This is a genomic window from Enterobacter cloacae complex sp. SHL009, assembly GCF_049237205.1.
Taxonomy (GTDB): domain Bacteria; phylum Pseudomonadota; class Gammaproteobacteria; order Enterobacterales; family Enterobacteriaceae; genus Enterobacter; species Enterobacter cloacae_M.
On record NZ_JBMKIW010000006.1, the window covers coordinates 1 to 57,671 of the forward strand.

General features: G+C 55.9%; 49 protein-coding genes and 5 tRNA genes. 20 read left to right on the forward strand and 34 right to left on the reverse strand.

All coding sequences use genetic code 11. The features are described from left to right. The 5 genes from ACOTZC_RS14780 to ACOTZC_RS14800 all read right to left on the reverse strand — a co-directional run. On the reverse strand, positions 1–656 hold a 656-nt coding region (locus ACOTZC_RS14780; protein ID WP_228864667.1), incomplete at its 3' end, for a GTP-binding protein. A 118-nt stretch (positions 657–774) separates the two neighbouring features. Further along, positions 775–850: transfer RNA gene (locus tag ACOTZC_RS14785), tRNA-Thr, on the reverse strand. A 6-nt stretch (positions 851–856) separates the two neighbouring features. Further along, positions 857–931, reverse strand: a tRNA-Gly gene (locus ACOTZC_RS14790). 117 nt (positions 932–1,048) lie between these two features. Further along, a tRNA-Tyr gene (locus ACOTZC_RS14795) sits at positions 1,049–1,133 on the reverse strand. An 8-nt stretch (positions 1,134–1,141) separates the two neighbouring features. Next, positions 1,142–1,217 (reverse strand) — tRNA-Thr (locus tag ACOTZC_RS14800). A gap of 317 nt (positions 1,218–1,534) precedes the next feature. On the opposite strand from ACOTZC_RS14800, the gene coaA reads away from it, so the two are divergent. After that, positions 1,535–2,485, forward strand: a complete 951-nt coding sequence (coaA, locus tag ACOTZC_RS14805; protein ID WP_032668002.1) for a type I pantothenate kinase — start codon at positions 1,535–1,537, stop codon at positions 2,483–2,485. Between the two features lie 44 nt (positions 2,486–2,529). Here coaA and dppF read toward each other — a convergent pair whose 3' ends face one another. The 9 genes from dppF to ACOTZC_RS14850 form a co-directional block, all read right to left on the reverse strand. After that, positions 2,530–3,543 carry a dipeptide ABC transporter ATP-binding subunit DppF gene (dppF, locus tag ACOTZC_RS14810; protein WP_126303867.1) on the reverse strand — a complete coding sequence of 338 codons (1,014 nt, stop codon included), beginning with the start codon at positions 3,541–3,543 and terminating at the stop codon, positions 2,530–2,532. Further along, positions 3,540–4,523 carry a dipeptide ABC transporter ATP-binding protein gene (gene dppD / locus ACOTZC_RS14815; protein WP_421635845.1) on the reverse strand — a complete coding sequence of 328 codons (984 nt, stop codon included), beginning with the start codon at positions 4,521–4,523 and terminating at the stop codon, positions 3,540–3,542. Before dppD ends, dppF begins: the two co-directional genes overlap by 4 nt. 10 nt (positions 4,524–4,533) lie before the next feature. After that, entirely contained in the window at positions 4,534–5,436 is a 903-nt protein-coding gene (gene dppC / locus ACOTZC_RS14820; RefSeq protein ID WP_045400214.1) for a dipeptide ABC transporter permease DppC, read from the reverse strand. 9 nt (positions 5,437–5,445) lie between these two features. Beyond that, a complete protein-coding gene (gene dppB, locus ACOTZC_RS14825) occupies positions 5,446–6,465 on the reverse strand; it encodes a dipeptide ABC transporter permease DppB (RefSeq protein WP_023309962.1) in 1,020 nt (339 codons plus the stop codon). A 160-nt stretch (positions 6,466–6,625) separates the two neighbouring features. Continuing rightward, positions 6,626–8,233 (reverse strand): dipeptide ABC transporter periplasmic-binding protein DppA, encoded by a 1,608-nt coding sequence (gene dppA / locus ACOTZC_RS14830; RefSeq protein WP_023309961.1) that lies wholly within the window; start codon positions 8,231–8,233, stop codon positions 6,626–6,628. Between the two features lie 620 nt (positions 8,234–8,853). Beyond that, positions 8,854–8,930, reverse strand: a tRNA-Pro gene (locus ACOTZC_RS14835). A gap of 91 nt (positions 8,931–9,021) precedes the next feature. Next, positions 9,022–10,716 carry a kdo(2)-lipid A phosphoethanolamine 7''-transferase gene (gene eptB / locus ACOTZC_RS14840; protein WP_126303869.1) on the reverse strand — a complete coding sequence of 565 codons (1,695 nt, stop codon included), beginning with the start codon at positions 10,714–10,716 and terminating at the stop codon, positions 9,022–9,024. Between the two features lie 239 nt (positions 10,717–10,955). After that, the gene (locus tag ACOTZC_RS14845) at positions 10,956–12,158 is read right to left on the reverse strand and encodes an L-lactate MFS transporter (protein ID WP_023309959.1); all 1,203 of its coding nucleotides are present in this window, start codon (positions 12,156–12,158) and stop codon (positions 10,956–10,958) included. Positions 12,159–12,396: 238 nt separating this feature from the next. Then, positions 12,397–13,095: an autotransporter domain-containing protein gene (locus ACOTZC_RS14850; RefSeq protein ID WP_045400217.1), complete on the reverse strand. Its 699-nt coding sequence runs from the start codon at positions 13,093–13,095 to the stop codon at positions 12,397–12,399. A 154-nt stretch (positions 13,096–13,249) separates the two neighbouring features. On the opposite strand from ACOTZC_RS14850, the gene tag reads away from it, so the two are divergent. Then, on the forward strand, positions 13,250–13,831 hold the full coding sequence (gene tag, locus ACOTZC_RS14855; RefSeq protein WP_023309957.1) for a DNA-3-methyladenine glycosylase I: 582 nt from the start codon (positions 13,250–13,252) through the stop codon (positions 13,829–13,831). Continuing rightward, positions 13,809–14,255: an N-acetyltransferase gene (locus tag ACOTZC_RS14860; RefSeq protein ID WP_023309956.1), complete on the forward strand. Its 447-nt coding sequence runs from the start codon at positions 13,809–13,811 to the stop codon at positions 14,253–14,255. Before tag ends, ACOTZC_RS14860 begins: the two co-directional genes overlap by 23 nt. On the opposite strand, the gene ACOTZC_RS14865 is transcribed toward ACOTZC_RS14860, so the two are convergent. Continuing rightward, positions 14,218–16,497 carry a molybdopterin guanine dinucleotide-containing S/N-oxide reductase gene (locus tag ACOTZC_RS14865; RefSeq protein ID WP_421635871.1) on the reverse strand — a complete coding sequence of 760 codons (2,280 nt, stop codon included), beginning with the start codon at positions 16,495–16,497 and terminating at the stop codon, positions 14,218–14,220. The two genes, ACOTZC_RS14860 and ACOTZC_RS14865, sit on opposite strands and share 38 nt — an antisense overlap. 210 nt (positions 16,498–16,707) lie before the next feature. Between ACOTZC_RS14865 and ACOTZC_RS14870 the strand changes: the two genes are divergently transcribed. From ACOTZC_RS14870 to ghrB, 6 genes are all read left to right on the forward strand, one after another. Beyond that, positions 16,708–17,370, forward strand: coding sequence for an OmpA family lipoprotein (locus tag ACOTZC_RS14870; RefSeq protein WP_024909080.1), 663 nt, complete (start codon positions 16,708–16,710; stop codon positions 17,368–17,370). Between the two features lie 180 nt (positions 17,371–17,550). Next, the gene (locus tag ACOTZC_RS14875; protein ID WP_039261180.1) at positions 17,551–18,567 is read left to right on the forward strand and encodes a LacI family DNA-binding transcriptional regulator; all 1,017 of its coding nucleotides are present in this window, start codon (positions 17,551–17,553) and stop codon (positions 18,565–18,567) included. A 103-nt stretch (positions 18,568–18,670) separates the two neighbouring features. Beyond that, the gene (locus ACOTZC_RS14880; RefSeq protein WP_163354469.1) at positions 18,671–19,420 is read left to right on the forward strand and encodes a sugar phosphate isomerase/epimerase family protein; all 750 of its coding nucleotides are present in this window, start codon (positions 18,671–18,673) and stop codon (positions 19,418–19,420) included. A gap of 3 nt (positions 19,421–19,423) precedes the next feature. Then, positions 19,424–20,362 (forward strand): sugar kinase, encoded by a 939-nt coding sequence (locus ACOTZC_RS14885; protein ID WP_163354472.1) that lies wholly within the window; start codon positions 19,424–19,426, stop codon positions 20,360–20,362. Between the two features lie 117 nt (positions 20,363–20,479). Continuing rightward, complete coding sequence (locus ACOTZC_RS14890) at positions 20,480–21,760, forward strand: MFS transporter (RefSeq protein WP_421635846.1); 1,281 nt, start codon at positions 20,480–20,482, stop codon at positions 21,758–21,760. Between the two features lie 26 nt (positions 21,761–21,786). Beyond that, a complete protein-coding gene (gene ghrB / locus ACOTZC_RS14895) occupies positions 21,787–22,761 on the forward strand; it encodes a glyoxylate/hydroxypyruvate reductase GhrB (RefSeq protein WP_047173771.1) in 975 nt (324 codons plus the stop codon). Positions 22,762–22,819: 58 nt separating this feature from the next. Here ghrB and cspE read toward each other — a convergent pair whose 3' ends face one another. Both cspE and ACOTZC_RS14905 read right to left on the reverse strand, forming a co-directional pair. After that, positions 22,820–23,032, reverse strand: a complete 213-nt coding sequence (gene cspE, locus ACOTZC_RS14900; RefSeq protein WP_003860775.1) for a transcription antiterminator/RNA stability regulator CspE — start codon at positions 23,030–23,032, stop codon at positions 22,820–22,822. Between the two features lie 247 nt (positions 23,033–23,279). Further along, on the reverse strand, positions 23,280–23,990 hold the full coding sequence (locus ACOTZC_RS14905) for a DUF3053 domain-containing protein (protein ID WP_023309949.1): 711 nt from the start codon (positions 23,988–23,990) through the stop codon (positions 23,280–23,282). A 331-nt stretch (positions 23,991–24,321) separates the two neighbouring features. Here ACOTZC_RS14905 and ACOTZC_RS14910 point away from each other — a divergent pair, with 331 nt between their 5' ends. After that, entirely contained in the window at positions 24,322–24,609 is a 288-nt protein-coding gene (locus tag ACOTZC_RS14910; RefSeq protein ID WP_023309948.1) for an HTH-type transcriptional regulator, read from the forward strand. A 39-nt stretch (positions 24,610–24,648) separates the two neighbouring features. Here the strand turns inward: ACOTZC_RS14910 and ACOTZC_RS14915 are convergent, their stop codons facing one another. Continuing rightward, positions 24,649–26,268, reverse strand: a complete 1,620-nt coding sequence (locus ACOTZC_RS14915) for an ABC-F family ATP-binding cassette domain-containing protein (RefSeq protein WP_248191588.1) — start codon at positions 26,266–26,268, stop codon at positions 24,649–24,651. Between the two features lie 734 nt (positions 26,269–27,002). Between ACOTZC_RS14915 and ACOTZC_RS14920 the strand changes: the two genes are divergently transcribed. Further along, on the forward strand, positions 27,003–27,440 hold the full coding sequence (locus tag ACOTZC_RS14920) for a hypothetical protein (RefSeq protein WP_421635847.1): 438 nt from the start codon (positions 27,003–27,005) through the stop codon (positions 27,438–27,440). 93 nt (positions 27,441–27,533) lie between these two features. On the opposite strand, the gene glyS is transcribed toward ACOTZC_RS14920, so the two are convergent. From glyS to ACOTZC_RS14935, 3 genes are all read right to left on the reverse strand, one after another. Beyond that, complete coding sequence (gene glyS, locus ACOTZC_RS14925) at positions 27,534–29,603, reverse strand: glycine--tRNA ligase subunit beta (protein WP_248191589.1); 2,070 nt, start codon at positions 29,601–29,603, stop codon at positions 27,534–27,536. A 9-nt stretch (positions 29,604–29,612) separates the two neighbouring features. Then, the gene (glyQ, locus tag ACOTZC_RS14930; RefSeq protein ID WP_126330506.1) at positions 29,613–30,548 is read right to left on the reverse strand and encodes a glycine--tRNA ligase subunit alpha; all 936 of its coding nucleotides are present in this window, start codon (positions 30,546–30,548) and stop codon (positions 29,613–29,615) included. A gap of 160 nt (positions 30,549–30,708) precedes the next feature. Further along, positions 30,709–31,014 carry a YsaB family lipoprotein gene (locus ACOTZC_RS14935; RefSeq protein WP_047173767.1) on the reverse strand — a complete coding sequence of 102 codons (306 nt, stop codon included), beginning with the start codon at positions 31,012–31,014 and terminating at the stop codon, positions 30,709–30,711. A gap of 182 nt (positions 31,015–31,196) precedes the next feature. Here ACOTZC_RS14935 and ACOTZC_RS14940 point away from each other — a divergent pair, with 182 nt between their 5' ends. After that, complete coding sequence (locus ACOTZC_RS14940; RefSeq protein WP_421635848.1) at positions 31,197–32,192, forward strand: acyltransferase; 996 nt, start codon at positions 31,197–31,199, stop codon at positions 32,190–32,192. On the opposite strand, the gene ACOTZC_RS14945 is transcribed toward ACOTZC_RS14940, so the two are convergent. From ACOTZC_RS14945 to xylA, 4 genes are all read right to left on the reverse strand, one after another. Further along, entirely contained in the window at positions 32,185–33,105 is a 921-nt protein-coding gene (locus ACOTZC_RS14945; protein ID WP_047173766.1) for a GlxA family transcriptional regulator, read from the reverse strand. The genes ACOTZC_RS14940 and ACOTZC_RS14945 overlap by 8 nt on opposite strands. Continuing rightward, positions 33,105–33,644: an isochorismatase family protein gene (locus ACOTZC_RS14950; protein WP_421635849.1), complete on the reverse strand. Its 540-nt coding sequence runs from the start codon at positions 33,642–33,644 to the stop codon at positions 33,105–33,107. The genes ACOTZC_RS14945 and ACOTZC_RS14950 overlap by 1 nt, the downstream gene beginning before the upstream one ends. 103 nt (positions 33,645–33,747) lie before the next feature. Beyond that, on the reverse strand, positions 33,748–35,202 hold the full coding sequence (gene xylB, locus ACOTZC_RS14955) for a xylulokinase (protein ID WP_045400248.1): 1,455 nt from the start codon (positions 35,200–35,202) through the stop codon (positions 33,748–33,750). Between the two features lie 72 nt (positions 35,203–35,274). Continuing rightward, on the reverse strand, positions 35,275–36,597 hold the full coding sequence (gene xylA, locus ACOTZC_RS14960) for a xylose isomerase (protein WP_087823749.1): 1,323 nt from the start codon (positions 36,595–36,597) through the stop codon (positions 35,275–35,277). Positions 36,598–36,968: 371 nt separating this feature from the next. Here xylA and xylF point away from each other — a divergent pair, with 371 nt between their 5' ends. From xylF to xylR, 4 genes are all read left to right on the forward strand, one after another. Then, positions 36,969–37,961 carry a D-xylose ABC transporter substrate-binding protein gene (gene xylF, locus ACOTZC_RS14965; RefSeq protein WP_045619363.1) on the forward strand — a complete coding sequence of 331 codons (993 nt, stop codon included), beginning with the start codon at positions 36,969–36,971 and terminating at the stop codon, positions 37,959–37,961. A 72-nt stretch (positions 37,962–38,033) separates the two neighbouring features. Beyond that, complete coding sequence (locus ACOTZC_RS14970; protein WP_045400253.1) at positions 38,034–39,575, forward strand: xylose ABC transporter ATP-binding protein; 1,542 nt, start codon at positions 38,034–38,036, stop codon at positions 39,573–39,575. After that, positions 39,553–40,734 carry a xylose ABC transporter permease XylH gene (gene xylH, locus ACOTZC_RS14975; RefSeq protein ID WP_213751784.1) on the forward strand — a complete coding sequence of 394 codons (1,182 nt, stop codon included), beginning with the start codon at positions 39,553–39,555 and terminating at the stop codon, positions 40,732–40,734. The genes ACOTZC_RS14970 and xylH overlap by 23 nt, the downstream gene beginning before the upstream one ends. A gap of 33 nt (positions 40,735–40,767) precedes the next feature. Further along, on the forward strand, positions 40,768–41,946 hold the full coding sequence (xylR, locus tag ACOTZC_RS14980) for a D-xylose utilization transcriptional activator XylR (RefSeq protein WP_023309935.1): 1,179 nt from the start codon (positions 40,768–40,770) through the stop codon (positions 41,944–41,946). A 40-nt stretch (positions 41,947–41,986) separates the two neighbouring features. On the opposite strand, the gene ACOTZC_RS14985 is transcribed toward xylR, so the two are convergent. After that, positions 41,987–42,811 (reverse strand): protein bax, encoded by an 825-nt coding sequence (locus ACOTZC_RS14985; protein ID WP_032661838.1) that lies wholly within the window; start codon positions 42,809–42,811, stop codon positions 41,987–41,989. A 314-nt stretch (positions 42,812–43,125) separates the two neighbouring features. Between ACOTZC_RS14985 and ACOTZC_RS14990 the strand changes: the two genes are divergently transcribed. Both ACOTZC_RS14990 and avtA read left to right on the forward strand, forming a co-directional pair. Then, positions 43,126–45,156, forward strand: a complete 2,031-nt coding sequence (locus tag ACOTZC_RS14990) for an alpha-amylase (protein ID WP_248162857.1) — start codon at positions 43,126–43,128, stop codon at positions 45,154–45,156. A gap of 238 nt (positions 45,157–45,394) precedes the next feature. Continuing rightward, a complete protein-coding gene (avtA, locus tag ACOTZC_RS14995; protein ID WP_126303880.1) occupies positions 45,395–46,651 on the forward strand; it encodes a valine--pyruvate transaminase in 1,257 nt (418 codons plus the stop codon). Between the two features lie 4 nt (positions 46,652–46,655). Here the strand turns inward: avtA and ACOTZC_RS15000 are convergent, their stop codons facing one another. After that, a complete protein-coding gene (locus ACOTZC_RS15000; protein WP_045357253.1) occupies positions 46,656–47,111 on the reverse strand; it encodes a 4Fe-4S dicluster domain-containing protein in 456 nt (151 codons plus the stop codon). Between the two features lie 383 nt (positions 47,112–47,494). Beyond that, positions 47,495–48,235 (reverse strand): MipA/OmpV family protein, encoded by a 741-nt coding sequence (locus ACOTZC_RS15005; protein ID WP_023309930.1) that lies wholly within the window; start codon positions 48,233–48,235, stop codon positions 47,495–47,497. A 120-nt stretch (positions 48,236–48,355) separates the two neighbouring features. Here ACOTZC_RS15005 and ACOTZC_RS15010 point away from each other — a divergent pair, with 120 nt between their 5' ends. After that, the gene (locus ACOTZC_RS15010) at positions 48,356–49,318 is read left to right on the forward strand and encodes a LysR family transcriptional regulator (protein ID WP_023309929.1); all 963 of its coding nucleotides are present in this window, start codon (positions 48,356–48,358) and stop codon (positions 49,316–49,318) included. On the opposite strand, the gene aldB is transcribed toward ACOTZC_RS15010, so the two are convergent. After that, on the reverse strand, positions 49,315–50,853 hold the full coding sequence (aldB, locus tag ACOTZC_RS15015; protein WP_023309928.1) for an aldehyde dehydrogenase AldB: 1,539 nt from the start codon (positions 50,851–50,853) through the stop codon (positions 49,315–49,317). The genes ACOTZC_RS15010 and aldB overlap by 4 nt on opposite strands. A gap of 165 nt (positions 50,854–51,018) precedes the next feature. On the opposite strand from aldB, the gene ACOTZC_RS15020 reads away from it, so the two are divergent. Beyond that, positions 51,019–51,903: an ROK family protein gene (locus tag ACOTZC_RS15020; protein WP_045400261.1), complete on the forward strand. Its 885-nt coding sequence runs from the start codon at positions 51,019–51,021 to the stop codon at positions 51,901–51,903. A gap of 3 nt (positions 51,904–51,906) precedes the next feature. Here the strand turns inward: ACOTZC_RS15020 and selB are convergent, their stop codons facing one another. The 5 genes from selB to ACOTZC_RS15045 form a co-directional block, all read right to left on the reverse strand. Then, positions 51,907–53,745 carry a selenocysteine-specific translation elongation factor gene (selB, locus tag ACOTZC_RS15025; RefSeq protein WP_126303884.1) on the reverse strand — a complete coding sequence of 613 codons (1,839 nt, stop codon included), beginning with the start codon at positions 53,743–53,745 and terminating at the stop codon, positions 51,907–51,909. Further along, positions 53,742–55,127 (reverse strand): L-seryl-tRNA(Sec) selenium transferase, encoded by a 1,386-nt coding sequence (gene selA / locus ACOTZC_RS15030; RefSeq protein ID WP_421635850.1) that lies wholly within the window; start codon positions 55,125–55,127, stop codon positions 53,742–53,744. The genes selB and selA overlap by 4 nt, the downstream gene beginning before the upstream one ends. 103 nt (positions 55,128–55,230) lie before the next feature. After that, positions 55,231–55,839, reverse strand: a complete 609-nt coding sequence (locus ACOTZC_RS15035; RefSeq protein WP_023309924.1) for a glutathione S-transferase — start codon at positions 55,837–55,839, stop codon at positions 55,231–55,233. Between the two features lie 90 nt (positions 55,840–55,929). Next, positions 55,930–57,066: an HlyD family secretion protein gene (locus tag ACOTZC_RS15040; RefSeq protein ID WP_239631584.1), complete on the reverse strand. Its 1,137-nt coding sequence runs from the start codon at positions 57,064–57,066 to the stop codon at positions 55,930–55,932. A gap of 2 nt (positions 57,067–57,068) precedes the next feature. After that, complete coding sequence (locus tag ACOTZC_RS15045; protein WP_045400278.1) at positions 57,069–57,425, reverse strand: DUF3302 domain-containing protein; 357 nt, start codon at positions 57,423–57,425, stop codon at positions 57,069–57,071. Between the last annotated feature and the right edge of the window lie 246 nt (positions 57,426–57,671).

The window sequence follows — 57,671 nt, forward strand, 5'->3', positions numbered from 1 at the left end:
AATACGTCTTCGATTGGCAGCAGGAATGGCTTGTCAATCGCACGCTCTGGTTCTGGGATGTAAGAATCCAGGAAGCCAGCCAGTTCGATGATTTTCGCTTCCCACTCTGCGTCGCCTTCCAGCGCTTTCAGAGCAGAACCACGAACGATTGGAGTATCGTCGCCCGGGAAATCATACTGAGACAGCAGTTCACGAACTTCCATCTCTACCAGTTCCAGCAGCTCTTCGTCATCAACCATGTCGCATTTGTTCAGGAACACGATGATGAAAGGAACGCCTACCTGACGACCCAGCAGGATGTGCTCACGAGTCTGAGGCATTGGGCCGTCAGTCGCAGCAACAACCAGGATCGCGCCGTCCATCTGCGCAGCACCGGTGATCATGTTTTTAACATAGTCGGCGTGGCCTGGGCAGTCTACGTGTGCGTAGTGGCGAGTCGGGGTGTCATATTCAACGTGGGAAGTGTTGATGGTGATACCACGCGCTTTTTCTTCTGGCGCGTTATCGATCTGGTCGAATGCGCGAGCAGAACCACCGTAGGTTTTTGCCAGAACGGTAGTGATTGCAGCGGTCAGCGTTGTTTTACCATGGTCAACGTGGCCGATAGTACCGACGTTAACGTGCGGTTTTGTACGTTCAAACTTTTCTTTAGACATCGATTGTCCCTCTAAGACACGGATAAATCGGTGATATCACCACATCAACCAGGCGAAATGCCTGAATTGTTGAATACAGTAAAATTGAAACAGAGAGAAACGGGAAGGAGAAGTGAAGTGGTGCTGATACCCAGAGTCGAACTGGGGACCTCACCCTTACCAAGGGTGCGCTCTACCAACTGAGCCATATCAGCACGTATTGGAGCGGGCAGCGGGAATCGAACCCGCATCATCAGCTTGGAAGGCTGAGGTAATAGCCATTATACGATGCCCGCATCCTGAAACTCGGCTACCCAGTTCTTTCTGTAACAAAAAAAGAGATTTCTCTCTTTTTCAGTTTGAGCTGGCTAATTTTTCCAACCAGCTCCGGCGGCATTTACGCTGCCAGAAAGTGGTGGTGGGGGAAGGATTCGAACCTTCGAAGTCTGTGACGGCAGATTTACAGTCTGCTCCCTTTGGCCGCTCGGGAACCCCACCGGACTTGATGGTGCCGACTACCGGAATCGAACTGGTGACCTACTGATTACAAGTCAGTTGCTCTACCTACTGAGCTAAGTCGGCATCAAGTAGCGCGCATTCTATGGATACCTGCGCGGTCATGCAACTAAAAATTTGCATAAAACGTTCTTTCGCTCACATTTTATGCGAAGAGCGTGTCGGACGCTGTAAAAGTAGTCATTTGAGGTCAAATATTCAACATATCATCGTGATTTGCACCGTATTCACCGTAGCGTGACGGCTTCCGCGTAACGCAGCGCTTTCCATCTTTTTTCTTATTATTCCCGTCATCTGGTGTTAACCTCCTGCCCATTGTCCAAAATTAACTGTGTGATGAGCCATGATCCGACAGTGTGATACTGGCTCACTGAAGCATGCTTATGAGCAAAAAAGAGCAAACGTTAATGACGCCTTATCTTCACTTTAACCGCAGCCAGTGGGCTGCCCTGCGTGATTCCGTCCCTATGACGCTGACGGAAGGTGAAATCGCACGGTTAAAAGGGATAAACGAAGATCTGTCCCTGGAAGAAGTGGCAGAAATTTATCTCCCCCTCTCTCGCTTGCTTAACTTCTATATCAGCTCGAACCTGCGTCGTCAGGCCGTGCTGGAGCAGTTTCTCGGGACGAACGGTCAACGTATTCCTTATATCATTAGTATCGCAGGCAGCGTGGCCGTGGGTAAAAGTACCACCGCGCGCGTCCTGCAGGCGCTGTTGAGCCGCTGGCCGGAACACCGCAGCGTGGAGCTGATTACCACCGACGGCTTCCTGCACCCGAACGAGGTGTTAAAAGAACGCGGGCTGATGAAGAAGAAGGGCTTCCCGCTCTCTTACGATATGCACCGGCTGGTGAAATTTGTCTCTGACCTGAAATCCGGCGTGCCGCACGTGACTGCACCAGTCTATTCGCACCTGATCTACGATCGCATCCCGGGTGGGGATAAAACCGTGGTCCAGCCGGACATCCTGATTCTGGAAGGTCTGAACGTGCTGCAAAGCGGGATGGACTATCCTCACGACCCGCATCACGTATTCGTCTCGGATTTCGTCGATTTCTCTATTTATGTCGATGCGCCGGAAGACCTGCTGCAAAACTGGTACATCAACCGCTTCCTGAAGTTCCGCGAAGGGGCGTTTACCGACCCGGATTCCTATTTCCACCACTATGCTCAGCTTTCTGAAGAAGAAGCGATCGGCGTGGCCACGGGGCTGTGGAATGAGATCAACTACGTGAACCTCAAAGAGAACATCCTGCCGACGCGCGAGCGTGCGAGCCTGATCCTCACCAAGAGCGAGAAGCACGCCGTCGACCAGATTCGCCTGCGGAAATAATCAAGCAGACATAAAAAAAACCGGCTTAACGCCGGTTTTTTTCGTTATGCCTGTGGCTTCTCGCCATTTTCATCCTGATCGACCGCGAAGCAGGCAACCAGCTGGCCGCCATAATCCTTCAGCTGCGGCTGGAGCTGGGTGCACGGACCGAAGCGGCGACTGCAGCGGGCATTGAATGCACATCCCGGAGGCGGATTCAGTGGGCTTGGCAGTTCACCCGTCAGCTTAATACGCTCACGACGATCGTCCGGGTTCAGACGCGGCGTCGCAGACAGCAGCGCCTGAGTATACGGGTGACGAGGGTTATTAAAGATCTGGTCTTTAGTCCCCTTCTCCACGCAGCGCCCCAGGTACATCACCATCACTTCATCGGCAATATGCTCTACCACCGACAGGTCGTGGGAGATGAACACGTAAGACAGCCCCAGCTCCTGCTGGAGATCCATCATCAGGTTCAGCACCTGCGCACGCACGGATACGTCGAGCGCGGAGACCGGCTCATCGGCAATCACCACGTCCGGATCGAGCATCAGCCCGCGGGCGATCGCAATACGCTGACGCTGGCCGCCGGAGAACATGTGCGGATAGCGATCGTAATGCTCGGTTTTGAGGCCGACCTTCGCCATCATCGCCAGCGCCTTTTCACGGCGCTGCTCTTTACTCAAATTACTGTTGATCAGCAGCGGCTCTTCCAGAATCTGCCCGACTTTTTTACGCGGGTTCAAAGAACCATACGGGTTCTGGAACACAATCTGGATTTTCTGGCGGCGCAGCTTCTGCGCCTGCGGATCGTGCTTGAGCAGATCCTGCCCCTGATAGTAGAGCTCCCCGCCGGTCGGCACTTCAATCATCGTCAGCAGACGGCCCAGCGTGGATTTGCCGCAGCCTGACTCCCCCACCACCGCCAGCGTTTTACCGCGTTCGAGGTTAAAAGAGACGCCGTCCAGCGCTTTCACCAGGCGTTCAGGGGCAAACAGCCCCTTATTCACCGGGTAGTATTTTTTCAGGTCGATGGCCTGCAACAGCGGTTGTTGCGTGGTGGCCTGTTGCGTACTCATAGTGTTGGCCTCCCGGCATCATCGAGTGGGTAGTGGCATTTCGACTGACGGCCGTCAGCAAGCTGGTTCAGCTCAGGCTCTTCTGCCCGGCATTTGTCCGTTGCATACGGACAGCGCGGATTGAGCAGACAGCCCTGCGGACGGTCATATTTACCCGGTACCACACCCGGCAGCGACGCCAGACGCGCTTTGTCCTGGGCAAACTCCGGCAGCGCGCGTAAAAGCGCCTGGGTATACGGGTGACGCGGCGCGCGGAAGATATCGTGAGAATTTCCGGTCTCAACCACCTGGCCCGCATACATCACGATGATTTTGTGCGCCGCTTCGGCCACCAGCGCCAGATCGTGCGTAATCAGCACCAGCGCCATATTCTCTTTCTGCTGCAGCTCCAGCAGGAGTTCGATGATTTGTGCCTGAATGGTCACATCCAGCGCCGTCGTCGGTTCATCCGCAATCAGCAGCTTTGGCCGACAGGCTATCGCCATCGCGATCATCACGCGCTGGCTCATCCCACCGGAGAGCTGATGCGGGTAAACGTCCAGGCGCGATGCCGGGTCAGGAATACCTACCTGGTTCAGCAGATCGATCGCGCGCTGGCGACGGGTTTTCTTATTCCCACCCTGATGCACCTTAATCGCTTCCATAATCTGGAAACCAACGGTGTAGCAGGGGTTAAGGCTGGTCATCGGTTCCTGGAAAATCATCGCCACTTCGGCGCCCACCAGCTGGCGGCGCTGTTTTTCAGAAATGCGCTTCAGATCCTGACCGTTGAACTGTAGGTTTTCCGCCATCACGCGGCCCGGGTAATCAATCAGCCCCATGATCGCCAGTGAACTCACCGACTTACCGGAACCGGATTCCCCGACAATGCCTACCACTTCGCCCTGATTTACGCTGTAGCTGATGCGGTCCACGGCGCGAAACGGGGTGCCTTCGTCGCCGAAGTGCACCGATAATTTATCTACATTTAATAACGCCATCTCGTGCCTCTTACTGCTTCAGTTTGGGATCAAGCGCATCACGCAGGCCATCACCCATCAGGTTAAATGCCAGCACCGTCAGCAGGATTGCCAGACCCGGGAAGGTGACAACCCACCAGGCGCTTTGTGCGAACTGCAACACGTCGGAGAGCATCGTGCCCCACTCCGGTGTTGGCGGCTGCGCACCCATGCCCAGGAAGCCAAGAGCGGCCATATCAAGAATGGCGTTAGAGAAACCGAGCGACGCCTGAACAATCAGCGGCGCAAGGCAGTTTGGGAAGATATTCACGAACATCTGGCGCATCGCACCGGCACCCGCCACGCGAGAGGCGGTGACGTAATCGCGGTTCACTTCCACCAGCACCGCCGCACGGGTTAAACGCACGTAGTGAGGGAGCGCCACGAAGGTCAACGCCAGCGCGGCATTGCCTATCGACGGGCCGAAGATCGCCACCAGCACCAGCGCCAGCAGCAGGCTTGGCAGCGCCAGCATGATGTCAACGATACGCATGATGATATTATCAACGATACCGCCGAAGTAACCGGCAATCAGACCCAGCACGATCCCCATAATCAGGGATAACACCACCACCAGGCAGCCGACCAGCAGCGACAGGCGCGCGCCGTACATCAGACGCGACAGCACGTCGCGGCCCACGTCATCGGTACCCAGCAGGTGCGCCAGGCTGCCGCCGTCCTGCCACGCAGGCGGCGCGAGCAGCGCATCGCGGAACTGGTCCGCCGGGTTATACGGTGCGAGGAAATTCGCAAACACCGCAATCAGGATCATGATTACGACATACACCAGCCCTACCACCGCGCCTTTATTGCGCTTGAAGTAGTGCCAGAATTCCTGCAGCGGCGTCATAGGAACCGGTGCAGCGACCACTTTATTTTGAGTGACTTGTGACATGATGGTCCCTTACTTCTTATGACGAATACGCGGGTTCACCACGCCGTACAGCAAATCGACCAGCAGGTTGACGAGGATAATCATCGTCGCGACCAGCAGTACACCGCCCTGCACAACCGGATAGTCACGGCGTTGCAGCGCGTCAATCAGCCAGCGTCCAAGGCCCGGCCAGGAGAAGATGGTTTCGGTCAGGATCGCCCCCGCCAGCAACGTCCCAACCTGGAGACCGATAACGGTCACCACCGGCAGCATGGCATTACGCAGCGCATGAACGATGATGACGCGCATACGCGTCAGGCCCTTTGCGCGCGCGGTGCGGATATAATCCTCACCCAGCACTTCCAGCATCGATGAACGGGTCATTCGCACGATCACCGCCAGAGGAATGGTGCCCAGCACCATGGCAGGCAGGATCATGTGCGCCACGGCATCAATGAAGTTGCCCTCTTCGCCCCAGATAGCCGTATCAATCAGCATAAAGCCGGTGAGCGGGTTGGAGTCATCCAGGAAGACCATATCGCTGACGCGCCCGGAGACCGGCGTCAGGTTAAGCTGCACCGATACCAGCATGATCAGCATCATGCCCCACCAGAAGATAGGCATGGAGTAGCCGGTCAGCGCCAGGCCCACGGCGGTATGGTCAAAAATAGAGCCACGCTTGACGGCAGCCAGTACCCCGACAGGAATACCCACCGCAGTGGCGAAAATCATGGCGCAGATGCCAAGCTCCAGCGTCGCTTTAAAACGCGGCACGAACTCGTCCCACACCGGAAGGCGGCTTTTCAGCGAAATCCCTAAATCACCGTGCAACACGCCCCAGATATAGTGGAGGTACTGCTGCCACATCGGCTTATCGAGACCGAGTTCCGCCAGCAGCTGTGCATGGCGCTCAGGGGAAATACCACGCTCGCCCGCCATAATCATTACCGGGTCGCCGGGGATCATATGGACGAAGGCAAAAGTGAGAAGGGTGATACCGATAAACGTGGGGATGACAAGTCCCAGACGTCGGAGGATGAACTGCAACATAACCCGGATTCTCTCTGATGACGCACGACCAGTGGCGTGACGTCTGTATTGCTCACAAATGTAAATTCCCTCTCCCAGCGGGAGAGAGTTAGGGTGAGGGGATGCATGCACGCCCCTCACCCCTGCCCTCTCCAGAGGGAGAGGGAGAACACCCTACTTATTATTCAACCGATACGTTTTCGAAGTGGTGTTTGCCCAGTGGATCTACCACGTAGCCTTTCACTTCTTTACGCACTGGCTCGTACACGGTGGAGTGAGCAACAATCAGCGCCGGAGCCTGATCGTGCATAACAACCTGAGCCTGCTTGTACAGTTCAATACGTTTGTTGTGATCGTCGGTCGCACGCGCCGGCTGGATCAGGTCTTCAAACGGCTTGTAGCACCAGCGAGAGTAGTTAGAACCGTCTTTCGCCGCCGCGCAGCTGAACAGGGTGGCGAAGAAGTTGTCCGGATCCCCGTTATCACCGGTCCAGCCCATCATTACCGCCTGGTGCTCACCCGCTTTGGCGCGCTTCAGGTACTCGCCCCACTCGTAGGTCACAATCTTGGCCTGAACGCCAACCTTAGCCCAGTCAGCCTGAACCATTTCCGCCATACGGCGTGCGTTCGGGTTGTAAGGACGCTGTACCGGCATCGCCCACAGCTCAACGGTAAAGCCTTTATCCTGGCCAGCTTCTTTCAGCAGCGCTTTCGCTTTCTCAGGATCGTAGGTGTAGTCTTTAACGTCGTCGTTATAACCCCACATGGTTGGTGGGATCAGGTTTTTGGCAGCAACGCCAGCGCCCTGGTAAACCGCCTTGATGATCGCTTCTTTGTTCACCGCGTAGGTCAGCGCCTGACGCACTTTCACGTCATCAAACGGTTTCTTCTCGGTGTTAAAGGAGAGATAGCCCACGTTCAGGCCGGCCTGCTCCAGCAGGTTGATGTTCTTGTCCTGCTTCATACGGGCGATATCAGCCGGGTTCGGGTACGGCATCACCTGGCATTCGTTTTTCTGCAGTTTTGCGTAACGCACGGAAGCATCAGGCGTGATGGAGAAGACCAGACGGTCGATCTGCGGCTTGGTGCCCCAATAGCCTTCGAACGCTTTATACAGAATGCGGGAGTCTTTCTGGTACTGCAGCAGCTGGAATGGACCGGTACCGATTGGATTCAGGTCAACTTTCTCCGGCGTACCGGCTTTCAGCATGTTGTCCGCGTACTCTTTGGACAGAATTGAGGCGAAGTCCATGGCCAGGTCAGCCAGGAATGGCGCTTCCGGACGCGTCAGCACGAACTGAACCGTTTTATCGTCCACTTTTTTCACTTCAGCAATCAGGTCAGGCAGACCCATCCCTTCGAAGTATTCATAGCTGCCGCCAGACACTTTATGGTACGGGTTCTGAGCGTTTTTCTGACGGTCGAAAGAGAACACAACGTCGTCGGCGTTAAAGTCGCGCGTTGGTTTGAAATCTTTGCTGTCCTGCCACTTCACGCCCTGGCGCAGGTGGAAGGTATAGGTTTTGCCGTCTTCGCTGACGTCCCACTTCTCGGCCAGACCCGGAATTACTTCCGTGGTACCGGTTTTGAATTCAACCAGACGGTTATAGATCGGTACAGAGCTTGCGTCGTAAGTCGTACCAGAGGTAAAGAGCTGTGGGTTAAAGCCTTCCGGCGAGCCTTCAGAACAGTAAACCAGGGTTTTTGCCTGTACGCTTGCTGCCACGGTCATAGCCACCAGGCTCAGACCAAGCTTCAGCATCCCTGACTTCTTCAAGGAAATACTCATTATTCTGCTCCAATGTGATGTTTTGCTTTGTTGTGTTACGCCGCCAGACCTTTATTTATTTTTTACCCGGTCCGGTCGGTGATGCCCGAAGGCTTTAAAGGGATGGAGAATCCTTTCAGAAGAGCGTTTGAGTTGCAGCGCAGATCGTCCCTGAAATGCCCCTCATGCCCTACAATCTGTCAACAGAATGTGAAAACGTCAATACAGGTGACGGGGATTTACGCTGAGTGTGAGAAACCGCAAACAAAGATTAAAAAAACTATGCATGCCAGTTTTCAGCAGGGAAATTTATGCTACTCGCTATCTTGCAGCACAAGTCTCTTCATATTTCGCAACAATCAGTGATTAACTTTTATTCAGAATGGGTAAATTTTCTTGCAGAATGGTGATTATCTGAGCACTAAATACCGCGAACGTTAAAACGCACAGCGAAAAATGCTGAGGTTATCCATAAGCAACGCGAAAAAAGATCAATCTATATATAAAAAAATACAATGGATTATGTCACAAAATCGTTAACAGGCAGGGAGAAGCAGGCCTAAGGGGCGTTTTGGATACTCTGACGGGATAAGATCATAATGCAAAAAGGGCTAACCTTGCGGTTAGCCCTTTTCAGAATGTGGTCGGCGAGAGAGGATTCGAACCTCCGACCCACTGGTCCCAAACCAGTTGCGCTACCAAGCTGCGCTACTCGCCGAATGCGGAGCGCATCTTACTGCTGAGGTGCGCCCCCGTCAATCCCTTATTTTCAAAAAGCCATTCAACTGGCGATATTCTCGCCAGGGCAGCTACTGCGCGGCTTTTACGCTGTTATCAGGGAGTTTACACCAGTTGTTGTTTTCGTTAATCCCACCGTTCGGTGAGGTATAGCCGAGACAACCCATAATGGTGTCGTACAGCTCAACGTGACGACGCGGCACCTTCATCTCCGCCTCTTTCTTCAGCTGAGCAAACATCTTCGCCTTCTCCGGGTTTTCCAGGTACTTATCCGACATCCACATGATCATCGGCACGCGGAACTGTTCAGGCGGTGCCAGCTTGCGCGGCGTACCGTGCAGATGCTCTTTCTCGTTGATGGATTCACCGTGGTCTGCCGCATAAATCACAATCGCTTTCTTATCGCGCAGCTGGTCGATCACCCGGCTCAGGAAGGTATCCACATACAGCACCGAGTTATCATAGGCATTGATCAGCTCCTGCTTGCTGCAGTCTTTATTAATGCCCACGCACTCAGGCTGCCACTTCGCGAAATCACGCGTGTAGCGCTGGTAATAGCTGTAATGCGATCCTTTGGTATGCAGAATGACAAGATGCTTGCCCTGCGGATGATTCTTGAGGGATTGCGACATCTCTTCCAGCAGCAGCATGTCGTCGACGTTTTTACCGCGGTTACGCGGTTCGGCGCCAATCTGCTCACGGTACGCGATGTTATCTGCCAGGGTATTGGTGTAGAACCACATCTCACTTTGCATGGCGAACAGGTCTGAGCTAAATCCAAGCTGCTTTAGCACGGCAAAGACGTTTTGCTCTTTCAGCGTGCGCTGCGGGTTATCGCTTGCACCGCCTTCGCGAACAAACATACAGCGCAGCGAAAGCTTGGTCGCGGTATCGCAGGAGTAACCCCGGTAAGCCACCAGGTTCTTCTCCTGCGCCAGCTTTGGCGTGGTATCCCGGTTATAGCCGAGAATGCCCATATGATCCCAGCGCGTCGTTTCGCCAATGACAAAAACGACGTACGTATCATCAAGCCCGTCGGCTGGCGGCTGGTAGGTGAATTTTTTCAGTGGATTGATCAGCGACTTAACATCACCGGATTCATCCGCCTGCGCCCAGGCATACAGACCTAACGCTGACAGCCAGTTAGATGGCAAATACGAGTTTGCCACCACGCCGCCATAGCTTGGCATATCCACGCCCGTCGCTTTTTCAACGCGTTTTTGCTGCGTTTCCATCAGGCGGATAGGCGCCCATACCAGCAGACCGGCCAGCAGGACGACGACGATATTGCGGATCCGCTGTCCACGCGTGCGCAGCTGGCGTAACAGCGTATAGCGGCACGTATTGTTCCAGATAAAGAACAGCGGGATCAGGCAGGTTAAAACCGTCCAGACGATGAAGCCTTTCCCTACCACCTCTTTCGAGAGATCGATATCCGTGGTCATCACCGAGGCAACGATACCGTACCCAATGACCACGTTCATAAAGGTCATGTAATAGCTTGCGGCGGCGGAAATAATCACCACCAGCGAGGCCAAAATTTGCCAGGTACGTCGGCCAAAAAGGGACAGCAGGCGTAAGAGGAAGAATGTAGCGAGGACGGAGCCGAATACTTCTATTGCGGCAAATATACCATTACTTAGGGTAAGGTTTTCAACATACCCTTCCACTCTTCTGAACAGTACCGCGCCATTCAGAAATAATCCGATATAGACAGCCAGCATCAGACACAATCTTTGCTGGGTAAGAGACCTAATGTATTTCATGCAAACAACCCTGGGGGAAGGGGTATAAAGACCCGTCGAATCTCAAAGAGAAAGCGGACAGAGTAAGTAAATGCGTAAGGAAGCGTTATGAGAAACGTCTACAAGCGCGGTAAGTAGACCACAGCGGGAGAGAAAAGTGGCAGCAGAGAGTGTGATCGGTGTAAATTTTTACAAAATATCGAGACGGGAAGCGTCTCGCATAAAGAAAAAAGAGGCCACGGAGGCCTCTTTCATACAGCTTACGCGTGCGCTTCTTTGAATACTTCGCGCTGCGGCTGGCGAATCGTGGTCGAGAGCGCCAGCGAGATAATCAGCAGGGCAAATATGACGCAGAAGGTCACGTAGAAGCCGCCGAACAGGGAGGCAATCAGCGAGCCGCAGATACTGCCAATCCCGAAGCCCAGATAGATAACGCCGTAGTTTTTCGCCAGATTGTTCAGGCCAAAGAACTCGCTCACCAGTGACGGGAAGACGGTAATAGTGCCACCGAAGTTAAAGGCCACGCAGGCAATCGCCGCGAAGAAGGTGGCTTCATTCAGCGGAGCGAACAGCAGCGCCGCCATACCGACCAGCGAAACCACCTGCCCAATCGTAATCACACGGATGCGGGCAATTTTGTCAGACAGAATACCGAGCACCAGACGACCGGAGAGGTTGGCAATGGAGATGACCGTCACCGCATTCGCCGCCGTAGCCGCATCCAGCTTCACCATCCCCTGCGCGATATCCTTCGCCACGCCGATGACATACAGACCGCTCATGCAGGCCGTCAGGAACATCACCGCCAGCATCCAGTACTGCGGCTTACGCATGGACTGCGCGAGGGTGAAGTCGTTCTCCACCACGCCGTTAACGGATTTCACTTCCTGCTGCGGCGCATCTTTCATCAGCGTGGCGCCGAACAAAATCATCACCAGCACGATTGCGCCCCAGATCATAAAGGTTTTTTCGAGGCCAACGGACGCCAGCAGGTGGGCGTCGATAAATTTGAACCCGAGGCTGCCCAGGCCATAAGAGCCGATGGCGAACGCGGAGATTAAGCCTTTACGTTCCGGGAACCACTTCACGCAGTTCGACAGAGTCAGCAGGTAACCTGCGCCATCGGCCAGACCCACCAGCACGCCGGCGCTCAGCCACAGCATCATCAGGTTGCTGGAATGCGCCGTCAGGAAAAAGCCCAACCCCAGCAGAATGCCGGACGCCATGGTCACACGCTTCACGCCAAAACGCTCCTGCAGCTTGCCCGCGACGGAAGACGAAATCGCCAGACCCAGGCTCAGCAGACCAAAGGAGAACGCAACCTGGCTGACCGGCGCGCCGAGTTTGTCGGAAAGCGCGCTGTTAAACAGGCTCCAGGTATAGACCGACCCCAGCGCAAACTGGGTGACGATGGTGCCAAAGAGCGTAAGCCAGCGCGTGCGGTTATAGGTTGATGTGTTCATGGCAGTTGTCCTGCAAGAGAAATTAAGGAAGTTCGCTGAGGACAACGATAAACAAAACCTTAAAACGCCTGGGGTAAAACGGCATGAAATGCAGGCGGAACGGAATGAAATGCCTGGAATCGGGAATGAATGGCCTGGCCCGGGAATAAAGCGACAGCATGTTAGTATCTGCTATCGCTGTAAAGCCCGTGGTTATTGTATTCGAGATGTTATCGTAACGTTTAAAAAAGTAACAACTCTAGAATTTCGCGCTAACGCCGAGAGTGTATAAAAACTCCTCACCGGTGGTGGTGTGCTCCCCCTGAGCCAGCGACGCATAGGCCGCCATGTACGTGTTAAAGGGAATATCCGTTCCCACGGTGACATCCATCCAGCTACCGCTTTGGGCAGGGGCTGGCGTTTGCGGCATTCCAAACTGCGATTTCCACTGGTTTTCACCAAACTGCTGGTTATAGCTAATCTGCGCCCATGGACGAAGATCGCCGTACTGGGTATTCACGCGCCATCCAAGCGTGCTGACGCTGGCATGCCAGAGCGGGTCGGTGATTGCCTGCGTCGACGCGCTATCACCAAACTCGTTGATCATCATGGGCGCCGTGCCGTCGTATCGCCACGCCACCACCGGGCCGGTGGTGATACGTGCTGAAACGGGAAAATTCCAGCCCACGCTCATTGCCCCCTCCGTCGTTCTGCCAGACGGTATATTCAGGGCAAGTCCCGGTGCGTTCTGCGAAGACTGAATACGCTCAGCCAGAATATCCTCATAACGCGGTTGGTGATCCGCATCCCATGTATAGCGTTCCGCCGTATTATTTTGGGCATCTGAAACGATATATTCCTGTTGCCAGGCAGACGCTGTATTACAAAAAAACAGGCAGGCTGAAATTCCCACCAGGCCAGAAGCAGCATGGCGACCACTGATTTTTTTTATCATCATCAACGCGACCCCAGAGAGAGCCGAATTCGGCGATATTTGTCGTTATTCAGGAAGAACTTATAGACCTTGTATTAACTATTGTCTTTATAGTAAACACGTCAAGCCAGTCAGAATGAAAATTTTGCGAAATCAGTAGTAATAAGGGAGATGACGGATGGAACGTTGCGGTTGGGTAAGCCAGGATCAGCTTTATATCGACTATCACGATCGGGAATGGGGCGTGCCGGAAACGGATGGCAAAAAACTCTTTGAGATGATCTGCCTGGAGGGCCAGCAGGCGGGGCTGTCGTGGATTACGGTACTGAAGAAACGCGAAAACTACCGCAACGCCTTCCACCAGTTCGATCCTGTTGCCGTCGCCGCCATGACCGATGAGGACGTGGAACGACTGGTGCAGGACGCGGGCATCATCCGCCATCGCGGTAAGATCCAGGCCATCATCGGTAACGCACGCGCTTATCTGGCAATGGAACAAAACGGTGAATCGTTCTCAGAGTTTGTCTGGACGTTTGTGAACAACGATCCGCAGGTCACCCAGGCCGCCACGCTTGCGGAAATCCCGGCCTCCACCCCGGCCTCGGATGCACTCTCGAAAGCCCTGAAAAAACGCGGCTTTAAGTTTGTCGGTTCCACCATCTGCTACGCCTTTATGCAGGCCTGTGGCCTGGTCAACGACCATGTTACCGGCTGCTTCTGTCATCCGGGAGGCCATCATGATCCGCAAATGGCAAAGTGAGAATACCGCGCCGCTTCTGAGCCTGTGGCTTGAAAGCACCACGGAAGCGCATCCGTTTATCGAGCCGGGTTACTGGAAAGAGAACGAGGCCATGGTGCGGGACGTTTACCTTCCGTCGGCGGAAACCTGGGTCTGGGAAGAGGATGGCGAACCTTGCGGATTTATCAGCGTGATGCAGTCTCAGTTTGTCGGCGCGCTGTTTGTCGCACCGTCATGCATAGGGAAAGGCATCGGGCGCGCGCTGCTGAACCATGTTCAACAGCGCTTCCCGCATTTAACGCTGGAGGTATATCAGAAAAATGTGCGGGCGGTGAATTTCTACCATGCTCAGGGCTTTCGCATTGAAGACAGCGCCTGGCAGGATGATACCCAGCACCCGACATGGATCATGAGCTGGCAGGCGGATCAAACGCCGTTAAGGTAAGCTCGGGTCCCTGATATTTCTCTACCCAGGCCAGCGCCGTGTTCCCTGCGCAGCCATTCCCCAGTTTCGAGCTGGGGAGATCTTTGGTCAGCACGTTAACCGCCCCGTTTTTACAGATCCCTCCCTCGTCGGGCTCAAGGTCGGGCCATGCGCCCTGATGAATGCAGATCACGCCCGGTTTAATCCCGTCGCTCACCACTGCCCCTGCCAGCACCTGCCCGCGCGAGTTCCAGACGCGCACCACGTCGCCGTCCGCGATCCCGCGGGCTTTCGCATCAAGGGTATTCAGCGTGATCGGCTCTCGCCCGGCGACCGCATACTGCTCGCGCAGGGAGGTATAGTTAAGCTGGCTGTGCAGACGGTGAGCGGGATGCGCAGACAACACCTGCAGCTGTTCCGGCTGGGCGTTGCCGTGCCACTCGTCCGGCTCGAGCCACATAGGGTGTGGCGGGCAGTCGGCATAGCCAAAGCTGGCGATACGCTCGCTATAGATCACGATCTTTCCACTCTCGGTTTTCAGCGGGTGGCTCTCCGGGTCGCGGCGGAAATCGGCAAAACGGACAAACTTCGCGTTCTGTTCGCTCTCCGGCATCTCGACGAGCTGGTTCGCCTCCCAGAATTCAGCAAATGGCGGAAGCGTCACGCCCTGCGCCGCGCCACGCTGTCCGGCAATCTGGTAGAAGCTCTCCAGCCATTGCAGATCGCTTTTCCCCTCGGTAAAACGCTCGCGACCGCCCGCTTCCCACAGCTCGCTCAGTTCAGCAAACACGTCAAAATCATCACGCGCCTCATCGCGCGGGGCCACAACGCGCTTCATCGGGACCATATGCTGGTTGCTGTAGTCGCCGGTCATGGTGAGATCGTTACGCTCAAACGAGGTGGTCGCCGGCAGCACGATATCTGCATGCTTAGCCGAACCGGTCCAGAAGCACTCGGAAATCACCACCAGCTCCGGCTTTTGCCAGGCGCGTATCAGGCGGTTGGTATCCTGATGGTGCGTGAAGTTCGATCCTCCCGCCCACCAGACAAATTTAATGTCCGGGAAGTGGCGGTCCAGACCGTTGTGCTGATAAAAACCGCCCGGGTTTTCCAGGGCTTCAACAATACGCGCCACCGGGATTTTATCCACGGCATCCACGCCGCCCTGCACCGAGCCTTGCAGTGACGCCAGCACCGCCGCTTTACGAGTTGGGTTACCGCCGTTCGCAAAGTGATAGGAGAGACCAAAACCCCCGCCCGGCGTGCCTATCTGCCCAAGCATTGCGGCAAGGGTGACCAGCATCCAGTGTTTTTGCTCGCCAAACTGCTGACGCTGCATTCCCCAGCCGGACATTAACATGGTGGTATTTTTATGGAACAACGCCGCCAGTTCGCGGATTTTCACTGCAGGAACGCCGCAAATATTTGCCGCCCACTCTGCCGTTTTCACCACCCCATCGGATTGGCCCGTCAGGTAGTCGGCGAATTTATCGAAACCGGTGGTACAGCGCGTCAGGAATTCGACGTCGTGCCAGCCGTTTTCTACCAGCGAATGGGCAATCCCCAGCATCATCGCCACGTCGGTGCCCATATGCGGGGCAATCCACTCGGCGCTGTCGCCAAAGAAATCCATGGTTTCAGAACGCATCGGGTCAATGCAGATGATGCGCTTGCCGCTTTTGCGCAGCGCGTCGAAATACCCGATGCCCTGCTCGTCGCTGGCGTTCCAGGCAATTTTCAGCGTGTTGAGGGGGTTAGCGCTCCAGAGCACCACCACGTCGGTATGTGCCAGCACCAGCGGCCAGCTGGTCTGCTGCTGGTACACTTCGCTCCCCCCCACGACGTACGGCATGATCGCCTGCGCCGCGCCGGTGGAGTAATCCCCCAGATGGCCGGTATAGCCTCCCGCCAGGCTCATGTAACGCTGCAGCAGCGTCGAGGCCTTGTGCAGCACGCCGTTAGAACGCCAGCCGTACGACCCGGCGAAAATGGACGACGGACCGTAGCTGTCGCGAATGCGCTTGTGCTGGGCGTGGATCAGCGCCAGCGCGTCATCCCAGCTCACGCGAACAAACTCATCCTGACCGCGAATCCCCTGTGGCTTATCCGGCGAGGCCAGAAAACCTTTACGCACCATCGGCCAGCGCACGCGCGTTTTGCTATGCACCTGATCGCGAACGACGGTCTGTAACGAGTTGGAATGTTGGGTTGGCAGTGCCCCGCGGGACGACAGAACATTTTCGCCATCGGTTTCGACCAGCATCGGCCCCCAGTGGGCGGCGGTCAGAATGGTTTTCGTTGAGGTGCTCAAGCGTGCGCTCCTGGTTGCGTGCAGGTTACGGCCTTCTTGTTGAGGCAGTTTATGGTTTGTCACAAATTTCAGAGTTATACCCGGAATTTTCTCCGTATCTGGACGTCATAATCAACTGCCACGCTCGCCGTGGCAAAGAATAAAAAGGATTAAGGAAAGAAGATGAAAAAACGCGTACTCGTTATTGCCGCTCTGGTGAGCGGTGCACTGGCTGTTTCTGGCTGCACAACTAACCCTTACACCGGTGAGCGTGAAGCGGGTAAATCCGGCATTGGCGCGGGTATCGGCTCGCTGGTCGGCGCAGGCGTTGGGGCGCTCTCCTCCTCGAAGAAAGACCGCGGCAAAGGCGCTCTGATTGGCGCAGCGGCGGGCGCGGCGCTGGGCGGCGGCGTTGGTTATTACATGGACGTGCAGGAAGCGAAGCTGCGCGACAAAATGAAGGGAACCGGCGTGAGCGTGACGCGCAGCGGCGATAACATCATCCTGAACATGCCGAACAACGTGACCTTCGACAGCAGCAGCGCAACGCTGAAACCAGCAGGTGCGAATACGCTCACCGGCGTGGCGATGGTGCTGAAAGAGTACAACAAGACTGCCGTGAACGTGATGGGCTATACCGATAGCACCGGCAGCCAGGATCTGAACATGCGTCTGTCCCAGCAGCGCGCCGACGCCGTGGCCAGCTCGCTCATCACTCAGGGCGTTGAAGCAAACCGCATCCGCACCAGCGGCATGGGCCCTGCCAACCCTATCGCCAGCAACAGCACGGCGGAAGGCAAAGCGCAGAACCGCCGCGTTGAGATTACGTTAAGCCCAATTCAGTAGGTAAAAGCAAAACGGCAACGCTCGTTGCCGTTTTTAGTGGTTGCCCCCTCTCCCGTGGGAGAGGGCTGGGGTGAGGGCACCAGACCGCAACCTCCGGTAAGCGCAGCGCCACCGGGCAAATTACTTGATTCGTCTGATTTTCCCGCTAAGGTATTCTCACTAAATTCAGGGAAATCAGCGATGAGCAAACCAGCCCGGGCCACCATCAGCGACGTGGCGAAAGCCGCCAAAACCGGTAAAACCAGTATTTCGCGCTACCTTAACGGTGAAAAACACCTGCTGTCCGATGCGTTGCTGGCGCGAATTGAACAGGCCATTGCCGATCTCGACTACCGTCCCAGCCTCATGGCGCGCGGGCTAAAACGCGGTCGCACCCGTCTTATCGGACTTATCATCGCCGATATCACTAATCCCTACTCCGTTAACGTGCTCAGCGGTATCGAAGCCGCCTGTCGCGAGAAGGGGTTCACGCCACTGGTCTGTAATACCAATAATGAAGTCGACCAGGAGCTGCACTATCTCGACCTGCTGCGCAGCTATCAGGTGGAAGGGATTGTGGTCAACGCGGTAGGCATGCGTGAAGAGGGGTTAAACCGCCTGCAGCAGTCCTCTCTGCCTATGGTCCTCATCGACCGTAAAATCCCTGAATTTGCCTGCGATGTCGTCGGGCTGGATAACACCCAGGCCGCCACGACCGCTACCGAACATCTCATTGAACAGGGCTTCGAGGCTATTCTGTTTCTGAGTGAACCGCTGGGGATGGTCAATACCCGTCGCGAGCGCCTGAGTGCATTTCGCGCCACGCTGGAGCGATATCCCGGCGTGATCGCCGAAAATGCCGAAACGCCGCTTCACGAAGCTGACCAGCTCGATAACACCCTGCGCCAGTTCCACACGCGCCATCGCGGCATGCGCAAAGCCGTTATCTCCGCCAACGGGGCGCTGACGCTTCAGGTCGCCCGCTCGCTCAAGCGCATTGGCCTGCACTGGGGCAGCGATATCGGTCTGCTGGGGTTTGATGAACTGGAGTGGGCGGAGCTGGCAGGCGTCGGCATTACGACCCTCAAACAGCCCACCTGGCAGATTGGCTATGCTGCTGTTGAACAAGTGGTTCGTCGCATTGAAGGCACCAGCGATGCCGTTCGCGAGCAGGTCTTCTCCGGCGAGCTGATCGTTCGCGGCTCCACGGCGCGTTAATTTTCCCTTGTGATACCGATCATAAATTCGACATCCTGACCTTTTCTTTGGAACCGGTTCCATCTAGCGTAGTAGTATTGATATGTTGCGATGGAGTCCGAAGATGGGCAGGAAAATTATGGTGGTCACCGCCGCGTACGGTGCGGAACAGGTGCGACAGGCGGGCGGCCAGCGGGCAATGCTTCCCGTTATTGCAGGCGCGGGGGCAGACGGCGTGGAGATCCGCCGGGAACTGTTCAACAGCGAAGAGCTACTGGCACTGCCTGCGCTGGGTGAATCCATTGAGCTGCTGGGCCTGCTGGCGTGCTACTCCGCACCCGCCGCCCTGTTTATGCCCGACGGCAACCTCAACCCGGACCTGCCCCGCTATCTTTCTGAAGCCAACACCCTGAACGCACTGTGGCTGAAGGTTTCCCTGGGCCATTTCCGCGACGCGCAGCCTCTTGACGACTTGCGTAGCCTGCTTAATGCAAGCGGTATGGCGCTGGTCGTGGAGAACGATCAGACCGACTGCGGGCAGCTCGCCCCCATGCAGCGCTTCCAGGTCGCCTGTCGGGAAATGGCTTTACCCGTCACGCTAACCTTCGACATGGGCAACTGGTTATGGGTCGGTGATTCCCCCGAAGAGGCCGCGCGTCATCTGGCCCCTGCGGTGAGCTATATCCACGTGAAGGCCGCCGTGCCGCACAAAGATAACTTCCGCGCCGTGGCGCCGGATCGCGCCGATGCGCGCTGGCTGGATCTGCTCGGCCAGCTGCCTGCCGATGCCCCGCGCGGTATCGAGTTCCCGCTGGAAGGGACGGATTTAACCGCCGTTACCCGCCATTACGTCAACCTGCTGCGCGAGGAGTAAACCATGCACAAGACGCTGGATGTCATCACGATCGGCGAAGCCATGGCGATGTTTGTCGCCACTGAAACGGGCGAACTGAGCGCGGTGGAGCACTTTATCAAGCGCGTGGCAGGCGCAGAGCTGAACGTCGCAACTGGCCTGGCGCGTCTCGGCCTTAACGTCGGCTGGGTCAGCCGCGTGGGGGACGACAGCTTTGGCCATTTCGTTCTCGACTCGCTGAAAAAAGAGGGAATTGATGCCGCAGGCGTCACCCTCGATGGACGCTTCCCTACCGGCTTTCAGCTTAAATCTAAGGTCGAAAATGGAACCGATCCCATCGTGGAATATTTCCGTAAGGGATCGGCCGCAAGCCACCTTTCAGTAGCGGATTACCACGCCGACTATTTCGCCTCCGCGCGCCATCTGCACCTGAGCGGCGTGGCGGCTGCGCTGTCTGCCAGCTCGTATGAGCTGCTGGATCACGCGGCAGCCACGCTGAAAGCCAGGGGAAAAACGATCTCTTTCGATCCAAACCTGCGCCCGGTGCTGTGGAAAAGCGAAGCGGAAATGGTCGAGAAGCTCAACCGCCTGGCGTTCAGAGCGGACTGGGTTCTGCCGGGCCTGAAAGAAGGGATGATCCTGACCGGCGAAAGCACGCCGGAAGGCATTGCCGATTTCTACCTGAATAAAGGGGTAAAAGCGGTGGTGCTGAAGACCGGCGCCGATGGCGCATGGTTTAAGACGGCCGACGGCCAACAGGGCGCGGTCGCGGCGGTGAAGGTTGAGAACGTTGTCGACACCGTCGGCGCGGGCGACGGTTTTGCCGTGGGCGTGATTAGCGCCCTGCTGGAAGGCAAAACGCTGCCGCAGGCCGTGGCGCGGGGCAACAAGATTGGCTCGCTGGCCATTCAGGTGCAGGGCGACAGCGAAGGATTACCAACGCGAGCAGAGCTCGGCATTTAAATTCCCTCTCCCTGTGGGAGAGGGCCTGGGTGAGGGCAGCAAGCCACACCAAATAATTAAGCCACCGTGTACCCTACAGACAACGGCGGTAACAACCTCAACAACAGAGGCAAGCCTATGAACAGTTCGACCAATGCAGTAAAACGCTGGTGGTACATCATGCCAATCGTGTTTATCACGTACAGCCTGGCGTACCTTGACCGTGCCAACTTCAGCTTCGCGTCCGCGGCGGGGATCACAGAGGACCTTGGCATCACCAAAGGTATCTCCTCCCTGCTGGGTGCCCTCTTCTTCCTGGGCTACTTCTTCTTCCAGATCCCGGGCGCGATTTATGCAGAACGCCGCAGCGTGCGTAAGCTGATCTTCGTCTGTCTGATCCTGTGGGGCGCCTGCGCATCACTGACCGGCGTGGTGAACAATATTCCTGCCCTGGCCGCCATTCGCTTTATCCTCGGCGTCGTTGAGGCGGCGGTCATGCCGGCGATGCTGATCTACATCAGCAACTGGTTTACCAAATCCGAACGCTCGCGCGCGAATACCTTCCTTATCCTCGGTAACCCGGTAACGGTACTGTGGATGTCAGTGGTGTCCGGCTACCTGATCCAGTCCTTCGGCTGGCGCGAAATGTTTATCATTGAAGGGGTGCCGGCGATTATCTGGGCCTTCTGCTGGTGGGTGCTGGTGAAAGATAAACCAGCCCAGGCGAAATGGCTTTCTGAAGATGAGAAAGCGGCGCTGCAGGCGCAGCTGGATAAAGAACAGCAAGGTCTGAAGGCGGTACGCAACTACGGTGAAGCCTTCCGCTCGCGCAACGTGATCCTGCTCTGCGCGCAGTATTTTACCTGGAGCATTGGCGTATACGGTTTTGTGCTGTGGCTGCCGTCGATTATCCGCAGCGGCGGCGAGAACCTCGGCATGGTAGAAGTGGGCTGGCTCTCTTCCGTAACGTATCTGGCCGCGACCATCGCCATGATCGTCGTCTCCTGGGCGTCGGACAAGCTGCAGAACCGAAAATTGTTTGTCTGGCCGCTGCTGCTGATCGCTGCTTTTGCCTTTATCGGCTCGTGGGCCGTGGGTGCAAATCACTTCTGGGCCTCTTATACCCTGCTGGTGGTCGCCGGTGCCGCCATGTATGCCCCGTATGGTCCATTCTTTGCCATCATCCCGGAAATGCTGCCGCGTAACGTCGCGGGTGGCGCGATGGCGCTGATTAACAGCATGGGTGCGCTGGGGTCGTTCTGCGGCTCATGGTTCGTCGGCTACCTGAACGGTGCCACCGGCAGCCCGTCCGCATCGTACATCTTTATGGGGGTGGCGCTTTTCGCCTCCGTGTGGCTTACTCTGATTGTTAAGCCTGCTAATAATCAACAACACCCTGTCGGCGCACGCCACGCCTGAATCCTTAAAAATTAACGGAGATTAGCATGAAGCCGTCCGTCATTTTGTACAAAGCACTGCCGGAAGATCTGCAGAAACGCCTTGAAGAACACTTCACCGTCACGCAGGTGAAGAACCTGAGCCCGGAAACCGTGGCGCAGCACGCCGAAGCGTTCGCCAGCGCCGAAGGCCTGCTGGGTTCAAGCGAGAAAGTGGATATCGCCCTGCTGGAGAAAATGCCGAAGCTTCGTGCTACCTCTACCGTTTCCGTGGGTTACGACAATTTCGATGTGGATGCCCTTAACGCCCGCAAGATCCTGCTGATGCATACGCCACATGCCCTGACGGAAACCGTGGCCGATACGCTGATGGCGCTGGTACTCACCACGGCACGTCGTGTGGTGGAAGTAGCCGAGCGCGTCAAAGCGGGCGAATGGACAAAAAGCATTGGACCGGACTGGTTCGGCGTGGACGTTAACGGCAAAACGCTGGGCATTGTTGGCATGGGGCGTATCGGGCTGGCACTGGCGCAGCGCGCGCATTTTGGTTTTAACATGCCGATTCTGTATAACGCGCGTCGCCATCACGGTGAAGCCGAAGAACGCTTCAACGCCCGCTACTGCGAGCTGGATACCCTGCTGGAGGAAGCCGATTTTGTCTGCCTGGTTCTGCCGCTGACGGACGAAACCCGTCATCTGATAGGTAAAAAGGCGTTTGAAAAAATGAAGAAATCCGCCATTTTCATCAACGCGGGTCGCGGCCCGGTGGTGGATGAGAAGGCGCTGATTGAAGCTCTGCAGAACGGTGAGATCCATGCCGCAGGTCTGGACGTCTTTGAGCAGGAGCCGCTGCCGGTGGATTCCCCGCTGCTGGCAATGCCAAACGTCGTCGCCCTGCCCCACATCGGCTCAGCCACCCATGAGACGCGCTACAACATGGCGGCCACTGCGGTCGATAACCTTATCGCCGCCCTAAGCGGAAAGGTGGAGATAAACTGCGTGAACCCGCAGGTGCAACGATAGAAACGAAAAAACCCGCCAGAAGGCGGGTTTTTGAATTTTGTGCTACTGGGTTGGAAGCTTACAGGCTTACAACGTTACCAGCTGCTGGGCCTTTAGCGCCGCTTTCGATGGTGAAGGAAACTTTCTGACCTTCGTCCAGAGATTTGTAGCCATCGTTCTGGATAGCAGAGAAGTGTACGAACACGTCTTTAGAGCCATCGTCAGGAGTGATGAAGCCGAAACCTTTATCAGCGTTGAACCATTTTACCAGACCAGTCATTTTAGCAGACATAGAAATTACCTTATTAACAAATATATTGAGCCTTCCGGCTTGATGGATTGCGTTACAGATTTTTAAGCGATGAAGGAAGGGTCACAACGAAGGGTATCTATGGATAACAATCTGGACTGCTTTACTAAACTGCTTTAGGTCTGTGTAACAAACCGACGGGGATAGTTATACCGATGTGGTAGAAGAATGACAAGCGTTATTTTCCATAAGCATAAAAAAACCCCGCCGGGAGCGGGGTTTTTTCGGTTTATTCTGTGGCCGTGACGGCGGCACTCCAGGCCTGGCTAAAGGCCTGATGCTGGGAGGCCAGCGGCCCAATCAGCGTATTGTACTGGCTTGCCTGCTGCGAGGTCGGGAACTGAATGCCGTTGGCAACGAAGCTCACCTGAGTATCCTGCTGGGCAATAAAGTCGCCCACCTGAACCAGCTGCTGCGTGAAGATTTGCGCGGCCGGAATCAGCGGTTGCAGCGCTTCAGACGGTTTCGTCACCACTTTCTCATACACTTTGTCGAAGACAGGTTTGAGATCGTCACCCTGCTTCAGCGCAGAACGTGACGCGTCAGCCTGCATTTTCGCATTCTGCAACTGCTGGCTCAGTACGCCAAGCGCACCGTTGGACTGGCGAAGCGGTTCACGCTGCGTCATATAATCCTGCGGAACGCGAATGGCGTTCACGCTATCCACTACCGGGCGGATACCGGAATCCATCGCCTGGCTCACCTGCTGTGAATAACCATAAAGAATGGCATAATCGGACACGAAGGGGCCAAACTGTTTTTTCTGATCCGCAGTCAGCGTCGGCAACCGCTCGCCGCTGCGCATCACTGTATTCTGCAGAAAATCGATAAACGCTTTGCGCTGATCGCCTTCTTTATCAAAACACCCACTCAGGCTAACAACCATCAACAACGCCGCAATAGGCGCAAACCAGCGAGAGCAGGACTTTCCTGTCGCCATTTTATTACTCCTTTCACCCAAAAAAGCGCACACCGGCACACGCGTGCCCGACGCTGACAAGGATAGTCCAGGTCAGCCTTGCAAGATACTCTTTTCATGCAAAACGGCTATTGCCGATTTATTTCTTACCATTTACAAAAAAATACCTGCCGAAGCCGACATATGAGTAATCAGGTAATTAGCATAACTATCCATATCGCTGAATCGGGTAAAGCGATCGTTATCGCACGATTAATCACACCCGTGACGATCCTGGGTTCGTATTAGGGACTATTCTTAACTGGCTCTCTGATGTTCTTGATCACGATGTGAGATTTAAGAGGAGTCCTCAATGGAATATAAAGATCCTGAGTTTGAGCTGCTGAGCAGTCTGGAACAGATCATTTTTAAAGACGTACCGCAGACGATTAGCCTGCAACAAAAATCCAATCCCTTTACAGAATATGAGCAATTGCGCAAAGGGACAGGACTGAAAACCGAAGAATTCGCCAGAGCGATGGGTGTCAGCGTGGCTATGGTGCAGGAGTGGGAGTCAAAACGTGAGAAACCCACCCCAACCGAGTTAAGGCTGATGCGCCTGATTCAGGCCAACCCTGCACTCAGCAAACAGATAGCGTAGTGAAGATTGAATGCCCCCGCCTCTGCGGGGGCTTGTGTTTTAAAGGCTCTCGCAACGCCAGCCCGCCTCTTCCCATACCCACTCATGCGTTAACGTTAAGCCTCTTAAAAAAGCCTCGTCGTGTGATACCACCAGCAGAGCTCCGGGGAAACCGGCCAGCGCCGCTTCAATGGCCTGGACCGAGGCCAAATCCAGATGGTTGGTAGGTTCATCCAGCAGCAGAAGCTGGGTGGCCTCCGCGCGCCACAGCACGCAGGCCAGGGCGGCCTTAAGACGCTCGCCGCCGCTGAGCTCCGCCAGGGGGAGCGTAACTTTGTCGGCACCCAGTTGAAGCTGCGCCAGACGGGTTCGCAATACCCCCTCTTCCAGAGGCGTATGACTTAGGTTGAGATGCGTCATGACCGACTGCGAAAGATCGAGCCGGGACAGATGCTGGTCGAGATAAGCGCAGCTGACGGAAACCCTACAGGTACCCGAACGGGGAGCAATCTCGCCGAGGAGGGTTTTTAACAGCGTCGATTTGCCGCAGCCGTTCGGTCCCTTTAACGCCACGCGCATCGGTCCGTCCATTCGCAAGTTGAGCGGAGGAACAGGCACATGCGGCAGCACCAGATCCTCCAGCACCAGCACCTGCTTCCCCTCCGGGATCTGACTCCCCGGCAGGGTGAACATTACCGGGTTATCTTCCTCAACGCGTTCACGCGCCTTATTTACCGCGGCGTTCAGGGCTTCATTTTGCTCGCTGTGCTGTTTTTTCCAGGAGCCGATCCGCTCCTTTGCCGCGCCTTTATATTTGACCCGCTCGAACGACGCGATATTCAGGGTATCGACGGTGCGCAATGTCTTTGCCGAACGCCGCTGGCTATCGTCATGCTCTTTTTGCATGCGTACCCGGGTGCGCTTGCGCTCGGTTGCCGCATGTTCCAGCGCCGCGCGGGCCGCCTGCTGTTCGGCATCGCGCTGGGTTTGATAATCCGCATAATTCCCGCCGTAGCTGCGCAGGCCCGAGGCGCTCAGCTCAAGGATACGCGGCACCTGCTCCAGAAGTTCGCGGTCATGGGAGGCTACCAGCACGCCGCCCTGAAAACGATGGAGCTGGTCGTAGAACCACGCCCGGCCCTGTCGGTCCAGATGGTTAGTGGGCTCGTCCAGCAGCATGAAATCCGCCTCAGCCGTAAACGCCCCGCACAGCAGGGCGCGAATGCGCTCGCCGCCGCTGAGTTCGCCGGCGGGTTTATCCGGATCAAACGGTGGGAGCTGCGCATTGATAAACGCCTCGCTCAGGCGCTCGGCAACATCCCAGCGGCCGTCAAGCAGCTCCAGATCGTCAGGCTGATAATCGCCGCTGTCGATGCGCTTACGCGCCGCAAAAATCGCGTCATACCCGAGCAGCTCAGCAAGCGTCGTCTGCGGCGAAATGACGTGCTGCTGCGCCACCCAGGCATGCGAGCCAAAGCGTTCAATATGACCGGAAGCCGGTTCGTCCAGCCCCGCCAGCAGACGCAGCAGACGCGTTTTCCCGCTGCCGTTGCGGCCAACCAGCGCGCACAGGGAGGGTTCCAGCGTGAGATTCAGCGGACCAAAAAGGGTATCGCCCGTCGGAAACTGACAGGTGACCTGATGCAAAATAAAAGAAGGGGACTGCGCAAAATGAGCCATAAGCACTCCTGAATGAAATCAAAACATCCCCTGCCGACGCGGTGGCGTTTAGCAAGGATCGAAATTCATCAGTCGTGTTTGTTCATTTTTGGGGGGCGCTCCAGCGCGAGAAAGTTAACACGTTAAGGATAGCGGTAATGCGTTGACGGTTTCAAGGTTAAATTTTGGTCGAATTGTACTCCCTCTCCCTTTGGGCTGAGGGATCCCCACCAAATATTGTCTGCACTGACGGCCCCCTCTCCCTTGAGGGAGAGGGCTGGGGTGAGGGGAAGCATACGGCTCTGGTAGTCATTCCGTTCACTTTATGTTCCTTGCTACTCTGTAAAGACAATACCCGTGAACGTGCCAGGGTGGCTCAGTCGCCACCGCCATGGCGTCGCTGTAAAACCTCTACCCGAAGTATGCTTCTCATTACGGTAATTTTGCGAGCCTCTTTCCAGAAATGGTAATATCCTCAGCGACATAGCTCAAAACTGTTGCCGCCTGTTTTGATGAGCAGTAAGTTCTCTTCGCACCTGCAAAATCAGGTGCCGGGATTGGAACCCTGAATCACTTCACTGGCGACACAGGCTCTGTGTCGTACGGCCTGTTGCATCTCAATGGCGGGCCGGACAGGGGCGCAGCAAAGCGCGCTGGTGTCAGTGAGGCCAGTCGTTCCAACCTTGTTCGGTTCCGCCACCAGCGAGCCTGGAACCTCCCGTGGCGGAAGATATACCACTCACTGAGGTTATTTTATGTCATTGACTGACTCTTTAATCACCCTGCACTTCAACCACGCCACCGACTTCACCGAACTGGCGGATAACTGCGAACGTTTTACCGACGCAATTGTAGATTGCGAACAACGTGCCCACAAAATGGCGCTTTACGGCAGACTCTATGCCTGTCTGAATCTTCTGCAACCCACGCTTCCGGATCCTGTTCCGGACGCTTTAAAAGCCAGCCTGACCGTGAAGGAACTCCCGTCACGCGTTCCGGCTTTCGAACCCGAATGCGATCTGCTGGGGCGCTACTGTCAGGAGATTACGCAGATGTTGATGAACGGCTCACTGCCGCGACAATCTGAAATCGTGATGGAAGATTTGCTGTGCGAGCTGGTCAGCTACTTTGCCGATACGCTGAAGGCGCCGCGCTGGCTGCAGACAGACGAAGGCACAATCGCGATCGGCTAAACCTGCCGGATGACGCTGCGCTTATCCGGCCTACAAAAGCCCCATAAAAAAACCCGCCGAAGCGGGTTTTTAGCATTTGTAACATCGGGCACATTACTGCAGCAGCGAAATATCCGCGACGCGCAGGAACAGCTCGCGCAGTTTTTCGAGCATGGAGAGACGGTTAACGCGCAGCTCTTTATCTTCGACGTTCACCATCACTTTCTCGAAGAAGGCGTCGATAACGTCACGCAGCTCGGCCAGCTCCACCAGCGCTTCCTGGTAGCGACCTTCCGCGAAGTACGGCTCGAGCTTGTCGCGCAGCACCACAACCTGCATCGCCAGGGCGATCTCTTCCGGCTCTTTCAGGGTTGCAGCGTTCACGCGCTCGTTCAGCGTCTCGTCGGATTTCGCGAGGATGTTGGATACACGCTTGTTGGCCGCGGCCAGGGCAGATGCCGCTTCCAGCGTACGGAAGTGGGAAACCGCCTTCATACGCGCATCGAAATCAGCCGGACGGGTTGGACGACGCGCCAGCACCGCCTGAATGGTGTCAACGGTGTAACCTTCGTCCTGATACCACGCGCGGAAACGACCGAGCATAAAGTCGATCACATCATCCACAACGTTCGCGTTGGTCAGCTTGTCGCCGTACAGACGCACCGCTTCTTCGGTCAGGGTCTGCAGATCGAGGTTCAGGTTCTTCTCAACGATGATACGCAGCACGCCCAGCGCGGCACGACGCAGCGCAAACGGGTCTTTGTCGCCTTTTGGATGCTGACCGATACCGAAGATACCCGCCAGGGTGTCCATCTTATCGGCGATCGCCACGGCACACGCAACCGGGTTGGACGGCAGTTCGTCACCCGCAAAGCGCGGCTGATACTGCTCGTTCAGGGCGACGGCTACATCTTCCGCTTCGCCATCGTGACGCGCGTAGTGCATGCCCATCACGCCCTGGGTGTCGGTAAATTCGAACACCATGTTGGTCATCAGGTCGCATTTAGACAGCAGGCCAGCACGGGTGGCGTGGTTGACGTCCGCACCGATTTCACGGGCAATCCAGCCGGACAGCTCCGCAATGCGGTCGGTCTTGTCGCGCAGCGTGCCCAGCTGCTGCTGGAACAGCACGGTCTGCAGGCGCGGCAGGTTATCTTCCAGACGCTTTTTGCGGTCGGTGTTGAAGAAGAACTCGGCATCCGCCAGGCGCGGACGCACTACTTTCTCGTTACCGGAGATAATCTGGATCGGATCTTTCGATTCGATGTTTGCCACGAAGATGAAGTTTGGCAGCAGCTTGCCGTCGTTGGCGTAAACCGGGAAGTACTTCTGGTCACCCTTCATGGTGTACACCAGCGCTTCAGCCGGAACGGCCAGGAATTTCTCTTCGAACTTCGCCGTCAGCACAACAGGCCATTCAACCAGAGAAGTCACTTCTTCCAGCAGGCTGTCGCTCAGGTCGGCGTTACCGCCAATCTGGCGTGCCGCTTCTTCGGCGTCCGCTTTGATTTTGGCTTTACGCTGCTCATAGTCGGCAATAACTTTACCGCGCTCCAGCAGGATCTGCGGATACTGGTCAGCATTGTCGATGGTGAATTTTGGCTCGCCCATAAAGCGGTGGCCGCGAATCACGCGATCGGACGCCACGCCCAGAATGGTCGCCGGAATAACGGTGTCGCCCAGCAGCAGGGTCACGGTGTGAACCGGACGCACGAAGTGCACGTCGGACGCGCCCCAGCGCATCAGCTTAGGAATCGGCAGCTTCGCCAGAGACGTGGCAATCATGTCCGGCAGCAGCGCTTCCGCGCTTTCGCCTTTCACGTGCGCACGGTACAGCAGCCACTCGCCTTTATCCGTGGTCAGACGCTCGGCCTGATCGACGGTGATGCCGCAGCCGCGCGCCCAGCCTTCAGCCGCTTTGCTCGGCTTGCCTTCCGCGTCAAACGCCTGGGCAATCGCCGGGCCACGTTTTTCGACTTCGCGATCCGGCTGAGACGCCGCCAGGTTAGCCACTTTCAGCGCCAGACGACGCGGTGCAGCAAACCACTCAATTTTACCGTGTGCCAGGCCAGCGTTATCCAGCTCGGCGGTCACGTTTGCAGCGAAAGATTCAGCCAGGCTGCGCAGGGCTTTTGGTGGCAGCTCTTCAGTGCCGATTTCCACCAGGAAAGTTTTCTCAGACATGGCCGCCTCTTATTCGTTTTCTTTGATGTCTTCTGACTTCAACTTGTTGCACATCGGGAAGCCAAGGGCTTCACGGGACGCATAGTAAGCTTCTGCAACGGCTTTGGTCAGGGTACGAATACGCAGAATGTAGCGCTGACGTTCAGTCACGGAGATGGCTTTGCGGGCGTCCAGCAGGTTGAAGCTGTGGGCGGCCTTCAGAATACGCTCGTAGGCAGGCAGCGGCAGCGGAGTCTCCAGCGCCAGCAGCTGCTGCGCTTCTTTCTCATACTGCTCGAAGCAGGTGAACAGGAAGTCCACGTCCGCATATTCGAAGTTATAGGTGGATTGCTCCACTTCGTTCTGATGGAACACGTCGCCGTAGGTGGTTTTACCCAGCGGGCCGTCGCTCCAGACCAGGTCGTAAACGCTGTCTACGCCCTGAATGTACATGGCCAGACGTTCCAGACCGTAGGTGATTTCACCGGTGATTGGCTTACATTCCAGACCACCCACCTGCTGGAAGTAAGTGAACTGGGTCACTTCCATGCCGTTCAGCCACACTTCCCAACCCAGACCCCAGGCACCCAGCGTTGGGTTTTCCCAGTTATCTTCCACGAAACGGATGTCGTGGATGGTTGGATCCATACCCAGCTCTTTCAGCGACCCGAGGTACAGTTCCTGAATGTTGTCGGGTGATGGCTTAATCACCACCTGGAACTGATAGTAATGCTGCAGACGGTTCGGGTTCTCACCGTAACGACCATCGGTCGGACGACGGGAAGGTTGCACATACGCGGTCGCCATTGGCTCTGGCCCCAACGCGCGCAGGCTGGTCATCGGGTGTGAAGTGCCGGCGCCGACTTCCATGTCCAAAGGTTGAACAATGGTACAGCCCTGACGAGCCCAGTAATCCTGTAAGGTCAGGATCAGGCCCTGGAAGGTCTTGGTATCAAACTTTTGCATAGTATTTCGTGCTGGATACGTGTGGTTTTAAATGGAAGGGACCAGTATACCCGCTGGCTGCAAGATATACAGTACGAAACGGGGTTGTTTAGGGAAAATTGGGAAATAAGCCTTCCGGCCAGAACGCTGACGGCGTCTGGCTGCTGATTATACGAGCAGGCTAGCGCATGGAGAGATGTAAAAACTGACCATCCGCATCAAACGAGCAGACAAAGCCCTCTTTACGCGCCGTATATCCTCTTAGTTCATAGCTGCCCTGAAAGCGCTCGAATCCGATGATGTTAATTTTCTGAATGTCCGAGTTATAGCGGCGGGCGGCCTTGTCCTTGCAGAGAGACTCCATATTCAACGAACGTTCCGGACTCATTTTACCCTGCTGCGCTTTTTGCACAGGTGCTTCTTGCGGCGCGCTGCATCCCGCCAGGATCACCAGCAGAAAGAGTGACGCCGCACGCTTCATCATCATTTTTATTACCGCCCTGGTCAGTGGCTGTTATTTTTAATATCAACACTTTTATAGATTAAGGTCTGCCATTCTGCGAATCTCACGGTCTCCCGGCAAGCCTGCGCATAAAACTCAGAATTTTCCAAGCGAAGACTTTTGGACAATGGCAGTCACACTCAATTTACAGGGAATACGAGGAACTGATGCAGTCAAAAATTAACTGGATTGATAACCTGCGAGGAATAGCGTGTCTGATGGTGGTCATGATCCACACGACGACCTGGTACGTCACGAATGCCCACAGCATCAGCCCCGTTAACTGGGATATCGCCAATATTCTCAACTCTGCGTCACGCGTCAGCGTGCCGCTATTCTTTATGATTTCCGGCTTTCTCTTTTTTGGCGAACGTAGCGCGCAGCCGCGGCACTTCATCCGCATAGCGGCCTGCCTGGGGTTCTACAGCGCCGTTGCCCTGCTCTATATCACGCTGTTCACCTCCATTAACGCCGGGCTATCGCTGAAATACGTGCTGCAAAAACCGGTGTTCTACCACCTGTGGTTCTTCTTCGCCATTATCGTTATCTATCTGGTCTCCCCGCTCATCCAGGTAAAAAACGTCAGCGGTAAAATGCTTCTGGCCCTGATGGTGGTTATCGGTATTGTCGCCAACCCGAATACGCTCTCACAGAAAATCGACGGATTTGAGTGGTTGCCGGTGAACCTTTATATCAATGGCGATACTTTTTACTACGTGCTTTACGGCATGCTGGGGCGCGCCATCGGGATGATGGACACGCAAAAACGCGGTCTGAACTGGCTCTGCGGGGCGCTGTTTATCGCTGGGGTGGCGGTGATTTCACGCGGGACGCTGCACGAGCTGCAGTGGCGCGGCAATTTTGCCGATACGTGGTATCTCTATTGCGGGCCGATGGTCTTTATCTGTGCCGTTTCGCTGCTCACGCTCGCCAAAAATACCCTGAACGCGCGCGCCCTGCCCATGCTGAGTCTTATCTCGCGGCACTCTCTTGGGATTTACGGTTTTCATGCGCTGGTGATCCACGCGCTGCGCACGAGAGGCGTTGAGCTTAAAAGCTGGCCGGTGCTGGATATCGTCTGGATTTTTGCCGCCACGCTGGCGATCAGCCTGCTGCTGTCGATGCTGCTGCAAAAAATAGACGTTCGCCGCTTCGTCAGTTAACGCTGCGCTGCCGGGCACGATGATACTGGCGCGGGGAGGAAAACCCTGCCGCCAGTGAGGCCTGTTCCACGCCGCGCCCCTGCAATAGCCACTGTTCCGCCACCGCCAGACGCAGCTGCTCCAGATAATCGCGAACGCTAATCCCTAAATGTGACTGGAAAAGCCGGGTGAGATGACGCGGGCTGACGTGCGCCAGTGCGGCAATGTCAGGCAAGCTCCACGCTTTTTGCGGCTCGGCGGTGAGCGCATCCTGCGCCCGATGGATCGCCGGGTGAAGATGATTGCGGTAGCGCAGCCACGGGGATAGCTGGGGATCGTCACCGGAACGGCGGAACCAGACCACCATCTCACGCGCCACGGTCAGCGCCTTTTCGGGGCCGCACAGGCGGTTAATCATGTGCAGCGCCAGATCGATGCCTGACGTGATCCCCGCGCTGGTCCAGATGTTCTCATCCTGCACAAAGATGCGGTTTTCTTTAATCGTCGCCGTGGGGGCCGCGGTGCGTAAACGGCTAATAACGTCATGATGGGTCGTGCACTGCCGGTTGTTCAACAGGCCCGATTTCGCCGCCAGTAAGGCCCCTGAACAGACGCACATCACGGTGATTTCCTGGCGCAGGATCTGCGGCTGCAGGCACATCAGCCAGTGCTGGATCTGCTGCGCCTGTGGCGTTGAGAACTGACTGCGGGAGTCGCTCACACCCGGCAGCACCAGCAGGCTGCCTTCCGGGAGACGCTCCGGCAGCGGCTGAATGCCGCTCATCGTCAGGCCAATGGACGTCGGAACCTCAGATTGCGGGCCAATGTAATGCAGGCGAAACGCGTCGCCTGCCAGCACAAAGGTTTCTGCCGGGCCGGTCATGTCTAATGACAGCACCCCGGGCAACATCACGAACCAGACGTCGATGCTCATTACAGGGACTCCAGCGTCTCCGCTACCGTTTTAATCTCGGCAAAACGCCCGGACAGTACCGTCTCGGTACGATGGCGAATTTCCGCTGCGCTAAGGGTTATCCCCTTGTACGTCATGGGAAACGTCAGCGTTGCCTCACTAACAAAGGTCACAGCATAACCCAGATCGGAAGCCACCCGGGCGGTGGTTTCACAGCATTGCTCAGTACGAATTCCGCAGATAATCACACTGTTGATATCACGCTCGCGCAGCCAGCGGTCAAGCCCGGTATCCGTGAAGGCATTATGGAGGAGTTTCTGGAAAACCACATCCGGCTGATGACGTAAAAAGGCCATCGGTTTGACATAGCCGCTTTCCAGAGTGAAAGGACCGTCTTCATCCACGTGAAAAATATCAATGACCGGAATGTTGCGCGCCTGGCAGCCTTCGATCAGCCCCAGCATCGCCTGCTGAAAGGCAGGAATTTCGTCCTCCTGCCAGTAATTGCGGTGATGGAATGACTGCTGAGTATCGATGTTGATTAATGCAATGCGTGACATGATAAATCTCCTCGCCAGTGGGTGTAACACCATACTGGCAAGGAAATGAAGGCACGCACAGACCAAAAAAGGACATCCTCGTGCCTCTCCAGGACAAGCGTATTTACGACATCAGAGGCAGCAGCTGCTGGTAGATTTTGCGGAACACGTCGCGCCTTTCCGCGTACCGCGCATGGCGCGTTGCATCAGGCAAATGCGCCTGTTCAAGCTTCAGCTGCGGCAACAGTTGCGAAAGCAGCTGTTCCGGATGAATGGCTATCTGCGCCAGACGCGCGGCACCGAGCGCGGGCCCGACATCCCCGCCGGTGCGGAAATCCAGCTGCAAACCGCTGATATCCGACAGCATCTGTCGCCAGTAAGGGCTTCGCGCACCGCCGCCAATCAGGGTGACGCTCGTCGGTTTCAGGCCGCAGTCGTGCACCACGTCCATCCCGTCGGCCAGCGCATAGCCCACGCCTTCCAGAACCGCACGCGCCAGTTCTGCCGGGCCATGTTGATGGGTTAAACCAAAGAACACCCCTTTCGCTTCCGGGTTGTTGTGCGGCGTACGCTCGCCGGAAAGATACGGTAAAAACCAGACGGTACCCGCAGCGTCATCCGCCTGCTGGGCTGCGGAAATGAGAGCCGGAACGTCGGCCATGCCGGTGAGTTTTGCCGCCCAGTCCAGGCAGGATGCCGCGCTGAGCATCACCGACATCAAATGCCATTTCCCGGGAAGGGCATGACAGAAACTGTGCACAGCGCTTTCAGGATTACTGCGATACCCGTCGCTGACGGCAAAATAGACGCCAGACGTTCCCAGTGACAGCATCGCCTGGCCCGCCTCAACCATCCCTACACCGACTGCGCCCGCCGCGTTATCGCCGCCCCCGGCTACCACCGGTACGGCAGGCATATTCCAGCGTTCAGCAACGGCTGGCAGCAGTGCGCCTGTCACCTCACAGCCTTCGTACAGCGCGGGCATATGTTCCCGGGTCAAATGGCAGGCATCCAGCATCGCCTCGCTCCAGTCGCGCTTCGCCACGTCGAGCCACATGGTGCCCGCGGCATCCGACATGTCGCTGGCGAAATCGCCCGTCATGCGAAAACGCAGATAGTCTTTCGGCAGCAGGACTTTCGCCACCTGACGGAAAATCTCCGGTTCATGGCGCTGCACCCACAGCAATTTGGGCGCAGTAAAGCCGGGCATCATCAGGTTACCGGTAATCTCGCGGGAATTGGGTACGCGTTCCTCAAGAAGCGCACACTCTTCCGCACAGCGGCCATCGTTCCAGAGGATCGCAGGACGCAACACACGATGCTGGCTATCGAGCAGCGTAGCGCCGTGCATTTGTCCGGCAATCCCCAGCGCTTTCACGTCGCGCAGGCTGTGCTGCTCACCTAAGGCTTTGATTGCGCGATCCGTCGCCTGCCACCACTGTTCCGGATCCTGTTCCGACCACAGCGAATGCGGACGTGAAACCTGCAGCGTTTCCGTCTGCGTTGCTAACACGTCGCCCTGCTCGCTCAACAGGATAGCTTTCACACCCGATGTGCCAAGATCGATCCCGATATACATTACGGTGACTCCTTTAACAGAAATGCCCGGTGGCGCTAACGCTTACCGGGCCTACGTGCATCTTCAGCTCAATCACTTATCAAACAGATAGTGGTTTACGAGATTTTCCAGCAGTTCCTGGTGCCCGCTCTGGTGCTGCGGCGCCAGCTGCTGTTGTTCAGCGTACTTCGCAATTTCCGCCAGCGATAACTGACCTTTCAAGATTTGCTGGCCCAGCTCACTGTTCCAGCCGCTGTAACGCTTCGCTACGCGCTTATCCAGCTCGCCGTCTTCAATCATGCGCGCGGCCACTTTCAGCGCCAGCGCCATGGTGTCCATCGCGCCAATGTGGCCGTAGAACAGATCGTATTTGTCGGTGCTCTGACGACGTACCTTGGCGTCAAAGTTCAGGCCGCCGGTGGTGAAACCGCCCGCTTTGACGATCTCGTACATCACCAGCGCATTCTCTTCCACGCTGTTCGGGAACTGATCGGTGTCCCAGCCCAGCTGTGCATCGCCACGGTTCGCATCGACAGAGCCGAAAATGCCCAGCGCAATGGCAGACGCGATCTCGTGATGGAAAGAGTGGCCCGCCAGCGTGGCGTGGTTGGCTTCAATGTTCACTTTGATCTCTTTTTCCAGACCGAACTGCTTCAGGAAGCCATACACTGTCGCCACGTCGTAGTCATACTGGTGCTTGGTCGGTTCCTGCGGTTTCGGCTCGATCAGCAGCGTGCCGCGGAAGCCGATTTTGTGCTTATGGTCGACAACCATCTGCATAAAGCGGCCAATCTGCTCGCGCTCCTGACGCAGGTCGGTGTTCAGCAGCGTTTCATAACCTTCACGGCCACCCCACAGGACATAGTTCTCGCCACCCAGCTGATGCGTAGCGTTCATTGCCGTCACCACCTGCGTGGCTGCCCAGCTAAACACTTCCGGATCCGGATTGGTTGCCGCGCCCGCGCCGTAGCGTGGGTTGGTGAAGCAGTTTGCCGTGCCCCAGAGCAGCTTCACGCCGCTTTGCTGCTGTTTCGCCGCCAGTACATCCACCATCTGCGCAAAATTGTTCAGATACTCTTTCAGCGACGCCCCTTCCGGCGACACGTCCACGTCATGGAAGCAGTAGTACGGCACGTTCAGCTTGTGGAAGAACTCAAACGCCACATCGGCTTTGCGCTTTGCCAGCTCAATGGCCTCACCCGGCTGCTGCCACGGGCGGTCAAAGGAACCCACGCCGAACATATCGGCGCCGTTCCAGCAGAAGGTATGCCAGTAACAGGCGGCAAAGCGCAGATGATCTTCCATGCGCTTACCCAGCACCAGCTCATCCGGGTTGTAGTGACGAAATGCTAAAGGATTGGTCGTTTTTGGGCCTTCGTAACGAACACGATCGAGTTGGTCGAAATAAGCTTGCATATTGAGCTCCATAATCAGGGTATGCGGCGAGTCGTTGATACAGGAGTAATAGTGAATAGACATTTTGGGTTGCTCAATTACGTTATTTCACACTGCTATTGAGAGAATGCACAACTGTGCGCTGGCTCGCAAAATAATGCGCAGACAAACTATTTTTCGGCGCGTATTCCAGAATCAAATGTAATTAAGACGTTACGTATTTTAAAATCCGATCGCGGTCATAAATTCAGAAATAAACCAAATATCATAATGAGAAGATAAAAATCTGTAATTGCCAGCCCGCCTTTCCGCGTTAAAAATTTGCTGCGTCTCAGCAGTGAATGTTTCTTTTATCTCAGCAACACATACCCCTACAAAAAGGCCTAATAATTATGAAGATAAAGAACCTGACTCTAACGCTCTGCACTACGCTCCTCCTTGCAAGCTTTGCAGGACATGCCAAAGAGGTCAAAATTGGTATGGCGATTGACGACCTCCGCCTGGAGCGCTGGCAAAAAGATCGCGATATTTTTGTGAAGAAAGCAGAATCCCTCGGCGCCAGCGTGTTTGTTCAGTCGGCTAATGGCAATGAAGAAACACAAATGTCGCAGATCGAGAATATGATCAACCGTGGCGTCGATGTTCTGGTCATTATCCCCTATAACGGCCAGGTATTAAGTAACGTGGTGAAAGAAGCCAAACAGGAAGGCATAAAAGTCCTGGCCTATGACCGCATGATTAATAATGCGGATATTGATTATTATATTTCGTTCGACAATGAAAAAGTCGGGGAATTACAGGCGCAAAGCCTGATCGACAAAGTGCCTCAGGGCAATTATTTTCTGATGGGCGGCTCTCCGGTAGATAACAACGCCAAACTGTTCCGCGAAGGGCAAATGAAAGTCCTTAAGCCGTACATCGATAACGGGAAAATTAAAGTGGTTGGCGATCAGTGGGCCGACGGCTGGCTGCCAGAAAACGCGCTGAAAATTATGGAAAACGCGCTGACGGCCAACAACAACAAAATTGATGCGGTTGTGGCCTCCAACGATGCCACTGCAGGCGGTGCTATCCAGGCCCTGACCGCACAGGGGCTGGCCGGAAAAGTCGCCATTTCAGGACAGGATGCCGATCTGGCTGGCGTAAAACGCATTATCGCAGGCACCCAAACCATGACGGTCTACAAACCGATTACCCAGCTGGCCAATACGGCGGCGGAAATCGCCGTGGAGCTGGGCAATGGCAAACAACCTAAAGCAGATGCAACGCTGAATAACGGCCTGAAAGACGTTCCAGCTCGCCTGCTCACGCCGATTGAAGTCAACAAAGAGAACATTGACGCCACCGTGGTTAAAGACGGTTTCCACAAGAAGAGCGAACTGTAATCCGGCGCAGCCCCTGCTCTGCGGGGGCGCATCACGTTGTACTGTTCTTCCCTCGGGTTATGTGGAGCGGTTATGCCCTATTTACTTGAAATGAAAAGCATCACCAAGCGCTTCGGCACGGTGAAAGCCGTCGACAACGTTAGCCTCCGGTTGAACCCCGGCGAAGTGGTTTCGCTGTGCGGCGAGAACGGCTCGGGCAAGTCGACGCTGATGAAAGTGTTGTGCGGGATTTACCCCCACGGCAGCTACGAAGGCGAAATCGTCTTTGCCGGCGAAGTGATTCAGGCGACACACATCCGCGATACCGAGCGCAAAGGCATCGCCATTATTCACCAGGAGCTGGCGCTGGTGAAGCATCTCACCGTGCTGGAGAACATTTTCCTCGGGGCCGAAATTTCCCACCGCGGCGTGCTGGATTACGACACCATGACGCTCCGCTGCGAAAAGCTGCTGGCGCAGGTGAGCCTCAACATTTCACCGGATACCCGCGTGGGGGATCTGGGCCTCGGGCAACAGCAGCTGGTCGAAATAGCGAAAGCGCTTAATAAGCAGGTCAGGCTGCTGATCCTTGATGAGCCCACGGCCTCGCTCACCGAACAGGAAACCGCGGTTCTGCTCAACATCATTCGCGATCTGCAAAACCACGGCATCGCCTGTATCTACATTTCGCACAAGCTGAACGAGGTTAAAGCTATTTCGGACGCCATCTGCGTGATCCGCGACGGGCAGCACATCGGCACGCGTGAAGCCGCAGGCATGAGTGAAGATGACATCATCACCATGATGGTGGGCCGCGAGCTGACGGCGCTCTACCCGAATGAACCCCACGCAACGGGCGATGAAGTGCTGCGCGTGGAAAACCTGACCGCGTGGCACCCCGTTAACCGCCACATCAAGCGCGTCAATAACGTCTCGTTTTCCCTTCACAGCGGTGAAATTCTTGGGATTGCTGGCCTCGTCGGTGCCGGGCGCACCGAAGCCGTACAGTGCCTGTTTGGCGTGTGGCCTGGGCGCTGGGAGGGCACGGTTTATATCGACGGTCAGCCGGTGAAAATCGACAACTGCCAGCAGGCGATTGCCCACGGCATTGCCATGGTGCCGGAAGATCGTAAGAAAGACGGCATCGTACCGGTGATGGCTGTGGGTAAAAACATTACGCTTGCGGCACTCGATCGGTTCTCCGGCGCGCTGAGCAGCCTGGACGACGCCGCCGAGCAGCAGTGCATCCTCCAGTCGCTTGCCCGGCTGAAGGTCAAAACCTCCTCGCCGGAACTGGCGATTGGCCGTCTGAGCGGGGGAAACCAGCAGAAGGCGATTCTGGCACGCTGCCTGCTTCTCAATCCACGCATTTTAATCCTTGATGAGCCCACGCGCGGGATTGATATCGGAGCCAAATACGAAATCTACAAACTGATTAATCAGCTTGTACAGCAAGGGATTGCCGTCATCGTCATCTCGTCTGAGTTACCCGAAGTGCTCGGCCTGAGCGACCGCGTGCTGGTCATGCACGAGGGAAAACTGAAAGCCAACCTGATTAACCAGAACCTGACGCAGGAGCAGGTGATGGAAGCCGCTTTAAGGAGCGAACGTCATGTCGAAAAGCAATCCGTCTGATATCAAAGTCGCTGTTCCGACGCCCGGTGCGTTCGCGGGGCTAAAAGCGCTGAACCTGCAGGTTTTCGTAATGATCGCAGCAATCATCGTCATCATGTTGTTCTTCACGTGGATGACGGATGGCTCTTACCTGAGCGCGCGTAACGTCTCCAACCTGCTCCGCCAGACTGCCATCACCGGCATTCTGGCCGTGGGCATGGTCTTCGTGATTATCTCTGCGGAAATCGACCTGTCGGTCGGTTCGATGATGGGTCTGCTTGGCGGCGTGGCGGCGATTTTCGACGTCTGGCTTGGATGGCCGCTGCCGCTGACCGTGGCGGTCACGCTGGTGCTGGGTCTGGTTCTGGGTGCCTGGAACGGCTGGTGGGTTGCCTACCGTAAGGTGCCATCGTTCATTGTCACCCTGGCGGGGATGCTGGCCTTTCGCGGGATCTTAATCGGCATCACTAACGGCACCACCGTCTCCCCGACCAGTGCAGCCATGTCGCAGATTGGTCAGAGTTACCTCTCGGATAGCGTGGGCTTTGCCCTCGGTGTGGCGGGGTTGCTGGGGTTTGTCGCGTGGCAGTGGCGTGGACGCATGCGTCGTCAGGCGCTGGGGCTGGCTTCTCCGGCGTCAACATCGGTGGTGGGGCGTCAGGCGCTCACGGCGGTCATTGTGCTCGGCGCCATCTGGCTTTTAAACGACTATCGCGGCGTTCCGACCCCCGTCCTGCTGCTGGCGCTTCTGCTGCTGGGCGGCATGTTTATGGCCACGCGCACCGCGTTTGGTCGCCGTATTTATGCCATTGGCGGCAACCTTGAAGCGGCCCGCCTCTCGGGTATCAATGTCGAGCGTACCAAGCTGGCGGTCTTCGCCATTAACGGCCTGATGGTCGCTATCGCCGGGCTGATCCTCAGCTCGCGTCTGGGCGCCGGTTCTCCCTCCGCCGGTAACATCGCCGAGCTGGATGCTATCGCCGCCTGCGTCATTGGCGGCACCAGCCTCGCAGGGGGTATCGGTAGCGTGGCGGGCGCGGTCATGGGGGCATTTATCATGGCGTCGTTGGATAACGGGATGAGTATGATGGACGTCCCGACGTTTTGGCAGTATATCGTCAAGGGGGCCATTCTTTTACTGGCAGTCTGGATGGACTCGGCCACCAAGCGACGGGCCTGATAACCGTATTGTGACTTAATTGGGAAGTGAGCCATGTTTGAAAAGCGTCACCGCATTACGTTGTTATTCAATGCCAATAAAGCCTACGACCGTCAGGTGGTAGAAGGTGTTGGTGAATATTTGCAGGCGTCGCAATCTGAATGGGATATTTTTATTGAAGAAGATTTTCGCACCCGTCTGGAGAACATCAAAGACTGGCTGGGCGATGGCGTCATCGCCGACTATGACGATCCCGTCATCGAGCAGCTGCTGACCGACGTCGACGTCCCGATTGTGGGCGTCGGCGGCTCCTATCATGCGCCCGAACACTATCCGCCGGTCCACTATATTGCCACCGATAACCATGCCCTGGTCGAGGCCGCCTTTCTCCATTTAAAAGAGAAAGGCGTCCATCGCTTCGCGTTTTATGGGTTACCGGCCACCAGCGGCAAGCGCTGGGCCGTTGAGCGAGAACACGCGTTTTGCCAGCTGGTCGCACAGGAGAAGTATCGCGGCGTGGTGTACCAGGGGCTGGAGACCGCGCCGGAAAACTGGCAGCACGCGCAAAACCGCCTGGCGGACTGGCTGCAAACGCTGCCGCCGCAAACCGGTATTATCGCCGTGACGGACGCTCGCGCGCGGCACGTGCTGCAGGTCTGCGAACACTTACACATTCCGGTGCCCGAAAAGCTGTGCGTGATTGGCATAGATAACGAAGAACTGACCCGCTATCTGTCTCGCGTGGCGCTCTCCTCCGTTGCTCAGGGCACGCGTCAGATGGGCTATCAGGCGGCGAAGCTGCTGCATCGTCTGCTGGATAAAGAATCTCTGCCGCTTCAGCGTTTGCTCGTGCCTCCTGTCCGCGTGGTGGAACGTCGCTCAACCGATTATCGCTCCTTAAGCGACCCGGCCGTCATTCAGGCCATGCACTACATTCGCAACCACGCCTGCAAAGGGATTAAGGTCGATCAGGTGCTGGATTCGGTGGGCATTTCGCGTTCGAATCTGGAAAAGCGTTTTAAAGAAGAGGTAGGCGAAACCATTCATGCCGTCATCCATGCTGAAAAGCTGGAGAAAGCACGCAGCTTGCTCATTTCCACGTCACTGTCGATCAACGAAATCTCGCAGATGTGCGGTTACCCGTCTCTGCAATACTTCTATTCGGTGTTCCGCAAAGAGTATGACACCACGCCGAAGGAGTATCGGGATCGCCACAGCGAGGTGCTGATATAGAAAAAAAAACGCCTTCCACTGGAAGGCGTTTTTTTTGAGATTACATATGGGCGGCGATTAAACGCTGGTTATCCTGGTACATGGCGAACAGATAGTTGTTATAGCTCTGTCCCTTTGTCGAATAACCTTTCAGCTTGTGGATCATCGTACTGGCCGTCACTTCCTGGTCCGCTTTACGCAGCTGAGCGCGGGATTTACGGAACGATGAGTAGGCCGGATGCGTATTCAGATTCACCACGTAGGCGCTGACGGAATCCTTCACAGATTCAAACTGCGAATAGCCTTTTACCTTGCCAGGAGCATTGTTACAACGACCTTTCACACATTTCATGCCGAAAAGGTTGTTGTTGCTACGCGCAAGCTTAGAAGTACCCCAGCCGCTTTCGGCAGCAGCCATGGTCGCAACCATGCTGCCCGGGATGATATCTACACGCTCAAGGAGAGCATTCCACGGCACACGACGGGTGTTACCGTTCCAGCTCAGCTTGTAGCGCTTCGTGATATCTTTCAGACGCGCGCGCTCTGACGGCGACCAGCGGCTATCGTACTGTTTAGAAATCAGCCAGTTACGATCCGCAGTAATCGCGGCATTTTGACTCGTGATGTAAGGCATTACCGTCCGGAGAAACGCTTTTTTCCTTGGTGTTCCGGAAGGGTATTTTCGCAAATCAGGAAGTGAACTACTCTTTGCACTATTGCGAGAATACTCTTGTTTACTGCTAACCTTACTACTTGTCGTCTTTATTACGTGGGCTTTCTTACTCGTTGTATCCGTGTGCGTCTTCGCAAGCACCTCACCCGAAAATGCCGTGGTGAGTAACATGAGTATCGCAGCCCCATATCGTCGAATGGGAGTCGATATCATTAGGTCTCCTGGTCGGATGTAATCATCCCAACACCTTATTTTTTTCACAAATTTGAGAGCGGAATCTCAAATCATATCAAAAATAGACTTCAAGAGCACGTATAGAAATAGTCCAATTCCGAAACTATGTCACCTGAAACTTGCTCATAAAAACATCATTCCACAAAAACTGTGTGCGCTATCGCAGATAACTGCCTAATTTTGCGCGAGATCACTCATCCTCACGCATCCTCCTGGCAGAAAACGACAGGGGATGAGTTTCATCCCCCCGCCTGATGGCACACTGGTCAAAAATGCCGCGACAGGAAAAAGGAATGAAACGTACCGCATTAGCCTTTCTGATGTTACCCGCACTGGCACATGCCGACTGGTCATCGCCGGGGTTTAACGCATTTACCGCCGAAGGCACCGGTGTCTTCACCAGCCAGGCAAAGCTTGCGAAGGGTACGCGTCCTCTGACGCTGAGTTTTGACAAGACGTGCTGGCAGCCTGCGGATGCGATAAAACTCAATGAGATGCTGTCGCTCAAGCCCTGTGACGGCACGCCGCCGCAGTGGCGCCTTTTCCGCGACGGTGACTACCAGATGCGGATTGATACCCGCTCCGGCACGCCCACCCTCATGCTGACGATTCAGAGTACCGCAGAACAGCCGGTTGCAAACGTTATCCGCCAGTGTCCGAAGTGGGACGGCAAACCGCTGACGCTGGACATCAGCAGTACCTTCCCGGAAGGCTCCGTGATGCGCGACTACTACAGTAAACAGACGGCGACGGTGCAGAATGGAAAAATCACCCTGCAGCCAGCCGCTAACAGTAACGGCCTGCTGCTGCTTGAGCGCGCCGAAACCGACAGGCCGGCGCCGTTTAGCTGGCAAAACGCCACCGTCTATTTTGTGCTGACCGACCGTTATGTGAATGGTGACCCGGGCAACGACAACAGCTACGGTCGTCATAAAGACGGTATGCAAGAGATTGGCACCTTCCACGGCGGGGATCTCAAAGGACTTGCCGGCAAGCTCGATTATTTACAGCAGTTGGGGGTGAACGCGCTCTGGATAAGCTCCCCGCTTGAGCAGATCCACGGCTGGGTAGGCGGTGGCACCAAAGGAGATTTCCCCCACTACGCCTATCACGGCTACTACACCCAGGACTGGACCAGGCTCGACGCCAACATGGGCACCGAAGATGATTTACGCCATCTTGTCGACGAAGCGCACAAGCGCGGGATCCGCGTTCTGTTTGATATCGTTATGAACCACGTTGGCTATGCCACGCTGGCAGACATGCAGGAATTTCAGTTTGGTGCCCTGTACCTTCAGGGTGATGAGCTGAAAAAGACGCTGGGAGAACGCTGGACGGACTGGAAGCCGGGCGCGGGCCAAAGCTGGCACAGCTTTAACGACTACATCAACTTTAGCGACAAAGCCGCATGGGAGAAATGGTGGGGCAAGAAATGGATCCGCACGGACATCGGCGATTACGACAACCCTGGCTTCGACGATTTGACCATGTCGCTGGCATTTCTGCCGGATCTGAAAACGGAATCCACGACGCCTTCCGGATTGCCTAACTTTTACCAACACAAGCCCGACACCCGCGCGAAGGCCATCCCGGGATATACCCCGCGCGATTATCTGACCCACTGGCTGAGCCAGTGGGTACGCGACTACGGCATCGACGGTTTCCGGGTGGATACGGCGAAACACGTTGAGCTTGCGGCCTGGCAACAGCTGAAAGACCAGGCAAGCCAGGCGCTGGCCGCCTGGAAAGGGGCGAACCCGGACAAAAAGCTCGACAACGCACCCTTCTGGATGACCGGGGAATCCTGGGGCCACGGGGTGATGCAAAGCGATTATTACCGCCACGGTTTTGATGCGATGATTAACTTTGACTATCAGGAGCAGGCGGCAAAAGCGGTGGATTGTCTGGCAGATATGGATCTCACCTGGCAGCAGATGGCGGAAAAGCTGCAAAGCTTCAACGTGCTGAGCTATCTCTCATCACACGATACGCGTCTGTTCCGCGAAGGGGGCCAGCGAGCTGCGGAGCTGCTTCTGTTAGCACCGGGCAGCGTACAAATCTATTACGGGGATGAATCCGAGCGTCCGTTCGGGCCGACAGGTTCTGACCCATTACAGGGCACCCGATCAGATATGAACTGGCAGGACGTCACGGGCAAGCAGGCCCTAACCGTCGCCCACTGGCAAACGCTGGGTCAGTTCCGCGCCCGCCATCCGGCGATCGGTGAAGGCAAGCAAACCACATTGTCGCTGAAAGAGGGATATGGCTTCGTGCGAGAGCACAAGGGCGATAAGGTGATGGTGGTATGGGCAGGTAATCAATAATTCTCCCCCACCCTAACCCTCTCCCCGCAGGGGAGAGGGAACCGCACGGCGCCGTCTTTTCCCCTTCTCCCTCTTGGAAGAGGGTCGGGGTGAGGCAAAATCCACCAGAACTATTCACTGTATAAATCCAACTCCGCCATACAAAACAACAAATCCGACCACATCACCCGATTTGCACCAGCACGGTGCTAGCGTTATGGTTACCCACTTTCAAAATAAGCTCGACAGATCACCTGCTATGACGTTTTCACTTTTCGGCGACAAATTTACCCGCCATTCAGGCATTACTCGCCTGATGGAGGACCTCAACGACGGGCTGCGCACACCGGGCGCAATCATGCTCGGCGGCGGAAACCCGGCTCAAATTCCGGAGATGAATACCTATTTCCAGACGCTGCTCGCTCAGATGCTGGAAAGCGGCAAAGCAACCGATGCGCTTTGCAATTACGACGGCCCGCAGGGGAAAACTGAACTGCTGGCACTCCTCGCCGAAATGCTGCGTGACGAGCTGGGTTGGGATATCGAACCACAGAATATTGCACTAACAAACGGCAGCCAGAGCGCGTTTTTCTACTTGTTTAATCTGTTCGCAGGGCGTCGCGCCGACGGCACCACCAAAAAAGTGTTGTTCCCGCTGGCGCCGGAGTATATCGGCTACGCCGATTCCGGCCTGGAAGAGGATCTGTTCGTCTCCGCGCGCCCGAACATTGAGCTGCTGCCGGAAGGACAGTTCAAATATCACGTCGATTTTGAACACCTGCATATTGGTGAAGAGACGGGCATGATCTGCGTATCGCGCCCGACTAACCCAACGGGCAACGTGATCACCGACGACGAACTGATGAAGCTGGATGCTCTCGCGAATCAGCACGACATTCCGCTGGTGATCGATAACGCCTACGGCGTGCCGTTCCCGGGCATTATCTTCAGCGAAGCGCGTCCGCTGTGGAACCCGAACATTGTCCTGTGCATGAGCCTCTCTAAGCTGGGTCTGCCGGGCAGCCGCTGCGGCATCATCATCGCCAACGAGAAAATCATCACCGCCATTACCAATATGAACGGCATTATCAGCCTTTCACCGGGCGGCATTGGCCCGGCGATGATGTGCGAAATGATTAAGCGCAACGATCTGCTGCGTCTGTCTAATGACGTGATCAAGCCATTCTATTACCAGCGCGTTCAGGAGACGATTGCGATACTTCGCCGCTACCTGCCGGAAGAACGCTGCCTGATCCACAAGCCTGAAGGGGCGATTTTCCTGTGGCTGTGGTTTAAGGATTTGCCTATCACCACCGAACTGCTCTACCAGCGCCTGAAAAAGCGCGGCGTGCTGATGGTACCAGGCGATTATTTCTTCCCGGGGCTGGATAAGCCGTGGCCGCATACACACCAGTGCATGCGCATGAACTACGTGCCCGATCCGGAAAAAATCGAAGCGGGTGTTAAAATTCTCGCCGAAGAAATTGAAAAAGCCTGGCGCGAAGACGGTCAGTAAGTTCTTACGCCAGATTATGCAGCCGTTCGGCGCGTAGTCTGGCAGGATCAACGCATCGCAACGCGTGGGTTGGACAGGCCTCCACGCAGGCCGGTCCGCCTTCGCGATGCAGGCATAAATCACATTTCAGCGCCTGCGGCTTATTTCCCTCCATGCGCACCTGCATCGCCCCGAACGGACACGCCACCATACAGCTTTTGCACCCAATGCAGCGCGTCTGCTCAACGAGCCAGGCTCCCGCCGTACGGCTGATAGCATGGGTTGGACAGACGTTAGCACATGGCGCATCCTCGCACTGATGGCAACCCACTGCCGTTGTGTAGTCGTCCCCCTTAACCACCCGAAGGCGGGGCGTAAAGGCATGAGCGGAGACGGCGTCCTGATGCGACACCGCGCAGGCCACTTCGCAGGTGCGGCACCCAATGCATTTTTCCGCATCCGCCACGATAAATCGGTTCATCTGTTACGCCTCGCGCACGTTAAAATCCAGTTCTTTTGAGATAGCCGCTGGCGCTACCGTCGGAATCAGAATGAATGTAAGCCGGATAAAACATAACGACTCCTGATATCCGTGCTTAATTCCCACCCGTCGCCAAATACGGGCGAGAGTGCACGGTTTAATTTTCTTTAAGAATGATACACATGATGCACACCTTTATTGATGGCGCAGATCGCATTAGCGTATCAGGAATATTAATGAGGAAGTCATGACGGGAAGGGAAAACGGAAGATCGGTACTCTCAAATATGCCCGGCGGCGCTTCGCTTGCTCGGGCCTACGTAAAACTGCGACGGCAGTCCATGTAGGCCGGGTAAGGCGAAGCCGCCACCCGGCTTTAACGCATCAGAAACGCCAGGTCAGGCCGGTCATCAGCGCGAAGCTGTCGTCGCGGTCGATCATCGGGCTGTTCTTCACGTCGTCAGGCAATACCGTGTAGACCGCGCTGGCGTTGAGATACAGCTTCTGGGTTAACTGATATTTGGCCGCCAGGCCAACGTATGGCGTCCAGCTGTCACCGGCGGTGTATTCATCCAGACCTGAGCGGCGAGACTCGCTGCCGGATACGCCGTAGTAGTAGTCGTTATAGCTTTCGTCGCTATAGAAAATACCGACAGAGGGCGTCAGGGTCAGGCGCTCCATCCTGATTGGACGGAAGTAAGAAACCTCGCCGATCATACCGCCGCTTTCATCCGTGGCATCACCAGAGACCGCCACTTTCAGAGAACCCCAGCTTTCGTGGCGGTAGTACGCGCCGCCGAGGAAGGCAGAGGCTTTACGCTCATCAAGCTGTTTCATCTGATGGTCGTCGTTGTCATCTGGATCGAAATGCAGCGGCATCCACGATGCGGTCAGGCTGAGTTCATTTTTTGCGTCTTTCCACAGGATCCATCCGCCCGTGGTCTGGCGAACATAAAAGTTGTCGCCTTCGTAACTAATTAACGGTACTGCGGTCGTATTTTCGTTATAGCCTTTGTAAGGAGACTCATTAAATACAGCCCCCGCTCCTAGTGAAAAGTCACCGGCCATTGCTGAGGATGTTGCAAATAACGTGGCCGCGATGAGTAAATTGTATTTAATAGTCATTACATGTAATCCATTAAAATGCCAAACAAGCGAGGCGCATAATAATAGTTACAAATTTGCCAATGCAACGCTGTGGTTTATATAATATTATATATAAAATCATATAGATGGGTGTGCAGGATGAGTAATTTACAGCTGAAGCCACGCGAATTAAAAATCATATCCGTCATCGCCGCAACTCGCAGCATTGGTGATGCTGCCGCCCTGCTGGGCATGGCGCAGGCCAACGTCAGCAAATATCTGTCTGATTTTGAAACACGGGTTGGACTCAAGGTTTTTGAACGCACCACGCGTCAACTGGCGCTTACTCAGTTCGGTGAAGCGTTACTTCCCTATGTTAACGCCACGCTGGATAAAAATACTCAACTTGTTAATTTCATTGCGGATTACAAGCATGAAAAACGCGGAAAAGTCACGATTTACGCCCCTACGGGTATCGTGACCTATCTGTCGCGGCATGTGATCCACAAAATCAATGATATCGGTGACATCCGCATATCCCTGAAAACGTACAATCTGGATCGCAATGAATTTGCGGAAGGTGTTTCGTTTCCAGATGACTGCGATATTTTAATTACCTATGCGCAGCCGAAAGATGAAAGCCTGGTCGCCAGCGTGTTGACAAAATATTCCGTTACGGCATTCGCAACCGTTGAGTATTTAAATAAACACCCCTTAAAGGGACCTGAAGATTTAATTAATCATTCCTGTATTCTCATTGACTCCATGCTGGTCGATGATGCAAATATCTGGCGTTTCCGCGTGCACGGCAGTGATAGCGTGCATGACTACCGGGTGACCGGTAATTATATTTGCGACAATACGCAGACGGCCCTGGAGCTGGCAAGAAATAATCTTGGGATTGTTTTTGCGCCAAAAGAGAGTCTGAAAAAAGAATTAACGCAAGGGATGCTGGTCCCCTGCTTCCCGCATCAGGAAGAGTGGTGGCTCGATCTGACGGCCATCTTCCGCAAACGCGAATACCAGCCCTGGCGCGTGCAATACGTTCTGGATGGCGTTCTGAACTGCCTGCGCCAGCAAATTGCTCAGGCCGCCCATGGACGGCCTGAGCTGGGCGATTAGAACAGCCCCAGCGGTTTATCGGAATAGCTGACCAGCAAACATTTCGTTTGCTGATAATGCTCCAGCATCATCTTGTGGGTTTCACGCCCGATGCCCGATTGCTTATAACCGCCAAATGCCGCGTGCGCAGGATAGGCGTGGTAGCAGTTGGTCCAGACGCGCCCGGCCTGAATGCCTCTGCCCATTTTATAGGCCAGATTACCGTTGCGGCTCCAGACGCCTGCCCCCAGGCCATACGGCGTGTCGTTGGCAATCTCCAGCGCCTCCTCCATCGTTTTGAAGGTGGTCACGGCCAGCACCGGTCCGAAAATTTCCTCCTGGAAGACGCGCATGTTGTTCTGACCGAACAGGATCGTTGGCTCCAGGTAATACCCTTCCTGCAGATCCCCACCGAGCACCTTACGGCGACCGCCGGTCAGAATATCCGCCCCCTCTTTCTTGCCGATATCGATGTAGTTGAGGATGGTTTCCAGCTGTCCATGCGAGACCTGCGCCCCCATCTGCGTCACGTTATCGAGCGGGTTACCGCTGCGGATAGACTCGACGCGGCGAATGGCCCGCTCCATAAAGCGCTCATAGATGGACTCCTGCACCAGCGCGCGGCTTGGGCAGGTGCAGACTTCGCCCTGGTTAAACGCAAACAGCGCAAACCCTTCTAGGGCTTTATCAAAGAAGGCATCCTCTTCCTCCATCACGTCCGCGAAGAAGATGTTCGGGGATTTCCCGCCCAGCTCCAGGGTCACGGGAATGATGTTCTGCGTGGCGTACTGCATAATCTGCTGGCCCACTTCCGTCGACCCGGTAAACGCCACTTTAGCGATCCGTTTCGAGGTAGCCAGATATTCCCCTATCTCACCGCCCGCACCGTTGACCACGTTAATCACGCCCGGCGGCAGAAGGTCGCCAACGATTTCCATCAGCAGCAGTACCGAGAGCGGGGTCAGACGCGCCGGTTTCAGCACAATGCAGTTGCCGGCCGCCAGCGCGGGCGCCATTTTCCAGCTCGCCATCAGCAGCGGGAAGTTCCACGGAATGATTTGCCCGACGACGCCCAGCGGTTCGTGGAAATGATACGCCACGGTGTCGCTGTCTACCTCGCTTATTCCGCCCTCCTGAGCGCGAATGCAGGAGGCAAAATAGCGGAAGTGGTCGATGGCCAGCGGCACGTCTGCCGCCATCGTTTCCCGGATCGGCTTGCCGTTATCCCAGGTTTCCGCCGTCGCCAGCAGCTCCAGATTCTGCTCCATCCGGTCAGCGATTTTGAACAAAATAGCCGCGCGGTCCTGAACGGAGGTATGGCCCCATTTATCTTTCGCTTTGTGCGCCGCATCCAGCGCCAGATCGATATCGCGCTTGCCGGAGCTGGCTATTTCGCACAGCGGCTGGCCGGTTACGGGGGTCAGGTTGGAATAGTATTCGCCGTCGACGGGAGCTACCCAGTCGCCGCCAATAAAGTTGTCATAACGAGGCTTCAGCTTGAGGGGAAAACCATACTCGCCGGGCTGGATACGCGATGAGGGAGGATTGTTTGTCATGACCGTCTCCTTGCTGTTGGTGTACAACAAGGGTAGTTCCGGCTGGCGTTTTTCTCGCCAGTGGGTGACGGGTTTACGAGCCGTATCACGGATTACCGTACTTTACGTTTCGTTTCTGCCACTGAGCCATACTTAACAAGTCAAGAGCTCATAAGGAACGATGCGATGCAGCTATTTATCGGTTTTGACGTAGGCGGAACCCATATCAAGCACGGCGTGATTGATGAAAATGGCAAGGAGCTGACGACAGACGAGTACGATACCCCTGAGGATAAAAACACCTTCAAAAAGAAGTGGAAAGCGGTAGTTGAAGCGTATCAGGACGAATACGATATCGTCGGTATCGGCGTGAGCTTTCCCGGCCATATTAACCACCATAGCGGCGAAGCGGCTAAAGCGGGCGCGCTCGACTATCTCGACAGCGAAAACCTGTGCGAACTCTTCTCCGATCTGACCGATCTTCCCGTCACCGTGGAAAACGACGCCAACTGTGCGGCGCTGGGCGAGCGCTGGCAGGGCGCGGGTAAGGATTACGAGCATTTCGTCTGTATCACCATTGGCACGGGCATCGGTGGCGGGATTGTGATGGAAGGCGATCTCTATCGCGGGTCGCATTACCGCGCCGGCGAATTTGGCGTGCTGCCCGTGGGGGACCAGGGCGAACCGATGCACGAGGTTGCGTCTGCCAGCGGCCTGATGAAAGCCTGCCGCCGCGCGCTGGCCGTTTCAGAAGAAGAAATGCCTGACGGCAAGGAGCTGTTTAAACGTATGGAGAGCGACGTGCATCTGCGCGAAGCTATTGAAGCCTGGGCGCATTTTCTCTCGCGCGGCATTTATAGCGTGATCTCGATGTTCGATCCACAGGCAGTGCTGATTGGCGGAGGGGTAAGCGAGCAGGAGAAAATCTATCTCCTGCTCGATAAGTACCTGGAGCGATTCGAGGAATGGGAAGCACTCAAAGTGCCCATTCTGCCCTGCGAGCTGGGTAACCAGGCAGGAAGACTGGGCGCGGTATGGCTGGCAAAGCAAAAACTCTCCCGCCACACGTAGCGCTCAGGGAAATAGCTGCGCGTCACGAAGCAGATGGTCATTACCCCGACGGCGGGTAAAGCCGATACGGTTGAAATATTCCAGGATCTGTATCGCCAGCTTGCGGCCCACGTTCAGCCGATCGCGGAAATCGGCTGCGCAGGTAGAGCCCCGCTCTTGATCCAGCTCGCGGATCAGGTTCGCAAACGCCACAATGCGATCGTTACGGTAATAACGATCTTTCACGATCGCGACTATCAGCCCCTGCTGCGCCGCATGGCGCAATACCTGACGCATTACCTGCTCGTCGGTATTCGTTTCGCGGGCCAGATCGCGAACCCACCACGGCTCATCGCCAAACAGCGAGGCCACTTTTTGCCATACCGCTTCTTGCTCTGCGGTAAACCCGGCCTTGTGATCCGGCAGATGCAGCCAGCCGTGATGGCTTTTGATCGCCCCGCTTTCGCGCATGTTTTCAATCAGCAGCAGCACCAGCGCATCGTCTTCCATCGGCAGCGCCATGCGCCGCAGACGCTCACGGCCCGGGCCAGGCTCATCCTGATGCTGTTCATGGTACGTTGCGAGCGTGCTCAGTATCTTACGCTGCCAGTTCGCAGCAACCGGGGCGTTTAGCAGACTGTTTCCAGCCTGAATAAAGCCCGGCTGCTGGGCCAGCAGGCGTAACCCTTCCTCGCTCAGCTGGCGTGCCCATGCAAAATCACGCAGGCTCACCGCACCGCGCTCAAGATGCACCCGCAGCGCGGTGTTATCATCGCTGGCCTGCGCCAGAGCAGCCAGCCACTGCAGATATTCAGGTTTACGCTTGCCGCGTCGCGGTGGATTCAGCGCGACCACCCGTGCCCCGGCAAGCGTTTCCCGCGCGGAAATATCACGCAGAACCAGACGATCGTTGTCTGCAAGCCAGAGCGGTGAATCGAATACCAGTTCGGCAAGGTCGTTTTCCAGCAGCGACACGCGTCCGGTGATATGGCTGGCCGCGTGGTGAATATGCAGCGGCTGCCATTGGGTCAGGGGCACGTTTGTCTGCAGGCAAACAATGACGCGTTCAGACGGCTCAGGTGGGGCATCGGCCAGCAGCCAGTCGCCGCGGTTAAGCTGCTCTTTTTCCGCATCCCCGGCAATGTTCAGCGCGATCCGCTGCCCGGCATGAGCACGCTCCGCGGGCTGGTTTTGCGCATGTAAGCCTCGCACGCGCATCGCCTTGTTAACGCCCGTCAGCCAGAGCGTATCACCTACGTTCACTTCACCGCTCAGCGCCGTACCGGTCACCACCAGCCCCGCGCCTTTCACGGTAAACGCCCGGTCAATTGCCAGACGGAAGCGGTGATGGCTGGCGTGGTCACGCGACGAAAGCTGCCGTAAGTGGTGGCGAAGTTCATCGATACCGCGCCCTTCTGTCGCCACGGTGACAAAAAGCGGAGCATCGGCAAAACCATACTCCTGCAAGGTCGACTGTACCGTTTCGCGCACTTCGCTGACGCGTGCGTCATCCACGCGATCGGCTTTGGTCAGCGCCACGGTCAGCTGCGGGTTGCCGGTCAGCTGCAGGATCGCCAGGTGCTCGCGGGTTTGCGCCATCACGCCGTCATCACAGGCCACCACCAGCAGGGCATGATCGATGCCGCCCACGCCCGCCAGCATGTTAGACAGAAACTTTTCATGCCCCGGTACATCTATAAAACCCAGTACGCGACCGTCAGGCTGGGGCCAGTAGGCATAGCCCAGATCGATGGTCATACCGCGCTTTTTCTCTTCCGGCAGGCGGTCGGCGTTTATGCCGGTAATCGCCTGCAGTAGCGTGGTTTTTCCGTGGTCGACATGACCGGCGGTGGCAATAATCATTTCAACAACATCTCCAGAAATCGCTCTTCATCTTCAAGGCAGCGCAGATCCAGCCACATTCGGCCATCGTAAATCCGCCCGATAACCGGCGCGGGCAGGCCACGCCAGCGCGACGACAGGGCTTCAAGGTGGCTGCCGCGCCCGTCACGCGGGGTGAACGTGAGCGCTTCACTCGGCAGCCTGTCCACCGGCAGCGAACCGCTGCCAATCTGCGACTGGCAGGGTTCAATGCGAACGTCAAAATCGGGGTAGCACGGGGCAATGCGCGGCAGCAGTAATACGGCCTGGGCGCGAATCGAAGCGGCATCGCGGGTTAACAGACGCAGCGTGGGCAGGCGGTCGGCCAGTTTCTCCGGATGGAGATAGAGCCGCAGCGTCGCCTCCAGCGCGGCAAGCGTCATTTTATCGGCTCGCAGGGCGCGCTTGAGCGGATGCTGCTGGAGCTGCGCAATCAGCTCGCGCTTGCCGACGATAATCCCGGCCTGCGGCCCGCCAAGCAGCTTGTCGCCGGAAAAGCTGACCAGGCTGACGCCTGCGGCAATCATCTCTTGCGGCATCGGCTCTTTGGGCAGCCCATAAAGGCTCAGATCCACCAGCGAGCCGCTGCCGAGATCGGCAATCACCGGAATATTCAGTTCGCGTCCCATCGCCGCCAGCTCGCCCTCTTCAACCGTTTTGGTGAAGCCTTCAATATGATAATTGCTGGTGTGAACCTTCATCAGCAGGGCGGTATTTTCATTCACCGCCGCGCGATAATCTTTCGCATGGGTGCGGTTGGTAGTGCCCACCTCATGCAGCGTGCAGCCCGCCTGGCGCATCACGTCCGGAATACGAAACGCCCCGCCAATCTCCACCAGCTCGCCGCGGGAAACCACCACCTCTTTGCCGCTGGCGGTGGCCGCCAGCATCAGCAGCACCGCTGCGGCGTTGTTATTCACAATGCAGGCATCTTCCGCGCCGGTCAGCTGGCACAGCAGGTCCGCCAGCGCCCGGTCACGATGCCCGCGTCCGGCGCCGTCCAGATCGTACTCCAGCGTCACGGGCGCCCGCATGGCCTGAACAACGGCCGCGATAGCCTCTTCCGCCTGCTGCGCGCGTCCCAGGTTGGTATGGAGCACGGTACCGGTCAGGTTAATCACCGGGCGTAACGCGCTTTGCGCTTTCTCATCCAGCCGGTGCTCAACTTCCTGCTCCCACGCCGCGCACCATTCGGGCAAGGCGTTTTCTGACTGAATAGCGCATCGGGCTTCGTCCTGAAGCAGGCGTAACATCTCCACCGTCGCGGTATGGCCAAAACGCTCAACGGCAGCATGAATGCGGGGCTCGCGAAGGAGACGGTCGGTAGCGGGGATCTGGCTGTACAGCGAATGATGAGTAGTCATGAAGGCGCCTGGCGAGTAAATATCTTCCCCCCTCCCGACGGGAGAGGGAGTTAACATGTGGAGGGATTGTACCGCCTCCGACGCCGAAGTGTTATAACCCGCATCAAGCCTTTGGCGGTTCGGTACGGGCAAAGCTCTCGCGGCTAAAAAGCGTGTCTGCAAGTTTCACCAGCAGCGGACGGTCGACGCACCAGCCAGGGGAAACCCGGCGGAAGTTGAGATAGCCGATGGCGCAGGCGATAGCGATAGTTGCCAGGTTCAGGCTGTCTGTTTGAATCTTTCCTTCCCGGATGAGCTGTTCGCACCTGTCCAGGCTGCGGCTGATTTTTTCCCGCTGGCGTAACAGTTCCGTTTCCGACTGCTGGGCGACGGGCCTTGCCTGTTCACGCACGGAGGTTAACGCCGCATCCATAATGCCATCGGCCAGGGCTTCAATTTGCTTCACTGCAAGCGCCGCTTTTGGGTCAGCCGGCAGCATTGCCGGGGCAACGCCCAGCAGCTCGATATACTCCGCAATAATCGGGGAATCGAACCAGTATTCGCCCTCGTCCGTCACCAGCGCCGGGACTTTCCCCAGCGGGTTGTACTGCGCGACGCCGTTTTCAGCGTTGTAGGGCTGTTCATTGATGAATTCAAATTCAATCCCTTTCTCCAGCAGGAGAATCGAGATCTTTCGCACGAAGGGACTGGTGTAGCTACCGATGAGTTTCATTGCCTGATCCTTGATGCCGGAAAAAAGTCAGTATGGATCAAGCGATGAAAAAAGGGCAGGTTTGCGTGTCGCATTCCTGCCCCGGAAGGATTAGTGATCGAGATAGAGGTAGTGCATCCAGCTGGTCATGCGCAGCAATACTTTACGCATCACCGAGACGTGGGCGAAATGGTCCGAGTAGACCGCCACCTGGGCATAGATACCGTCTGGCAGGGCATCGACATCGGCGTTAGGCTCCAGCTCAATCAACGCCTGTACGCCATCCGTACCCGGCACGACTGTCAGTGCCTGCAGCGCACCCTGTGCCTGATAAGACCCGCCTGGCACTACTGGCAGAACGCTGGTGAGCTTACCGGTAAACACCTGACCCGGGAGTGCGTTAAACACCACTTCCGCTTCATCGCCCGGCTTCAGACGCAGCAGCGAGTTCTGACGGAACTGGGCCACAATCTGACGCTTCTGTTCAGGAATAAAGACCATCACCGGACGCAGCGGCAGCGCGGCGGCGTACGTCCCCGGACGGATCAGCACCTGGGTGATGTAACCATCGCTCGGCGCACGCACCACGGTTTGATCCAGGTTGTATTTCGCTTCGGCAAGCTGAGCGCGTAGTGAAGCAATCTGCGACTGCTCGCCGTTCACCATGCTGTCCAGCTGGCTTTGAATCTGCACCTGTTCAGCAACGGAGCCTTTCACAAGCGCATCCTGCGCGAGATAGTTCTGCCGCGCGTTGTCGATATCGCTTTCAGAGAACGGATTCACCTTCGCCTGACTGCCTTTCAGGTAGCGCTGATAATCTTTATACAGGCGGTCACGCTCTGCAGAGACGCGCGTCGTATTGGCGACGGCTTCCGCCAGCTGCGCTTTAAGATTGTCGATATTATGCGTCGCGGTCACCAGGTCGGCCTGGAGTCTGTCGACGCGCGCCTGATAGCGGCCCGGATCCAGTTTAAATAACACTTCGCCTTTTTTAATGAGCTGGTTATTTTTATCGGTCACTTCACTAACCACCCCGGTAACCTGCGGCGTAATCGGAATAGAAATAACCGCTTTTTGCGCCGTAAAGGTGTACGGATGGTTATAGTTCATTAACAGAATAAGTCCGGCAACAATAAACACCCCGCCTAATGTTGCGGTGGCAAGCGTCCACTGGTTTACCGGAATGCGGAATATTTTAAAGATGGCCCAGGCAAATGCCACGTAGGTCAAAATAATCAACAGATCCATGATTAGCGCTCCAGCGTGTTATTATCAGCAGCAGGCTTTACCGCGGCCAGCTTTTGTTCTAATTCTGCCACGCGTTTGGCCAGCGCATCCATGCCCGGAACCTCATCAGGCTTGGTGATGTGGTTTTGCATCCCCCAGCCGCGATCTTCACGGTACAGCGTGGCCCATATCCACAGGAACGGCCAGATGGCATGGAGCGTAAACAGGCTAATCCAGCCTGCCGTATGAATCGCATCGGCATGCGGATGGTTACGCTTTTTGGCCATATTATAAGGAATGTCATGGATGGCGATGATTCCATAAAACAGAACCAGAAATACAAAAATCAATACGCCCAGCGCAAAATAGTTGAGAAACATATTCTCCTCACTTAAACAACGTCAACTCATTGAATTAATAAAACAGTACGCAACCTAATTAATTTATTTTAAAATACATAAGGTATACTGGTTATTTCAGAGCCGGGGAGTATCGGTTTTTATAATATCTCCGTGCAAGTTTATAAGCGTGTCAAAATATATCCTGAATAATAATATACTTAACCTTACAATATGAGCGTAATCCACGTTTTAACTTTTCGCCATACCACACATCAAAAGTGGTTT

Bases quoted from the DNA above. Each gene is read 5' to 3' on its own strand.
- coaA (WP_032668002.1), top strand. From the start codon at position 1,535: ATGAGCAAAAAAGAGCAAACGTTAATGACGCCTTATCTTCACTTTAAC.
- dppF (WP_126303867.1), bottom strand. From the start codon at position 3,543: ATGAGTACGCAACAGGCCACCACGCAACAACCGCTGTTGCAGGCCATC.
- dppD (WP_421635845.1), bottom strand. From the start codon at position 4,523: ATGGCGTTATTAAATGTAGATAAATTATCGGTGCACTTCGGCGACGAA.
- dppC (WP_045400214.1), bottom strand. From the start codon at position 5,436: ATGTCACAAGTCACTCAAAATAAAGTGGTCGCTGCACCGGTTCCTATG.
- dppB (WP_023309962.1), bottom strand. From the start codon at position 6,465: ATGTTGCAGTTCATCCTCCGACGTCTGGGACTTGTCATCCCCACGTTT.
- dppA (WP_023309961.1), bottom strand. From the start codon at position 8,233: ATGAGTATTTCCTTGAAGAAGTCAGGGATGCTGAAGCTTGGTCTGAGC.
- eptB (WP_126303869.1), bottom strand. From the start codon at position 10,716: ATGAAATACATTAGGTCTCTTACCCAGCAAAGATTGTGTCTGATGCTG.
- ACOTZC_RS14845 (WP_023309959.1), bottom strand. From the start codon at position 12,158: ATGAACACATCAACCTATAACCGCACGCGCTGGCTTACGCTCTTTGGC.
- ACOTZC_RS14850 (WP_045400217.1), bottom strand. From the start codon at position 13,095: ATGATGATAAAAAAAATCAGTGGTCGCCATGCTGCTTCTGGCCTGGTG.
- tag (WP_023309957.1), top strand. From the start codon at position 13,250: ATGGAACGTTGCGGTTGGGTAAGCCAGGATCAGCTTTATATCGACTAT.
- ACOTZC_RS14860 (WP_023309956.1), top strand. From the start codon at position 13,809: ATGATCCGCAAATGGCAAAGTGAGAATACCGCGCCGCTTCTGAGCCTG.
- ACOTZC_RS14865 (WP_421635871.1), bottom strand. From the start codon at position 16,497: ATGCTGGTCGAAACCGATGGCGAAAATGTTCTGTCGTCCCGCGGGGCA.
- ACOTZC_RS14870 (WP_024909080.1), top strand. From the start codon at position 16,708: ATGAAAAAACGCGTACTCGTTATTGCCGCTCTGGTGAGCGGTGCACTG.
- ACOTZC_RS14875 (WP_039261180.1), top strand. From the start codon at position 17,551: ATGAGCAAACCAGCCCGGGCCACCATCAGCGACGTGGCGAAAGCCGCC.
- ACOTZC_RS14880 (WP_163354469.1), top strand. From the start codon at position 18,671: ATGGGCAGGAAAATTATGGTGGTCACCGCCGCGTACGGTGCGGAACAG.
- ACOTZC_RS14885 (WP_163354472.1), top strand. From the start codon at position 19,424: ATGCACAAGACGCTGGATGTCATCACGATCGGCGAAGCCATGGCGATG.
- ACOTZC_RS14890 (WP_421635846.1), top strand. From the start codon at position 20,480: ATGAACAGTTCGACCAATGCAGTAAAACGCTGGTGGTACATCATGCCA.
- ghrB (WP_047173771.1), top strand. From the start codon at position 21,787: ATGAAGCCGTCCGTCATTTTGTACAAAGCACTGCCGGAAGATCTGCAG.
- cspE (WP_003860775.1), bottom strand. From the start codon at position 23,032: ATGTCTGCTAAAATGACTGGTCTGGTAAAATGGTTCAACGCTGATAAA.
- ACOTZC_RS14905 (WP_023309949.1), bottom strand. From the start codon at position 23,990: ATGGCGACAGGAAAGTCCTGCTCTCGCTGGTTTGCGCCTATTGCGGCG.
- ACOTZC_RS14910 (WP_023309948.1), top strand. From the start codon at position 24,322: ATGGAATATAAAGATCCTGAGTTTGAGCTGCTGAGCAGTCTGGAACAG.
- ACOTZC_RS14915 (WP_248191588.1), bottom strand. From the start codon at position 26,268: ATGGCTCATTTTGCGCAGTCCCCTTCTTTTATTTTGCATCAGGTCACC.
- ACOTZC_RS14920 (WP_421635847.1), top strand. From the start codon at position 27,003: ATGTCATTGACTGACTCTTTAATCACCCTGCACTTCAACCACGCCACC.
- glyS (WP_248191589.1), bottom strand. From the start codon at position 29,603: ATGTCTGAGAAAACTTTCCTGGTGGAAATCGGCACTGAAGAGCTGCCA.
- glyQ (WP_126330506.1), bottom strand. From the start codon at position 30,548: ATGCAAAAGTTTGATACCAAGACCTTCCAGGGCCTGATCCTGACCTTA.
- ACOTZC_RS14935 (WP_047173767.1), bottom strand. From the start codon at position 31,014: ATGATGATGAAGCGTGCGGCGTCACTCTTTCTGCTGGTGATCCTGGCG.
- ACOTZC_RS14940 (WP_421635848.1), top strand. From the start codon at position 31,197: ATGCAGTCAAAAATTAACTGGATTGATAACCTGCGAGGAATAGCGTGT.
- ACOTZC_RS14945 (WP_047173766.1), bottom strand. From the start codon at position 33,105: ATGAGCATCGACGTCTGGTTCGTGATGTTGCCCGGGGTGCTGTCATTA.
- ACOTZC_RS14950 (WP_421635849.1), bottom strand. From the start codon at position 33,644: ATGTCACGCATTGCATTAATCAACATCGATACTCAGCAGTCATTCCAT.
- xylB (WP_045400248.1), bottom strand. From the start codon at position 35,202: ATGTATATCGGGATCGATCTTGGCACATCGGGTGTGAAAGCTATCCTG.
- xylA (WP_087823749.1), bottom strand. From the start codon at position 36,597: ATGCAAGCTTATTTCGACCAACTCGATCGTGTTCGTTACGAAGGCCCA.
- xylF (WP_045619363.1), top strand. From the start codon at position 36,969: ATGAAGATAAAGAACCTGACTCTAACGCTCTGCACTACGCTCCTCCTT.
- ACOTZC_RS14970 (WP_045400253.1), top strand. From the start codon at position 38,034: ATGCCCTATTTACTTGAAATGAAAAGCATCACCAAGCGCTTCGGCACG.
- xylH (WP_213751784.1), top strand. From the start codon at position 39,553: ATGTCGAAAAGCAATCCGTCTGATATCAAAGTCGCTGTTCCGACGCCC.
- xylR (WP_023309935.1), top strand. From the start codon at position 40,768: ATGTTTGAAAAGCGTCACCGCATTACGTTGTTATTCAATGCCAATAAA.
- ACOTZC_RS14985 (WP_032661838.1), bottom strand. From the start codon at position 42,811: ATGATATCGACTCCCATTCGACGATATGGGGCTGCGATACTCATGTTA.
- ACOTZC_RS14990 (WP_248162857.1), top strand. From the start codon at position 43,126: ATGAAACGTACCGCATTAGCCTTTCTGATGTTACCCGCACTGGCACAT.
- avtA (WP_126303880.1), top strand. From the start codon at position 45,395: ATGACGTTTTCACTTTTCGGCGACAAATTTACCCGCCATTCAGGCATT.
- ACOTZC_RS15000 (WP_045357253.1), bottom strand. From the start codon at position 47,111: ATGAACCGATTTATCGTGGCGGATGCGGAAAAATGCATTGGGTGCCGC.
- ACOTZC_RS15005 (WP_023309930.1), bottom strand. From the start codon at position 48,235: ATGACTATTAAATACAATTTACTCATCGCGGCCACGTTATTTGCAACA.
- ACOTZC_RS15010 (WP_023309929.1), top strand. From the start codon at position 48,356: ATGAGTAATTTACAGCTGAAGCCACGCGAATTAAAAATCATATCCGTC.
- aldB (WP_023309928.1), bottom strand. From the start codon at position 50,853: ATGACAAACAATCCTCCCTCATCGCGTATCCAGCCCGGCGAGTATGGT.
- ACOTZC_RS15020 (WP_045400261.1), top strand. From the start codon at position 51,019: ATGCAGCTATTTATCGGTTTTGACGTAGGCGGAACCCATATCAAGCAC.
- selB (WP_126303884.1), bottom strand. From the start codon at position 53,745: ATGATTATTGCCACCGCCGGTCATGTCGACCACGGAAAAACCACGCTA.
- selA (WP_421635850.1), bottom strand. From the start codon at position 55,127: ATGACTACTCATCATTCGCTGTACAGCCAGATCCCCGCTACCGACCGT.
- ACOTZC_RS15035 (WP_023309924.1), bottom strand. From the start codon at position 55,839: ATGAAACTCATCGGTAGCTACACCAGTCCCTTCGTGCGAAAGATCTCG.
- ACOTZC_RS15040 (WP_239631584.1), bottom strand. From the start codon at position 57,066: ATGGATCTGTTGATTATTTTGACCTACGTGGCATTTGCCTGGGCCATC.
- ACOTZC_RS15045 (WP_045400278.1), bottom strand. From the start codon at position 57,425: ATGTTTCTCAACTATTTTGCGCTGGGCGTATTGATTTTTGTATTTCTG.